The sequence below is a fragment of the Pseudomonas sp. EL_65y_Pfl2_R96 genome (assembly GCF_963970905.1).
Classification (GTDB): domain Bacteria; phylum Pseudomonadota; class Gammaproteobacteria; order Pseudomonadales; family Pseudomonadaceae; genus Aquipseudomonas.
The window spans coordinates 1-57,671 of the sequence record NZ_CAXAQH010000033.1 but is presented as its reverse complement, the minus strand read 5'-3'; the positions used below and the strand labels follow the sequence as shown (position 1 = coordinate 57,671).

Below are 57,671 nucleotides of genomic sequence, written 5' to 3'. Positions count from 1 at the left end.
CTGATATTGCGCATCGGTGAACGGTAGATCATCCGTGCCTTCAAGCTCGACGCCCACGGAAAAATCGTTACAGGTGTCCCGTCCTTCAAAACACGAGACGCCAGCGTGCCAGGCGCGCTCAAGACAAGAGACAAACTGAGTGACAGCACCGTCACGCTCAATCAGAAAGTGCGCAGACACCCGCAGGTCAGCGATCCCCGCAAAGTAGGGATGTTCCGTGACATCCAGACGATTCTGGAAAAATTCCTGCACCTTGCCGGTCAGAAACTGCGCTGGCGGCAGACTGATGTTGTGGATCACCAACAGGGAAATTTCGCCCTCGGGGCGCGCATTGAAGTTGGGCGAGGGGCATATGCGCACACCCTGACACCAACCGCTCGCGGGGTCCAACTGCATACAGGTTCCTTCAACGACGACTGTGTTGGCGCCCAGTATGCCGCGATAGACCCTCGGCGCGCGATCACTTGCCGCGATTGAGACGCCGCAGGTTGCCCAGCACCGACTCCAGCGCCCGATCGAACAGCAAGGTGTCGTCCAGCGTTCGCACCGCGCCACGCCGGAACTCCAGGGCCAGACCGGTACGGCTGTGCTCCAGCACTTTCATCCCGGTACGGTTGACGAAGATGTATTTGTCGGTGGCTTCAATGATCGCCGCCAGCTTGCAGCGCAGGGTGTTTTCCTCGTCTTCCTGAAACTCGACCCAGCAGCCCAGGTGCAGCTGATCGACCTGAAGCAGAGCAACATCGTCCTCCGGCAAACGCATCGATGCCGTTTCGACCGGGCCTTCGTCAGCGGTGCGAAGCACGATTTCCTGCTGCACTTCGACCATCATCGGTGCGTCAACAGCCGTGCTTTTCTGGCCCGGGCGTTCGAACAACTGAAGGTGCAAAACTTCCAGCTCGCTGAAAAACTCACCGGTGGCGAACGGGTCGAATGCCGAGCTGTTCAAGCCATCGCGCAACGACTTGAGCAACCCCGGCACCAGTGCCAACAGGCGCAGGCTCGCATCGGGTTCGTCATGGCGTTGCACGCTCCAGATCAATTGCGCCATGGCCTGCACATCGGCATGCCATTCGGTGGACTGATCAGAGTGCTTGAGGCAGGTCAGCAACAGCACTTTGCTCCAGGCCTCCTGGACAAACGCCACCACGCTGTGCGGGAGCACCTTGCCCAGCAACGCCTGGTTCAGTGCCTGCTCGACGCGCTGACGCGCCAGTTCGGTCCTGGCGCGGCCTTCTTCGGCATCGCGGGTGCGCTGCTCCAGTAATTCGCTGCGACGGCGCTCGTCACTGGTGAAGGCGAGAAAATCCGCCAGCAATTCGGAAAAGATCGCCGGGTCATCGACAAAGTCGTTCAGCAAACGCTGCACCACTTGCTCGATGCGCAGATACAGGCTGTCGCGCTCATAGTCATCGCACTCGCCCCAGCCCATGGCCGCAGCGGCGATTTCGTTGAGTAAGCGCCGGGCGGGATGGCTGCTGCGGCTGAAAAAACTCTTGTCGAGCACCGCGACTTTCAGCATCGGGATCTGCAAACGGCCGATCAGCGCCTTGAGGGAGTCCGGCAGGTTGCGGTCATCGAGGATGCATTCGAAGAGCATGGCGATCAGGTTGATCACGTCTTCGTCGGCCACCCCCACCACGCGCGACTTGCCGCTTTTGACGCTGACGCGGGTCAGCAGTAGTTCGAGCTGGTTACGCAGATCGAAGTCGTCCTGAGCCGCCAGCGCCGGCACGTACTGCTGCAAGTGCGAGAGCAGGCGCAACAGATCGCGGGTGGAAATGGGCTGGGTCTGGGCACTGACTTCCAGGGTCGGCGCAACGCTGCCGCGCACATGGAACAGCAACTCCTGCAGGGCGGCGAAGACTTCCTGCACCCCATCGTCAACCTGAGGATTACCGGAGCGCCCCCCAGCCTCAGCGGGGTCGGCGTGAACACTGGCCGCCGCCCGATCGGTGGCACGCCGCGCCGGGGCGGGCTTGAGGTCCGGCAGCACGCCGGTGGCGATCAGCAGTTGATTGGCTTCGGCGTAGAGCTGATCGGCATTGCTGAGCACATAGCGCTCGAACAGCTTGAGAATGATCAGCTTGACCTTGATCTCCATCCCCAGATTGCGCCCGGCCTGCAAGAAATACTCACAGAGCAGCGTCGGCCCCAAGGGGTTGTGCTGTTCGACCAGCGTCTTGCCCAGCAGCGTGCTGAGACGGGCCGTGAGTTGGTCGAGGGCGAAACCGTCGCGGTTCAGCACTTTGCCGACCATGACCTCCACCGCCACATTACGCTCCATGTCGTCACGGGATAGCGGCACCGAGGTATCGAAAGCCAAGGCCTGAGGCAAGGCAGCCTGAGCGATGTCGTGCTGCGTGAGGCTGACGAAAGCCTCGAAAAATTGCTCGAGAAAACCGCGTTCGATGCTTTTGCGTTTGAGGCGCAAATCGCGCATGGCTTCGAAGAAGATGTTTTGCTCGACGTCGTTTTGGGCGCGATCGGCCATTTCGAACAGGGTGTCGTCGGCGTTATCGAACAGCTCCTGCAAGCCCCGCTTGAGCTGTTGGGCTGCCTTGTCGCGCACCTGAAGCAGAATCACGGGCAGGCGGGCGAGCGGCGAGTGAGTCGCCTGGTCGGTAGTCGCCTTGTGCAAAGGCACTACATTCCCGTCGTTGTGCATCCAAGCCTCCTGAAACGGTGATTCTTCGGTTCGGTTCGGTAAGAAAGATCGAGTTCACAGACCACACAGCCGGCGCTCAGCGTGGAACAACACTCACCCGCTACCATTCAATAATCGGGAACCCAAAGCCACGTCAAAGCTATGACGTCAAACGAAAGGCGGATTATCGACAAAAGACCTTCCTTGTGCCAGCAGACTCTGCGCCCCCAAAAAAATAGACACTTATGAAAGACCCTTGCTCAGGATTGCTCGCGCGAATCGACCAAATACAGGTTTACGAACGACGGGATGGCCGCTGATGCCTTGGGTTGCCTTGCGCCATGGCCCTATAATCGGGCCACTTTGTTTGTGGAGCCCGTTATGCCGAATCTACGTCTCGCCGATTTGACCGCCGAAATCGAAGCCAACGTGCGCCGTGCGTTGCTCGAGGACATCGGCAGCGGCGACATCACCGCGCAACTGATCCCGGCCGAACGCCTGGCCAAAGCCACCATCATCACCCGCGACGCCGCCGTCATCAGCGGCACCGCGTGGGTCGATGCCGTGTTTCGGCAGCTGGATCCGCGGGTCGCCGTGCACTGGCAGGTGAGCGATGGCGAACGGGTAAAGCCCAATCAGGTGTTGTTCCACCTCGAAGGCCCGGCGCGCTCGCTGCTCACGGGCGAGCGCAGCGCGCTGAACTTCCTGCAACTGCTCTCGGGCGTGGCCACTCGCGCGCAGTACCTGGCGGATTTCGTCGCCCAAACCCAAGTGAAGCTGCTCGATACCCGCAAAACCCTGCCGGGGCTGCGTCTGGCCCAGAAATACGCCGTGACGTGCGGCGGTTGCCATAACCACCGCATCGGCCTGTATGACGCCTTCCTGATCAAGGAAAACCATATCGCCGCCTGCGGTGGCATCCCTGAGGCTATCGCTGCCGCGCACAAGATCGCCCCGGGCAAACCGGTGGAGATCGAAGTGGAGAACCTGGCGGAACTGAAGGAAGCACTGGCGGCGGGTGCCGACATCATCATGCTCGATGAACTGAGCCTGGACGACATGCGCGAAGCCGTGCGCCTGAACGCCGGCAAGGCAAAACTGGAGGCCAGCGGAGGCATCAATGAAAGCACGCTGCTGCCAATCGCCGAAACCGGGGTGGATTATATTTCGATTGGTGCGATGACCAAGGATGTGAAGGCTGTAGACCTGTCGATGCGACTGAGTCTCTGATCACGCCTTTGATATAAAAAATGCCAGCCTGATGAAGGCTGGCATTTTTTTAGACCACCAGATTATTCATCTCGCAGTACTCTTCCCACTCGACGCCCAACACCTCGGCCGCCTCCTTGTGCAGCGCCAGGCGCGCGGCCTCGAACTCTTCGGGGGTTGTGGTGTATTTGAGCGTCAGCTCCCACGGCTGCAAGCCCTGAGCTTCCGCCTCATCCTCGAATGCCCACTGGATCTGGTCTTTCTGATCGTCGGCGGGCAAGTCCTTGATCTCTTCCATCAATTCATGCGCGTCCAGCGCGTACTTCTTGAGGGCTTCTTCGTGTCTGGCTTCTTGGGTCAATTCTTTAACGGTCATGGCGTTCTCGCTGATCTGGGGAATGGAAGATGGATCTGGATCATCAAGGATCTCTCTGACGCAAAGAAACCGTTTGAAGCCCGGTTTGTCTGGCCTTCAGAACCATTCGGGATCATCTGAAAACTGCTGGGCGATGCTCATGCAGGCAACGAATATAGGACGTTTTGCCGATGATTTACACGGGTCTTTACATCTATCCCACAAAAAGCTGCGTGCAAGAGGATCTGAAGACCTCGGGAACATAAATCCAAATCCCAAGTCATAGCGATGTGCCATGCCGGCACTTCACAAGGACCCCAGTGATGCGCAGTTTTTCGAAGCTTTCGTCTACCCGGCTTGCCACCGCTACCCTGCTGCTCGGCAGCCTGACATTGGCCAGCGCCGCTCAAGCGGCTGTCGAAGTCACCTCTGACCCTTCGCTGTACTCCGACAAAATCTCCGCCCTCCACAATTCATTCGGCAAGGACACACTCGTCAGAACCAGCGTCAGTATCGATGATCTGGAAAACCTGCAAAAAACCGTGAAGGCCAATGCCAGCGAACTGGAAAGCCAGAAGCGCACCATCAGCGAGCAGGCCCGTCAGATCGAAGAACTCAAACGCAACAGCGGTTCCAGCTCCAACTCCAGCAGCAAGGAGATTGACGATCTCAAGCGCACGGTCAATGAACAGGAACGCAACCTGAATAGCCTCAGCAAGCAAGTGGAAGAGCTAAAGCGCAACAGCGGTTCCAGCTCAAGCTCGAACAACAGCGAAATTTCCAGCCTCAAGCGGGAGATCAGCGATCAGGATCGCGCGATGGATCAGCTCAAGCGCACCGTCGAGGATCTGAGCAGAAAGGTGAAATAAGCGAGGAAAGTGGTGCCCGAGACAGGAATCGAACCTGCGACCTTCGCGTTACGAGTGCGCTGCTCTACCGGCTGAGCTACACGGGCTGTGGGCTAAACCTAGCACTGGCTTCGGGGGCCGGCAACTTGGCGCACCGCAAAATCTAAAGATCGCAGCCTTCGGCAGCTCCTACATTGGGCTTGTGTAGGAGCTGCCGAAGGCTGCGATCTTTTGATCTTCCTGCACATAAAAAAATGCCCCGCCGTTTTCACGGCGGGGCATTTTTATAACGTTGAAGCGGTCAGGCTAAGGGGATGATTAAACGCCCGAAGCCTTGGCTGCTGCTACGTCTTTGATGGACAGCTTGATACGGCCGCGGTTGTCCACGTCCAGTACCAGAACTTCCACTTCCTGGCCTTCTTTCAGAATGTCGGTCACTTTCTCTACGCGAGCATCGCTCAGCATGGAGATGTGAACCAGACCGTCCTTGCCCGGCAGGATGTTGACGAATGCGCCGAAGTCGACGATGCGCTCAACCTTACCGACATAGATCTTGCCGATTTCAGCTTCAGCGGTGATGCCCAGAACGCGCTGACGTGCCGCTTCAGCCGCTTCCTTGGTTTCGCCGAAGATCTTGATCGAGCCGTCGTCTTCGATGTCGATCGAAGCCTTGGTCTCTTCACAGATCGCACGAATGGTCGCGCCGCCTTTACCGATGACATCACGGATTTTGTCGGTGTCGATTTTCATCGCGATCATGGTCGGAGCGTTTTCCGACAGCTCGGTACGCGACTGGCCAATGATCTGGTTCATCTGACCGAGGATGTTCAGGCGCGCTTCCAGGGCTTGGCCCAGAGCGATTTCCATGATTTCTTCGGTGATGCCCTTGATCTTGATGTCCATCTGCAGCGCGGTAACACCTTTGGCGGTACCGGCTACTTTGAAGTCCATGTCGCCGAGGTGGTCTTCGTCGCCCAGGATGTCGGTCAGAACAGCGAATTTCTCGCCTTCTTTAACCAGACCCATGGCGATACCGGCAACCGGTGCCTTCATCGGCACACCGGCGTCCATCAGAGCCAGCGAAGCGCCGCAGACCGAAGCCATGGAGCTCGAACCGTTGGACTCGGTGATTTCCGACACTACACGGATGGTGTACGGGAACACGTCGGCAGCAGGCAGCATGGCCTGAACCGAACGACGGGCCAGACGGCCGTGACCGATTTCACGACGACCAGCGCCACCCATGCGACCACACTCGCCCACCGAGAACGGAGGGAAGTTGTAGTGCAGCATGAACGGGTCTTTTTTCTCGCCTTCCAGGGTGTCCAGCAGTTGTGCGTCACGGGCGGTGCCCAGCGTCGCGACGACCAGAGCCTGGGTTTCGCCACGGGTGAACAGCGCCGAACCGTGGGTCTTCGGCAGAACACCGACTTCGATGTTCAGTGGACGTACGGTGCGGGTGTCGCGACCGTCGATACGTGGCTTGCCGTTAACGATGTTTTCGCGAACGGTGCGGTATTCGATTTCACCGAACGCCGCTTTGACTTCGCTGGAAGAAGGCTGACCTTCTTCACCGGACAGCTTGGCAACCACCTGGTCTTTCAGCTCGCCCAGACGTGCGTAACGGTCGGCCTTGACGGTGATGGTGTAAGCCTGGGAGATCGCCTCGCCGAACTCGGCGCGGATAGCGCCCAGCAGTTCGGTAGCTTCAGCCTGAGGAGCCCAGGTCCAGGTTGGCTTGGCAGCTTCGGCGGCCAGTTCTTTAACGGCGTTGATCACCACCTGGAACTCGTCGTGAGCAAACAGTACCGCGCCCAGCATCTGGTCTTCGGTCAGCTCTTTAGCTTCCGATTCAACCATCAATACCGCTTCCGAAGTACCGGCAACGACCATGTCCAGGCTCGATGCTTTCAGTTGTTCGTAAGTCGGGTTCAGCAGGTAGCCGGTGCTTTCGTGGAACGCAACGCGGGCAGCGCCGATCGGGCCATCGAAAGGAATGCCGGAGATGGCCAGGGCAGCCGAAGTACCGATCATCGCAGCGATGTCCGGATCGGTCTTCTTGCTGGTGGAAACGACGGTGCAGACAACCTGCACTTCGTTCATGAAACCTTCTGGGAACAGCGGACGGATCGGACGGTCGATCAGTCGGGAAGTCAGGGTTTCTTTCTCGGAAGGACGGCCTTCGCGCTTGAAGAAACCGCCAGGGATCTTACCGGCAGCGTAAGTCTTTTCCTGGTAGTGAACGGACAGAGGGAAGAAGCCCTTGCCTGGATCGGCTTGCTTGGCACCGACGACGGTCACCAATACGCTGACGTCGTCGTCAACGGTGACCAATACTGCGCCGGAGGCTTGACGGGCGATACGGCCAGTCTCGAGGGTAACGGTCGACTGACCGAACTGGAATTTTTTGATTACCGGGTTCACGGTGTCCTACCTTCTTTGTGGCTCTTGGGGAACTTGTCTTCTTGCGAAATTCTTGGGCAATGCCGGGAATCGGCCCGACTTTCATTGTCCAGGTAAAGCAGGTATCCAGATAAAACTTGAGGCTGGGAGCCTGTCATGCGCCAGCGGAAACCCGCTGACGCACGACAGACAACCAACCTCTAGCGCAATCGCTTATTAGCGACGCAGACCCAGGCGAGCGATCAGAGCGCTGTAACGGCTCACGTCCTTGCCTTTCAGGTAGTCCAGCAGCTTACGACGCTGGTTTACCATGCGGATCAGACCACGACGGGAGTGGTGATCTTTACCGTTGGCCTTGAAGTGACCTTGCAGTTTGTTGATGTTGGCGGTCAGCAGTGCAACTTGCACTTCTGGCGAACCAGTGTCACCAACAGCTTGCTGGTAGTCAGCTACGATTTGAGCTTTTTCTTGAACGTCGAGAGCCATGAGGCAATCCTTTTATCAGGAAACCATCCAAGGGACGGTTTCAACAGGCCAGGGACAAATCCCTGTATCTAAAAATGAGTAGTGACCGTGCCTGTTAACAGCCACCCTCGTCCGGTCATTCTGACCGAATCAGTCGACGCGGCGCGATGCGCCCGTCTTCGCTCACTTCACCGATACCGATGAAGCGACCATTGTGATCCTGTACCCGTACCATGCCGAACTTCGGTGCATCCGGGGCGCGTACCGGTTGGCCGTTGAGCCAGTAGAACGCGCTGTGTTCCGAGAACTGCAACAGCGGCCAATCCAGCAGGCCGCTGTCCGATGGCATCAGGAAACGGTCGACCGCTTCGTTACCGCCTTCGGCATGTACCGCTTCCAGCTCTTCCAGAGTGACGGTCTGTGCAAGCGTGAAAGGCCCGGCCTGGGTACGTCGCAATTCAGCCACGTAAGCACCACAACCGAGTTGCTCACCGATATCCTCCACCAGGGTGCGGATATAGGTGCCTTTGCTGCAATCTACCGCAAGCCGCGCAGTATCACCCTCAAAGGCCAGTAATTCCAAGCGCGCAATAGTAACAGAACGCGGTTCGCGCTCCACTACCTCACCTGCACGAGCCAGCTTGTACAGCGGCTGACCGTCGCGCTTGAGCGCCGAGTACATCGGCGGTATCTGACTGATTTGCCCACGAAATTTCGGCAGCACAGCTTCCATGTCGGCGCGACCAACGGTCACCGGGCGCTCCAGCAAAACTTCACCTTCGGCATCCGCCGTGGTGGTGGTCTTGCCCAGTTGCGCCAGGGTTTCATAACCCTTGTCGGAATCGAGCAGGTATTGCGAGAACTTGGTGGCCTCGCCGAAGCACAACGGCAGCACGCCGGTGGCCAGCGGATCGAGACTGCCGGTGTGCCCGGCCTTCTCGGCATTGAGCAACCAGCGGACCTTCTGCAACGCCGCGTTGGAGGTGAACCCCAGCGGCTTGTCGAGCAGGATGATGCCGCTGACGTTACGACGGATACGTTTGACCTGAGCCACCGATTACTCCTTGGCGTCTTCGGGTTCAGCCGTTACCGGGTGCTGATTGTCTTCAGCCACCGCGCGTTCGATCAGGGCCGACAGGTGCGCGCCACGCACGACGCTTTCGTCGTAGTGGAAGTGCAACTGTGGAACGCTGCGCAACTTCATTTCGCGGGCCAACTGCATGCGCAGGAAACCAGCGGCGGAGTTGAGCACTTTAATGCTTTGCGCGATGTCTTCAGCGTTGTCCTGCCCCATCACAGTGATGAAAATCTTGGCGTGACCGACGTCACGGCTGACTTCAACAGCGGTAATGGTGACCAGACCGACGCGCGGGTCTTTGACTTCACGACGGATCAGCTGTGCCAGCTCACGCTGCATCTGATCGCCGATACGTTGGGTACGGCTATATTCTTTTGCCATGTCTTGTTACCTGTTACTGCCCCACGGTGAAACCCGTGTGGTCTGAAAGCGGCAAACGCCCGGCCTGACAGAAGCCAGACCGGGCGTTGCGTTTAGAGTCCGACTGATGCGCCGCGCAGTTGCATGCGGCTGGCCATCACGGCTCTTGAAGTGCGCGAGTTAGAGGCTGCGAGCAACCTGAACCTTCTCGAAGACTTCGATCTTGTCACCGACCTTAACGTCGTTGTAGCTCTTCACGCCGATACCGCATTCCATGCCGGCACGTACTTCGGAAGCGTCATCCTTGAAGCGGCGCAGGGATTCCAGCTCGCCTTCGAAGATAACGATGTCTTCACGCAGTACACGGATTGGACGGTTACGGTGAACAACACCTTCGATAACCATGCAACCGGCGATCGCGCCAAACTTCGGCGAACGGAACACGTCACGCACTTCAGCGGTACCCAGGATGTTCTCGCGAACATCGCTGCCCAGCATACCGGTGAGGGCTTTCTTGACGTCTTCGATGATGTCGTAGATCACGTTGTAGTAACGCATATCCAGACCTTCCTGCTCGACGATCTTGCGAGCGCCGGCATCGGCACGCACGTTGAAGCCAAACAGTACAGCATTGGAGGCCAGTGCCAGGTTGGCGTCGGACTCGGTGATACCACCAACACCGCCACCGACCACACGCACTTGCACTTCGTCGTTACCCAGGCCGTTCAAGGCACCGTTCAACGCTTCCAGCGAACCACGGACGTCGGATTTGAGGACGATGTTGAGCGTCTTCTTCTCTTCCTGACCCATGTTCTCGAAGATGTTTTCAAGCTTGCCAGCGTGAGCACGGGCCAGTTTGACTTCGCGGAACTTGCCTTGACGGAACAGAGCCACTTCACGGGCTTTCTTCTCGTCGGCAACCACGCTCATCTCGTCGCCAGCGTCCGGGGTACCGTCCAGGCCGAGGATCTCGACAGGGATGGAAGGACCGGCTTCCTTGATTGGCTTGCCGTTCTCGTCGAGCATGGCGCGAACGCGGCCATAGTTCGAACCGACCAGCACCATGTCGCCTTGGCGCAGAGTACCGTCCTGAACCAGAACGGTTGCAACCGGACCACGACCTTTGTCGAGACGGGATTCAACCACAACGCCACGGCCAGGAGCCGAAGGGGTCGCTTTCAGTTCGAGAACTTCAGCTTGCAGCAGAACAGCTTCGAGCAACTCGTCCACACCAGTACCGACTTTCGCCGAAACCGATACGAACGGGGTGTCGCCGCCCCACTCTTCCGAGGTCACGCCGTGAACCGACAATTCGCTACGGATGCGATCGAGATCGGCGCCCGGCTTGTCGATTTTGTTCACTGCAACAACCAGCGGAACACCGGCAGCCTTGGCGTGCTGAACGGCTTCAACGGTCTGCGGCATGACGCCGTCGTCCGCTGCAACCACCAGGATCACGATGTCGGTCGCCTTGGCACCACGGGCACGCATGGCGGTAAACGCGGCGTGACCAGGGGTGTCGAGGAAGGTGACCATGCCGCGTTCGGTTTCAACGTGGTACGCACCGATGTGCTGGGTGATACCGCCGGCTTCGCCAGCCGCTACCTTGGCACGACGGATGTAGTCGAGCAGCGAGGTCTTACCGTGGTCAACGTGGCCCATTACGGTCACAACCGGTGCACGGGAGAACGCTTCACCTTCAAATTTCAGGGACTCGGCCAGGGAATCTTCCAGGGCGGTGTCGCTGACCAGGGTCACTTTGTGGCCCAGCTCTTCGGCAACCAGTTGAGCAGTTTCCTGATCCAGTACCTGGTTGATGGTCGCTGGGGTACCCAGTTTGAACATGAACTTGATGATTTCAGCAGCCTTGACCGACATCTGCTGGGCGAGATCGCCAACAGTGATGGTCTCGCCGATCTTCACTTCGCGCACAACAGGGCCGGTTGGGCTCTGGAAACCGTGGGCGTTGCGTTTCTTCAGCTTGGCCTTGCCGCGACCACCACGACGGAAGCCATCGCTTTCTTCGTCGGTAGTACGTGGCGCAACACGTGGAGCAGGCGCTTTTTCCTTGACCGAAGCACGATGAGGAGCGTTTTTGCGCTCGCCATCGCCACTGCCACGACGATTGTTATCGTCGGCACGTGGTTTGTCCGGACGACGCTGTTCGTCGCGTTTGCGAGTGTCGGCTGCAGGTGCAGCGGCCACGACCGGCGCGCTTTCACGCACGGGGTCGGCAACCGCAACAGGCGCTGCGACAGCTTCGGTAGTCGCGGTTTGCGCAGCAGCAGGCTGGCGACGCGCTTCTTCTTCGGCGCGACGCTTGGCTTCTTCTTCAGCCTTCTGACGTGCAGCATTTTCTACTGCGCGACGTTCTTCCAGTTCGCGTTTGCGCTCGGCTTCGATTTCTTCCGGGCTGCGCTGTACGAAAACTTTCTTTTTACGGACTTCAACGCTGATGCTTTTGCTGCCAGCAACACGCAGGGTGCTAGTGGTTTTACGCTGCAGCGTGATCTTGCGTGGTTCTTCCACTTTCGCCTTGTGGCTGCTTTTCAAGTGAGTCAGCAAAGATTGCTTCTCACTGTCAGTCACATGTTCTTCGGCGGCGGTGTGCGGCAGACCTGCCTCACGCATCTGCTGCAACAGGCGCTCTACCGGTGTTTTGACCTCATCGGCCAGTTGTTTCACCGTGACTTGCGTCATGCACTTCTCTCCTCAGGCCGCGCCTAATTACTCGAACCAGTGGGCTCGGGCGGCCATGATCAACTTGCCGGCACGATCATCGTCAATGCCGTCGATGTCGAGCAGGTCGTCAATAGACTGCTCGGCCAGGTCTTCGCGGGTAATTACGCCGCGCACCGCCAGTTCCATCGCCAAATCCTTGTCCATGCCCTCAAGCGAGAGCAGGTCTTCGGCCGGATGGGCGTCTGCCAGCTTTTCCTCAGTAGCGATGGCTTTGGTCAACAAACGATCCTTGGCGCGAGCGCGAAGCTCGTTGACGGTTTCTTCGTCAAAGCCGTCGATGTTGAGCATTTCTTCCAACGGTACGTAGGCAATCTCTTCCAGGCTGGTGAAGCCTTCATCTACCAGCACCTGCGCCAGGTCTTCGTCGACTTCCAGCTCGTCGATGAAGTTGCGCAGGATGTCGCCGGTTTCTGCTTGCTGCTTAGCCTGGATGTCCGATTCGGTCATCACGTTCAGGGTCCAGCCAGTCAACTGGCTGGCCAGACGCACGTTCTGACCACCGCGACCGATGGCCTGAGCCAGATTGTCTGCGCCAACGGCGATGTCCATTGCATGGGCATCTTCGTCAACGATAATTGCCGCCACTTCAGCCGGCGACATTGCATTGATCACGAACTGAGCCGGGTTATCGTCCCACAGGACGATGTCCACACGCTCACCACCCAACTCGCCGGACACTGCCTGGACGCGCGAACCGCGCATACCGATGCAAGCGCCTTGCGGGTCGATGCGTTTGTCCTTGGAGCGGACCGCAATCTTGGCGCGCGAACCCGGGTCACGGGATGCAGCCATTACTTCGATCAGGCCTTCAGCGATTTCCGGCACTTCGATTCGGAACAACTCGATCAGCATTTCCGGCGCGGTACGCGACAGGATCAGCTGCGGGCCGCGGTTCTCGGTGCGGATTTCCTTGAGCAGCGCACGCAGACGCACGCCAACCCGGAAGGTTTCACGGGAGATGATGTCTTCACGGGCCAGCAACGCTTCAGCGTTGTTGCCCAGGTCGACGATCACGTTGTCGCGGGTAACTTTCTTCACGGTGCCGGAGATGATTTCCCCCAAGCGCTCGCGATAGGCGTCAACAACTTGAGCACGCTCGGCTTCGCGAACTTTCTGCACAATGACTTGCTTGGCAGTCTGTGCAGCAATGCGGCCGAACTCGATGGACTCGATCTTTTCTTCGACAACGTCACCGACCTTGGCGCCGGGATGCGTTTCTGCAACCTTGCTCGGCCAGGTTTCAATAGCCGGATCGTCCAGATCGGCTTCTTCGACGACCGTCCAGCGACGGAATGTCTCATAAGCACCGGTGTGGCGATTGATTTCCACACGCAGATCGACTTCGTCCTCGAAACGCTTTTTGGTAGCAGTGGCCAGAGCCAGCTCCAGCGCTTCAAAAATTACGTTTGCCGGTACGCCCTTTTCATTGGATACCGACTCAACAACCAGCAGTACTTCTTTGCTCATCGTACGCCTCGCCTTTCGCAAGCCATTGGATCCGCGGGATCCGCGTCTCAGTCAAAACTGGGAATAATGTTGGCCTTGTCGATCATATCGATCGGCAACAGGAACTCATGGTCTTCAACCTGCACCACGACGTCCTGCTCTTCTACACCGCGCAGAAGGCCCTGAAAGTTGCGCCGGCCTTCAAAAGGCGAGCGCAGCTTGATCTTCACTTGTTCACCGGCAAATTTTGCAAACTGCTCAAGAGTGAACAGTGGGCGTTCCATGCCAGGCGAGGAAACTTCAAGGGTGTATTCAACGGCGATAGGATCTTCAACATCCAGCACACCGCTGATCTGGCGACTGACGATGGCACAATCGTCCACCAGTACGCCGCCTTCTTTATCGATATAAACGCGCAACATTGAGTGGCGACCTTGAGCCGAAAACTCAATACCCCAGCATTCATAGCCTAGGGCCACGACCACCGGGGCCAGCAAGGCCTGCAACTCTTCTAGCTTGCTCGACACCTGAACCCCCTCGTGCATGTATGTGCATGCTGTGCAAAATAAAAAAATGGGCGAAACGCCCATCCTTGAAAACGCCGTCGAACAGCGGCGTTGAAAGTGTCCAGCTAACAAAAAGCCCCTGAAAAGGGGCTCCTTAAACTGGTTGCGGGGGCCGGATTTGAACCGACGACCTTCGGGTTATGAGCCCGACGAGCTACCAGACTGCTCCACCCCGCGACAAAGCTGGGGCGGAAGTATACGACCGATCCCTGACAGGGTCAATGTAACCTTCCACCTACAAGAAAGCCCGCAACAGCGGGCTCTCTTGATAATTGGTACCGAGAAGGGGACTCGAACCCCTACACCCTATGGGCACAACCACCTCAAGGTTGCGTGTCTACCAATTCCACCACCTCGGCAATACTACGTTTGAAACTCTTCTTACTTCTGCTCTTGAGCTGGAGGCACGTCAGTCGCTGGAGTAGCCGACTTTTGCTCTTGAAGCACCGGGACATCATCAGAAGCCGGTTGTTGCTTAGGAACTTCCAACACTGCTGGATTTGGCAAACCTACTTGAGTCAGCTGATGAGCCTTCTCTTTAGCAAAGTAACCTAACCCCAAGCTGGTTATGAAGAAACCGGCGGCAAGTATAGCAGTAAACTTACTAAGAAAGGTAGAGGAACCTTGGCTTCCGAACACAGTATTTGAAGCACCTGCTCCGAAAGATGCGCCAGCGTCCGCACCCTTACCCTGCTGCAGCAATACCAGAGCAACTACGCCCAATGCACCCAGCAGATGAAAAACGACTACGACTGTTTCCAGCATTTTTTCAGTTTCCCGCGGCGCGACAAATCGCACCGAACTCATCTGCATTCAGGGAAGCTCCACCAATGAGCCCCCCATCGATATCCGGCATGCCGAACAGTTCGACCGCATTGGCCGCCTTCACGCTGCCGCCGTATAGAAGCCGCACACCTTGTGCGACTTCAGAATTCTCTGCCGCCAACTGCGCGCGAATGGCTGCGTGCACATCCTGCGCTTGTTGCGGCGAAGCAGTCAGCCCGGTACCAATAGCCCAGACCGGCTCGTAAGCGATTACTGCCTTTGCAAAAGCACCGACACCCAGCTCCTCGATGATGCTACCCAGCTGACGCCCGACAACCTCAAGAGTTTTCCCGGCTTCGCGCTGCTCGAGGGTTTCCCCTACACACAACACCGGAATCAAGCCACATGCCTGCGCTGCCGCGAACTTGCGATTCAGCGTTCCGTCAAGCTCGCCCATTATCTGGCGGCGCTCGGAGTGCCCGACAAGCACCAGGGAACAACCTGCATCCACTAACTGACTCGGCGAAATCTCACCCGTCAACGCACCCTGCCCGGATTCAATCGCTGAGTTCTGCGCGCCGACCGAGATCGACTTACCTTGCAAGCCATCAATCACTTGACTGACATACAAGCTAGGCGGGAACACCGCGACATCAACACCGCTCGGCAAGGCCAGATGACGAAGGCCGTTGATCAGCTCAGCGACGCTGGCGCGGGTACCGTGCATCTTCCAGTTACCAGCTACCATAGGGCGACGCATGCTGTACCTCGTCGGTCAAAGTGGGCGCAGATGTTACCCAACACAATCATGGCTGGCAAGCCGAAATCAGGCAGAAACTTCAGTTACCAGTTTTGCCAGCTCTTCGGCGTAACCGCGAACCTGAATTTCGTCCTCACCTTCGACCATCACGCGCACCAGCGGCTCTGTCCCGGACTTGCGCAACAGCACGCGCCCACGACCCGCCATCGCTTGAGTGACACGATCACTGGCCTCCTTGACTGTCGGATGTTCGAGCGGGCTCGCACCGCCGCCAAACCGCACATTGATCAGCACCTGAGGGCACTTGCGCAGCGCCTGGCGGGACTGAGCCAGGCCTTCTACGCGCCTCTTCAACGCCATCAGCACCTGCAACGCGGCAATGATCGCATCACCGGTGGTGGTATGACTGAAGCAGACAATATGCCCCGAGTTTTCCCCACCCACCTGCCAATCGCGCTCCAGCAACTCGGAAATGACGTAACGGTCGCCAACGTTGGCGCGCACAAAAGGAATCGCCAGATCCGCCAGGGCCAACTCCAACCCCAGATTACTCATCAGCGTACCGACCACACCGCCTTGCAACTTGCCGCGCTCATGCAGATCGCGAGCAATGATGAACAGCAACTCGTCGCCGTCGACGACAGCACCAGTGTGATCAACCATCTGGACCCGGTCACCGTCACCGTCAAAGGCGATACCCAAATCGGCGTGCTCGGCCAATACGGCAGCTTGCAACGGCTCCATATGGGTTGAACCGCAATTTTCATTGATGTTCAGGCCATTAGGATTAGCAGAAAGCACAACAACGTCGGCCCCCAGCTCACGGAACACACTAGGCGCCACCTTATAGGTCGCGCCGTGAGCACAATCGAGCACGATCTTCAGGCCGGCAAAACTGGTGCCGGTCGGGACGCTGCTCTTGCAGAATTCGATATAACGGCCCGAAGCATCGTTGATTCGCGACACCTTGCCGATCTTGCTCGACTCAACCACAGTCATCGGGGTGTCGAGCAGCTCTTCGATCATCAGTTCGACTTCATCCGGGAGCTTGGTACCCTTTCCAGAGAAAAACTTGATGCCGTTGTCGTCATGAGGGTTGTGCGAAGCGCTGATCACGATGCCAGCTTCGGCATGAAAGGTTCGCGTCAGATAGGCGATAGCTGGCGTCGGCATCGGCCCCAACAGCATTACATCAGCACCTGCCGAGGTCAGCCCGGCCTCAAGTGCCGACTCGAACATGTAACCGGATATCCGGGTGTCCTTGCCCACGAGCACCTTGCAGGCACCCATGCTGCGAAATGCCATGCCTGCAGCCCAGCCAAGCTTGAGCATGAAATCAGGAGTAATCGGGTATTCACCGACCCGACCACGAATGCCGTCGGTGCCAAAATATTTCTTACTCATAAGTACTCCATCATTCTTATTCGGCTGATTCTACGGCAGCGATCATCCGCACCACATCGACTGTTTCGGCCACATCATGGACGCGCAATATACGCGCGCCCTTGACCAAAGCTAGCGCCGCGAGCGCCAGGCCGCCATGCAGGCGCTCTCCCACCGGCCGATTCAAGGCCTGCCCGATCATGCTCTTTCGTGAAACCCCGACCAACAGGGGCCGCCCCAAGGCATGCAGGGCCTCCATATGCTTAAACAAGCTCAGGTTGTGCTGCAAAGTTTTCGCAAAGCCGAAGCCCGGATCGAGGATGATCCGCTCAGGGGGAATACCCACCGATGCACACTGGACCATGCGTTCAGCGAGAAACTCACCGACCTCTTTCGTAACATCCCGGTACTGCGGATTGTCCTGCATGTCGCCCGGCTCGCCGAGCATATGCATCAGGCACACCGGTAAGCCGGTTGCTGCTGCTGCATCCAGGGCACCGTCTCGACGCAACGAGCGCACGTCATTGATCAATCCCGCCCCCAGCCTTGCGGTTTCACGCATGACCGCCGGCGTGGAGGTATCGACCGAAATAATCACATCGAGTTCACGATGAATACGCTCGACGATGGGCGCTACGCGCTCCAGCTCTTCAAGTGGTGAAACCGTCCTGGCACCGGGCCTGGTCGATTCGCCACCGACGTCGATCAGCGTCGCGCCAGCCACAACCATCGCTTCGGCGTGGCGCAAGGCCGCATCCAGCTGACTGTATCGGCCGCCATCGGAAAAGGAATCGGGGGTGACATTGAGAATACCCATGACATGCGTCTGGGCTAAATCAAGAACCCGGCTGCCGCAAGGCAACCGGGTCGAGGACTGAACAGAAGTCATTTCAAACCTTATACGTCAGCAGCCGGGCCACCGATTGGTGTTTCCGGACGCCCATCCTGCACCGCCGGAGGCGTGCCGGAAGCATCGTTACCGCCAGACCAGTCGCGAGGTTCGCGCGGTGTACGACCTGCCATGATGTCATCGATCTGATCGGCATCGATCGTCTCGTACTTCATCAAGGCATCCGCCATGGCGTCAAGCTTGTCACGGTTATCCGTAAGGATCTGCTTTGCCGTGCCATAGCACTGATCAATGATGCTGCGCACTTCGGAGTCGATCAGCTTGGCCGTCTCGCCGGAGAAACTGGCATGCTGACCACCGCCGCCGCGACCGAGGAACACTTCGCCCTCTTCTTCGGCATACATCAACGGACCGAGTTTTTCCGACAAGCCCCACTTGGTCACCATGTTCCGTGCAATCTGGCTGGCACGCATGATGTCGTTGGACGCGCCGGTGGTGACGCCATCGAAGCCCAAGGTCATCTCTTCAGCGATACGACCGCCGTACAGCGAGCAGATCTGGCTGATCAGCGCACGCTTGGACAGGCTGTAGCGATCTTCTTCCGGCAGGAACATGGTCACGCCGAGCGCGCGACCGCGCGGGATGATCGACACCTTGTAGACCGGGTCATGCTCAGGCACGACGCGGCCGACGATAGCGTGGCCTGCTTCGTGATAAGCAGTGTTCTGCTTCTCTTTCTCGGACATGACCATGGATTTGCGCTCGGCGCCCATCATGATCTTGTCTTTGGCCAGTTCGAACTCTTTCATCTCGACGATGCGCTTGCCGGCACGGGCAGCGAACAACGAAGCTTCGTTTACCAGGTTAGCCAAGTCAGCACCGGAGAAACCAGGAGTACCACGAGCGATTACAGCCGGAGCGACGTCGTCACCCATCGGCACTTTGCGCATGTGGACTTTGAGAATCTGCTCGCGACCACGGATGTCCGGCAGACCAACCACGACCTGACGGTCGAAGCGGCCCGGACGCAGCAAAGCAGGGTCCAGTACGTCCGGACGGTTGGTCGCGGCGATGACGATGATGCCGTCATTCATTTCGAAGCCGTCCATCTCTACCAGCAACTGGTTGAGAGTCTGCTCGCGCTCATCGTGACCGCCGCCCATGCCGGCGCCACGGTGGCGACCAACGGCGTCGATTTCATCGATGAAGATGATGCATGGCGCGTGCTTCTTCGCCTGCTCGAACATGTCACGAACACGGCTGGCACCGACACCGACGAACATTTCGACGAAGTCGGAACCGGAAATAGTAAAGAACGGTACTTTGGCTTCGCCGGCAATCGCCTTGGCCAGCAAGGTTTTACCGGTACCCGGAGGCCCCACCATCAGCACACCGCGAGGAATGCGACCGCCCAAGCGCTGGAACTTGCCTGGATCACGCAGGAATTCGACCAGTTCGCCGACTTCTTCCTTGGCTTCGTCACAACCTGCAACGTCAGCCAGGGTGGTTTTCACCTGATCTTCGGAGAGCAGGCGCGCCTTGCTCTTGCCGAAGCTCATCGGCCCACCCTTGCCACCGGCACCGCCCTGCATCTGCCGCATGAAGAACATGAAGACGGCGATGATCACCAGGATCGGGAAGCTTGCGACCAGGAGTTGAGTCCAGATGCTTTGCTGCTCAGGCTGTTTGCCTTCGACCACAACGTGGTTATCCACGAGGTCGCCGATCAGACCGTTATCCTGGATCGCAGGACGAATGGTCTTGAAGCTGTCGCCATCGTTGCGCTTGCCGGTAATCACGTAGCCATCAACCGCTACGCGCTCGACCTTGCCATCCTTGACCTGCTGGATGAAGTCGGAATAGTTGAGGGTCTGCGGCTCGTTAGGGCTGGAGAAGTTGTTCATCACCGTCACCAGGACAGCCGCGATGATCAACCACAGGATCAGATTCTTTGCCATATCGTTCAATTAACTACCCTCTGAAGCAAGCTCCGCTAATGGCGCGCGCTTCGCATGATATTCACCGGCCTAACTTACTACATTACCTACGGCTCTGGCAGGCGCCGTCTGTAACCCTTTGTGAAACACTTTCTACACAATATTCGCTAATGCTCACGGGGCGAAATACGAAAATCCTATCGACCCGCAAAAAAACCTCGATTTACTCACTACGGCCGCGGTAGCCCCAAGCCAGCATGTATTGCTCGCGGGAACTGCCACGGGAAGAGTCCGGCTTGATCATCTGGACCTTGTCGAATTTCTGACGAGCGTCCTTCACGTAAGCATCAAACCCTTCGCCCTGAAACACCTTGATCACGAAATTACCACCCGGCTTGAGTATCCGAGCCGCCAGATCAAGAGCCAGCTCACATAGAAACATGGCTTTTGGCATGTCCACCTCAGGCGTACCACTCATATTGGGGGCCATATCGGAAATCACAAGGTCCACCTGCGAATTACCCACGGCTTCAAGGATCTGAGCGAGCACTTCGTCCTGGGTGAAGTCACCCTGGATGAAAGTCACGTCCGGAATGCTGTCCATTTCCAGGATGTCCGAGGCGATCAGACGCCCCTGACCACCGATCAGCCGACTAGTGACCTGCGACCAGCCGCCGGGCGCTGCACCCAGGTCGACAACGCTCATGCCCGGACGGATCAGCTTGTATTTCTCCTGGACCTCCAGAAGCTTGTAACTCGCACGCGAGCGGTAACCATCCTTCTGCGCCTGCTTCACATATGGATCATTGACATGTCTTTTCAGCCAACCAAGGCTTGTCTTGGAACGCGCCATTGGGCACCTCGATGATAAGGGTCGTGATTAATTGGGCGGATCCACGAACCCTCGGGTAAAATGGCCGCCATTTTACAGAATCCAGACTAAAGGGTCAGATTATGCCGCTCACTCAAGAGCAGAAGAAACAGTACAAATCCATTGGCCACCATCTGAAACCAGTTTTGATTGTGGCTGACAACGGCTTGACTGAAGGTGTGTTAGCCGAACTTGAACGCGCTCTGGCGGATCACGAGCTGATCAAAATCAAGCTCAACATCCTCGATCGCGAATCGCGCCTGGCGGCCATTGCAGAACTCTGCAAGGCCGGCAAAGCGGATCTGGTTCAGGTCATCGGCAAGATGGCACTGATTTACCGCAAGAACTTCAGCGTCAACAAGCAGCTGTCGAACGTCCATCGCTTCAAGTGATGGCAAGGGTCAAGGGTGTGCTTCGCGCACCCTGACACTCCACCCAGGCACCGGCTGCATCACCAGCACCAGCCCGGAAAAGCCCAGGACAAGATAGCTGAACAACTGCCAATGCAGCGCCTGAGGCCAACCGAAGCGCACTGCGAAATACATCGCGCACCCATACAGCGCCATCAGCAGCAGTTGCCCGCGAATATCCCGCCATAGACTGGCAAGGCCCTCGGCCTGTACCAGCACCAAAGCCTGAAAAATCACACTCGCCGTGGCGAATCCCACCATCAGCGTATTCAGCGCGCCTGCAATTTCGTCGATCAGCAGCGGCGCCAGGCCGATTTGCCCCAGCACCGGCAGCAGACCGATGTGCAACAACCACACGCCGCCAACCCACAACATTTGGGCTAGCTGCCAAAGCATGGCGCCCGCACGTAGCGGGCGCCTTCTTTCAGATGTGGCGAACTTCGACAATCTCATACTCGATAACGCCACCCGGCGTTTTCACGGCGACCACGTCACCCTCTTCCTTGGCAATCAAGGCGCGGGCCAGTGGCGAACCCACCGAAATCTTGCCGAGTTTGAAGTCAGCCTCATCCTCACCCACGATGTGGTAAGTGACGCTTTCATCAGTCTCGACGTTGGCGATTTCAACGGTGGTGCCGAAAATCACTTTGCCGGTATGAGGAATAGTCGTGACATCGATGATCACCGCGTTCTGCATGCGGCCTTCGATGTCGCGGATCCGCGCCTCGACCATACCCTGCTGCTCGCGAGCAGCGTGGTATTCGGCGTTTTCTTTCAAGTCACCCAACTCGCGGGCCGTACCGATGTCCTGGCTGAGCTTCGGACGGACGACTTTGGTCAGGTGAGCGTGCTCTTCTTCCAGGGCTTTCGCGCCCTGAACGGTCATTGGGTACTTGGTTATGCTCATGCCTTCAATCCTGCGTGTAGATCCTGCAAGCGGCGCACGGTCTTCTCAGGACCGAACTTCAGCGCTTCACAGATAGCTTCGCCAGCAGCAATGGTAGTGGTGCAGTAGATCTTGTGCTGCAAGGCATTACGACGAATGGAGTAGGAATCGGCGATCGACTGGCGACCTTCGGTGGTGTTGATGATCAGGGTGACTTCGTCATTCTTGATCATGTCGACCACGTGCGGACGACCCTCGGTCACCTTGTTCACACGACGCACTTTCAGGCCTGCGGCTTCGATCAGCTTGGCAGTACCGGCAGTGGCGACCACTTCGAAGCCCAAGTTGATCAGATCACGGGCCACGCCTGCAACCAGTGGCTTGTCATCGTCACGCACGCTGATGAACGCGGTGCCGCCGGTCGGCAGCACTTCACTGGCGCCCATCTGGGCTTTGGCAAAGGCTTCGCCGAAGGTATCGCCCACACCCATCACTTCACCGGTGGACTTCATTTCCGGGCCCAGGATCGGGTCCACACCAGGGAATTTGGCGAACGGGAACACCGCCTCTTTCACGCTGTAGAAGTTCGGAATGATTTCCTTGGTGAAGCCGATTTCCTTCAGGGTTTTACCGGCCATGACGCGTGCCGCGATCATCGCCAGGGAAACACCGATGCACTTGGAGACGAACGGCACAGTACGGGAAGCGCGCGGGTTGACTTCGATGACGTAGATGTCTTCGCCTTGCAGCGCCAACTGAACGTTCATCAGGCCGACCACACCCAGTTCCAGGGCCATTTTCTTGACCTGTTCGCGCATCTCGTCCTGGATATGTGCAGGCAGTGAGTACGGCGGCAGGGAGCATGCGGAGTCACCGGAGTGAACGCCGGCCTGCTCGATGTGCTGCATGATCGCGCCGATCACCACGTCAGTGCCGTCGCAGACCGCATCCACGTCCATTTCGATGGCGCAGTTGAGGAAGTGGTCCAGCAGCACCGGGCTGTCATTGGATACTTGAACCGCTTCACGCAGGTAGCGCTTGAGTTCTTCTTCTTCGTAAACGATTTCCATCGCACGGCCGCCCAGTACGTAGGACGGACGAACCACCAGCGGGTAACCGATCTTGGCCGCGGCACGAATCGCTTCGTCTTCGCTGCGCACGGTGGCGTTTGGCGGCTGACGCAGGTTCAGACGCTCAACCATCTGCTGGAAGCGCTCACGGTCTTCGGCACGGTCGATGGCATCAGGACTGGTGCCGATGATCGGCACGCCGGCCTCTTCCAGGGCACGCGCCAGTTTCAGCGGAGTCTGGCCGCCGTACTGGACGATCACGCCTTTAGGCTTCTCGACACGGACGATTTCCAGTACGTCTTCCAGGGTCACTGGCTCGAAGTACAGGCGGTCGGAAGTGTCGTAGTCGGTGGAAACGGTTTCCGGGTTGCAGTTGACCATGATGGTCTCGTAACCGTCATCGCGCAGGGCCAGTGCCGCGTGTACGCAGCAGTAGTCGAACTCGATACCCTGGCCGATACGGTTAGGACCGCCGCCGAGGATCATGATCTTGTCGCGGCCCGACGGCGCGGCTTCGCACTCTTCCTCGTATGTCGAGTAGAGGTAGGCGGTGTCGGTGGCGAACTCGGCCGCGCAGGTATCAACGCGCTTGTAGACCGGGAACACTTCGAGCTTGTGACGATGACGACGCAGGCTCTTCTCGGTCACGCCCAGCAACTTGGCCAGACGCATGTCGGAGAAGCCCTTGCGCTTGAGACGGAACATCGTGTCGCGGTCGATGCTGGCCAGACCCAGGGTCTTGACCTTCTCTTCGTCCTTGATCAGATCTTCGATCTGTACCAGGAACCACGGGTCGATCATGTTCATGCCGAAGATGTCTTCGACCGACAGGCCGGCGCGGAAGGCGTCAGCCACGTACCAGATACGCTCGGCACCCGGCACGGTCAGTTCGCGCTTGAGGATACTCATGCTTTCCGGGTTGCTCAGGTCGAGCTTCTCGTCCAGGCCGCAAACGCCTACTTCCAGACCGCGCAGGGCTTTCTGCAGGGATTCCTGGAAGGTCCGGCCGATGGCCATGACTTCACCGACCGACTTCATTTGAGTGGTCAGGCGTGCATCGGCTTTCGGGAACTTCTCGAAGGCGAAGCGTGGCAGCTTGGTGACGACGTAATCGATGGACGGTTCGAAGGACGCCGGGGTCTTGCCGCCGGTGATGTCGTTCGACAACTCGTCGAGGGTGTAACCGACGGCCAGTTTTGCCGCGACCTTGGCGATCGGAAAACCGGTGGCTTTCGACGCCAGGGCCGAGGAACGGGATACCCGCGGGTTCATCTCGATGACCACCATGCGACCAGTGTTCGGGCAGATGCCGAACTGGACGTTGGAGCCGCCGGTTTCCACGCCGATCTCACGCAGCACTGCCAGGGAGGCATTACGCAGGATCTGGTATTCCTTGTCGGTCAGGGTCTGTGCTGGGGCAACAGTGATCGAGTCACCGGTGTGCACGCCCATCGGGTCGAAGTTTTCAATGGAGCAGACGATGATGCAGTTGTCCTTCTTATCGCGGACAACCTCCATCTCATATTCTTTCCAGCCGATCAGCGATTCGTCGATCAACAACTCTTTGGTCGGCGACAGGTCCAGACCGCGAGCGCAGATTTCTTCGAACTCTTCACGGTTGTAAGCGATACCGCCACCGGTGCCGCCCATGGTGAAGGACGGACGGATGATGCACGGGAAACCCAGACGATCGAGAACCGCGTTGGCCTCTTCCATGCTGTGGGCAATACCCGAACGCGGGCAGTCCAGACCGATGGATTTCATTGCCTTGTCGAAGCGCGAACGGTCTTCGGCCTTGTCGATGGTGTCAGCGTTGGCGCCAATCATCTCTACGCCGAACTTCTCCAGAACGCCTTCGCGCTCCAGGTCCAGGGCGCAGTTCAGAGCAGTCTGGCCACCCATGGTCGGCAGCAGCGCGTCCGGACGCTCTTTCTCGATGATCTTGGCAACGGTCTGCCACTTGATCGGCTCGATGTAGGTGGCGTCGGCCATGGCCGGGTCGGTCATGATGGTCGCCGGGTTGGAGTTCACCAGGATGACGCGGTAACCCTCCTCGCGCAGGGCTTTACAGGCCTGGGCGCCGGAGTAGTCGAATTCGCAGGCCTGGCCGATCACGATCGGGCCAGCGCCGAGAATCAGGATGCTTTTAATGTCTGTACGTTTTGGCATGGGTTGTCACTCAAATCCGCAGGTCAGTCGGCAAGCCGTCTTGTTCAATCTCTGAAGCCTTGAGGGGGCCGCCGGTTTCGGGACCGCCCTCAGGCTTCGCTACATCAGGGCGAGCGATTAGCGTCGCTTGGCCATTTCGTTGATGAAGCGATCAAACAGTGGCGCTACGTCGTTCGGGCCAGGGCTGGCTTCAGGGTGACCCTGGAAGCTGAAGGCGCTCTTGTCGGTACGCTCGATGCCTTGCAGGGTGCCGTCGAACAGCGATTTGTGGGTCGCCCGGACGTTGGCTGGCAAGGTCGCTTCGTCTACCGCAAAACCGTGGTTCTGGCTGGTGATCATTACCACACCGGTATCCAGATCCTGGACCGGGTGGTTGGCACCGTGGTGGCCATGACCCATTTTCAGGGTCTTGGCGCCGGAAGCCAAAGCCAGCAGCTGGTGGCCGAGGCAGATACCGAATACCGGAATCTCGGTTTCCAGCACGTCTTTGATTGCCTGGATCGCGTAGTCGCATGGCTCCGGATCACCAGGGCCGTTGGACAGGAACACGCCGTCCGGCTTCAGTGCCAGCGCTTCGGCGGCCGGAGTCTGTGCAGGCACCACGGTCACGCGGCAACCGCGCTCGACCAGCATGCGCAGGATGTTCAGCTTGACGCCGTAGTCGTAGGCCACCACGTGGTACGGCAACTCGGAGGCTTCGATGGTTGCGTGGCTGTCGGTTTTCAGATCCCAGACAGTCGAGCGCCATTCGTACTTCTCTTTGGTGCTGACGACTTTTGCCAGGTCCATGCCTTTGAGGCCAGGGAAGCCCTGAGCGGCGGCGATGGCGGCTTCTTCGGAGATGTTGTCACCAGCCATGATGCAGCCGTTTTGTGCGCCTTTCTCACGCAGGATGCGTGTCAGGCGGCGAGTGTCGATACCGGCGATTGCCACCACATTGTTGGCTTTCAGGTAATCGGACAGTGACATCGTGTTGCGCCAGTTGCTCGCAACCAGTGGCAGGTCACGGATGACCAGGCCAGCGGACCAGACGCGATCGGACTCGGCGTCTTCCGGCGTGGTGCCGGTGTTGCCGATGTGCGGGTAAGTCAGGGTAACGATCTGTTGGGCGTAGGAAGGATCGGTAAGGATTTCCTGATAGCCGGTCATTGCGGTGTTGAACACCACCTCACCAACGGTTTGACCGTCGGCTCCAATGGCTTCGCCGCGAAAAATGCTGCCATCAGCAAGGGCGAGTATGGCTGGCTTAGTCAAGAAGACCTCCCGTAAATAAAGCCTGAAAGGGCGATCGCAGGTTGTAAAAAAGCGGAGTGACGTATGGACACGTCACCCCGCTTCTTCACTGAATTATTCTGCGCGCTTTTAGTGGACACACTAAAGCTGTAGCTTACAGAAAAAGGCATTTTTGGTCTACCGCCAATGAGCCTTAAAGACCGAGGAATGCGACAGGACGTCGCTTGGCGGTTTAAAACCGGGCTTCAAAGCTATGTTTGAACCCGGTTTCGGCTGCATCTTAACGCAGATCGAGCACATCTTGCATGTCGTAGAGGCCTGGCTCGCGACCGTCCAGCCACAAAGCTGCACGTACCGCGCCCTTGGCGAAGGTCATGCGACTGGATGCCTTGTGCGTGATTTCCAGTCGTTCGCCTTCACAGGCGAACAGCACCGTATGATCACCGACCACATCACCACCGCGAACAGTGGCGAAGCCGATCGTTTCTCGCTCGCGCGCACCGGTGTGCCCCTCACGACCATAGACCGCGACCTTCTGCAGATCACGATCCAGCGCACTGGCGATCACTTCACCCATGCGCAGGGCCGTACCTGAAGGCGCATCGATCTTGTGCCGATGGTGAGCTTCGATGATTTCGATATCAGCATCATCACCCAGCACACGAGCCGCCATATCGAGCAGCTTCAGCGACAGGTTTACACCGACACTGAAATTGGCCGCGAACACAATCGCAATGTCTTTGCTCGCCTCGACCAGCAACTGCTTCTGCGCGGCGTCCAATCCCGTGGTGCCGATCACCATGGCCTTGCCCGCCTCGCGACAGAATGCCAGGTTTTTCAGCATGACTTCAGGAAGCGTGAAGTCGATCAACACATCGAACTCATCAGCCACCGCATCCAGCTTACCGGACAGCGGCACACCGATTCGCCCCAGCGATGCCAGCTCACCGGCATCCACGCCAATCAACGTGCTGCCAGGACGCACAATGGCTGCCGTCAACCCCGTCAGCGGCGCGCGTTGCTGCACCGCCTCGACCAGAATCTTGCCCATGCGGCCGGCGGCCCCCATCACAGCAATACGTCGCATGCCCGTCTCCTTACAAATCGCCGAAGAAGCGCTTCACGCCTTCGAACCAACCAGTGGTTTTCGGAGAATGGCTGTTGTCGTCCGCCAGCGAGCCGCGGAACTCTTCCAGCAATTCGCGCTGACGACGACCCAGGTTGACCGGGGTTTCGACCGCCACGCGGCACATCAGGTCGCCAGCACCACCGCCGCGAACCGGCGCAACGCCTTTGCCGCGAACACGGAACTGCTTGCCGGTCTGAGTTCCCTCAGGGATTTTCAGTTTGACCCGACCATCAAGGGTCGGAATTTCCAGCTCGCCACCCAGCGCTGCGTCGACAAAGCTGATCGGCACCTCGCAGAACAGGTGCTTGCCGTCACGCTGGAAGATCGCGTGCTCGCGCACATTGATCACTACATACAGGTCACCGGTCGGACCACCCTGCGCACCCGCCTCGCCTTCACCAGACAGACGAATACGGTCACCGGTATCGACACCGGCCGGCACTTTCACCGACAGAGTCTTGTACTCTTCGACACGGCCTTCGCCGCGGCAGGAATCGCATGGGTCGGAGATGATCTTGCCCTGGCCATGGCAGCGCGGGCAGGTTTGCTGCACCGAGAAGAAGCCCTGCTGCATGCGCACCTGACCGATACCGCCACAGGTCGGACAAGTGATCGGCGAAGAGCCTTTCTTGGCACCCGAGCCGTCGCACGGCTTGCAGTTGACCAGCGTCGGAACGCGGATATTGACGGTCGTGCCGCGCACCGCCTCTTCCAGGTTCAGCTCCAGGGTGTAACGCAGATCGCTGCCGCGCTGGGCACCACCACGGGCACCGCCGCGACCACCACCGAAGAAGTCGCTGAAGACATCGCCAAAGATGTCGGAGAAGTTCTGACCGCCAAATCCGGCACCGCCGCCACCCATGCTCGGGTCGACACCTGCATGACCGTATTGGTCATAGGCTGCGCGCTTGCTGGAATCGGACAGCACTTCATAGGCCTCGTTGGCCTCTTTGAACATATCTTCCGACGCTTTGTCATCGGGATTACGGTCCGGGTGGTGCTTCATCGCCAGGCGACGGTAGGCCTTTTTCAGGTCCGATTCGCTTGAACCACGCTCAACACCCAATACTTCGTAATAGTCACGCTTTGCCATAAGTCTTTGCACTCTTAAGGACGTCCGGCAAACCTCTCCTGAGCCTCGCCAAACTCGTTGAGCCCCAATACAGGCCCGGACCCAACTCACGTCAATTCAACGATCCTGGTCTTTGATTCGATGCGGTACCTGTGGGCCGAAAAGCAGGAGCATTCCCGACCGTACCGCCAGCATCCGAGCGTTGTCGCATGCTGTAAAAATTCGCTTACTCCAGACACGCCAACGCGGGAGCAAGCTCCCGCGCGGCGACATCCTACCAGTCACCGCCTGAAGGCAGTCAACCGGGCGACCAACAACTTACTTGTGGTCTTTGACTTCTTCGAACTCGGCATCGACGACGTCGTCAGCTTTTTCAGCTTTTTCGTCGTGCGGTGCCGCGCCTTCAGCTGGCTGAGCCTGATCGGCGTACATTTTCTGAGCCACTGGCGCGGAGACCTTGGACAGCTCTTCAACCTTGGCTTCGATAGCCGCCTTGTCGTCGCCTTTAACGGCAGCTTCCAGGGCAACCACTGCAGCTTCGATTGCAGTCTTCTCTTCAGCGCTTACTTTATCGCCAGCATCGGCGACCATTTTGCGCGTCGAGTGAACCAAGGCATCGCCCTGATTACGGGCGCTGGCCAGCTCTTCGAACTTGCGGTCTTCTTCAGCGTTCACTTCAGCATCGCGAACCATCTGCTGAATTTCTTCCTCGGACAGACCGGAGTTGGCCTTGATCACGATCGACTGAGTCTTGCCGGTAGCCTTGTCTTTCGCGCCGACGTGCAGGATGCCGTTGGCGTCGATGTCAAAGGTCACTTCGATTTGTGGCACGCCACGTGGTGCTGGTGGAATCTCGGCCAGGTCGAACTTGCCCAGGGACTTGTTCTGTGCGGCTTGCTTGCGCTCACCTTGCAGCACGTGAATGGTCACGGCGCCCTGATTGTCGTCGGCAGTCGAGAACACTTGCGATTTCTTGGTAGGAATCGTGGTGTTTTTCTCGATCAGCGCGGTCATCACGCCGCCCATGGTTTCGATACCCAGAGTCAGCGGGCTGACGTCGAGCAGCAGAACGTCTTTTACGTCACCAGCCAATACCGCGCCCTGGATAGCGGCACCCATGGCAACAGCTTCGTCAGGGTTGACGTCTTTACGTGCTTCTTTACCGAAGAAGTCGGTCACCAGTTTCTGAACCAGTGGCATGCGGGTCTGACCGCCGACCAGGATCACGTCGTTGATCGAACCAACGTCGATACCGGCGTCTTTCATGGCGATGCGGCAAGGTTCGATGGTGCGTTGAACCAGGTCTTCAACCAGCGCTTCGAGCTTGGCGCGGGAAATTTTCACGTTCAAGTGCTTAGGACCGGTAGCGTCTGCAGTGATGTACGGCAGGTTCACGTCGGTCGACTGGCTCGAGGACAGTTCGATCTTGGCTTTCTCAGCGGCTTCTTTCAGGCGCTGCATGGCCAGCGGGTCACCCTTGAGGTTCATGCCGCTTTCTTTCTTGAATTCGTCGACGAGGTAGTCGATCAGACGAATGTCAAAGTCTTCACCGCCCAGGAAAGTGTCACCGTTAGTGGCCAACACTTCGAACTGGTGCTCGCCATCGACTTCAGCGATCTCGATCACGGAAACGTCGAAAGTACCGCCGCCCAAGTCGTAAACGATCACGGTGTGATCGCCCTTGGCCTTGTCCATACCGTAAGCCAGAGCAGCTGCGGTTGGTTCGTTGATGATACGTTTTACGTCCAGGCCCGCGATGCGGCCGGCGTCTTTGGTGGCTTGGCGCTGGCTGTCGTTGAAGTAGGCCGGAACGGTGATCACCGCTTCGGTCACTGGCTCGCCGAGGTAGTCTTCGGCGGTCTTCTTCATTTTCTTCAGAATTTCGGCCGAGATTTGTGGCGGTGCCATTTTCTGGCCGTTCACTTCAACCCAGGCGTCGCTGTTGTCAGCCTTGACGATCTTGTAAGGGACCATCTGGATGTCTTTCTGTACGACTTCTTCGTCGAAACGACGACCGATCAGACGCTTCACCGCGTACAGGGTGTTATGCGGATTGGTCACTGCCTGACGCTTGGCCGACTGGCCAACCAGGATTTCACCGTCGTTGGCATAAGCGATGATCGACGGCGTGGTACGCGCGCCTTCAGCGTTTTCAATAACTTTGGCCTTGCCGTTTTCCAGCACGGAGACGCAGGAGTTGGTAGTCCCCAGGTCGATACCGATAATTTTGCCCATGTTCACTCTCCCGAAACTTTGGATTTGGATGCCGCAGCAGTGGTGGCTGACTGCGGTAGCACTTAAACGCTTGACTTCTAAATGGGGGCCTTGCGGCTAATTTCAAGCCTGCTCGTCAATCGAAGGCGAAACCGGTGCAGGCGCCTTGCTGACCACAACCATGGCCGGGCGCAGCAGGCGACCGTGGAGCTGGTAACCCTTCTGGAACACCTTGAGTACGCTGTTTGGCTCGACGTCGGCGCTTTCCTGCATGGCCATTGCCTGATGATGCGAAGCATTGAAGGGTTCGCCTTCAGGATCGATCGCTTCCAGGTGATAGCGTTTCAGGGTGTCCTGAAACATTTTCAGGGTCAGCTCGATCCCTTCGCGCATCGGACGAATGTTTTCGTCTTCAGGGTTGGACAGCTCCAGGCCACGTTCCAGGCTGTCAATGATCGGCAGCAGGTCGCCAGCGAACTTCTCCAGCGCGAATTTGTGGGCCTTCTCAACGTCCTGCTCGGCACGACGGCGGACGTTCTGCAGATCGGCGGCTACACGCAAAGCCTGATCCTGCGCACCAGCCAATTGCTCTTCGAGCACTTGTACACGAGCCGCCAGGTCTTCACCCGAAGCCTCGGGGCCCTGGTTGGCGTCTAGATTTTGCGTATCCACTGTCTGTTCGTCAGCCATAGATTTCTCCTTCCAATATCGTCCGCGAGCTCAACTCGCGCTTCTGCCCCGGTATATGGGGCCGTAAAATTCAGCTTCAAGGGCTGTTTGATGATTGACCCTACAAAAAACAGCTGCATTGTCATTCCCAGGCGAACTAAGTATTTCTTTCAATCAAGCAAATCGACCTAAGAGAGGGCATTGTCAGCCAGAAACAAAACACTGTATAAATAACCAGACCTAAAGCCTGGGAGCGGCCTTTATGCTGGTGCACCTGTCCGTACACAACTACGCCATCGTTGAACATCTCGATCTCGAACTCGATCGCGGGATGAGCGTGATCACAGGGGAAACCGGCGCCGGCAAGTCGATCATGCTCGACGCACTCGGCCTGACCCTGGGCGATCGCGCCGACAGCGGCGTGGTCCGCCCGGGCGCCGACAAGGCCGATATCCTCGCCACCTTCGACCTGATCGACATCCCGGAGGCCAGCGCCTGGCTGGCCGAGCGCGACCTCGAGAACGACGGCCCGTGCATCCTGCGCCGAGTGATCACCGCCGAAGGGCGATCGCGCGGCTATATCAATGGCACCCCCTGCCCCCTCGGTGACCTGAAGGCCCTGGGCGAGCTGTTGATCGATATCCACAGCCAGCACGAACACCAATCCCTGCTCAAAACCGATACCCACCGCCGCCTGCTCGACGAGTACGCCGGTGCCACGGACCTGGCCCGCCAAGTACAGCTGGCCGCCCAACGCTGGCGCCAGACCCGCCAGGAACTGGAACGCCTCTCCAATTCCGGTGACGAGCAACGCGCGCGTCATCAGTTGCTCAGTTATCAACTCGAAGAGCTGGAAAACCTCGGCCTCGGCGAAAGCGAGCTGGAGCAGTTGGAACAGGAACACAAGAACCTGACCAACGCCGAAACCCTGCTGGGCATTTGCCGGCAAGTGGTCGAACAATGCAGCGAAAGCGATTCTGGCAATGTATTGAACGCACTCACCGCCAGCCTCAACCGCTTGTCGAGCGTAAACAATTCGATCGGCGCCCTGGGCGAAGCCAGCAGCCTGCTGACCAGCGCGCAGATTCAGGTTGAAGAAGCCGTGGGCGAGCTGAACCGTTTTCTCGACAATTTCGACGCTGACCCAGCCCGCCTTCAATACCTGGAAGAGCGCCTCGATGCCATCTACACCCTGGCGCGCAAACACCGCATCCAGCCGACCGAAGTCGCCGAGATGCAGCAGAAGCTACTCGATGAAATCGAAACCCTGAATGCCAACGATGAATCCATCGAACGACTGAGCGATGAGCTGGCCTCCTACGCCCGTCATTATCAGGAGAAAGCTCGGGCACTGAGCGACCTGCGTCATCAAGCCTCGAGCAGCCTGGCCAGTGCCGTGGAACAGGAAATCCAGCGCCTGGGCATGCCCGGTGGCCGCTTCACCATCGAACTGCGCCCCAACAGCAGCGATGAACTGCTGCCCAACGGGCTCGAACAGGTAGAACTATTGGTGAGCGCCAACCCGGGGCAACCCTTGAAAGCCCTGGCAAAAGTAGCATCGGGTGGCGAGCTGTCGCGTATCAGCCTGGCCATTCAGGTGATCACTGCACAGACCTCGCGCGTACCGACGCTGGTGTTCGACGAAGTGGACGTGGGCATTGGCGGCCCGACCGCCGAGATTGTCGGCCAGTTGCTGCGACGCCTCGGGGAGCGCGGACAAGTGCTGACCGTGACTCACTTGCCGCAAGTGGCAGCGCAAGGGCATCAACATCTATTTGTGCACAAGGTCCGCGGTGAAGAGGCCACGCATACGGCCGTCTCCAAGCTGAGCAAGAATGATCGCGTGGAAGAAGTGGCGCGGATGCTGGGCGGCATCGACCTCACCAAAGAGTCCCTGGCACACGCGAAGAAAATGGTCGTTACCGCAAAAATCTAAGAACGGTAGAAAGCACGAAGGCGACCCTGGGGTCGCCTTCGCTCGTTTCGCGAACCTGAAGTTCGCGCGACATGCTTACTTTTTCTTGCGCACGTACAGTACAAGATTGTGATCAACCATCTCGAAGCCATACTTGTCGACGATGGCTTTCTGCAGCCGCTCGATTTCTTCGTCGAAGAATTCGATCACTTCGCTGGTTTCGACGTTGACCATATGGTCGTGATGCTTGCCATCGTCCAGCTCGAAGACCGCATGGCCTCCGTCGAAGTTGTGCCGCACCACAAGACCAGCTGCCTCGAACTGGGTCAGAACACGGTAAACCGTGGCCAGACCGACGTCCTCACCAGCCTCCATCAGCGCCTTGTAGACGTCCTCGGCACTCATGTGGCGTTGCTCGGCGGAATCGAGCATTTGCAGAATTTTGACCCGTGGAAGGGTCACTTTGAGGCCGGCTTTGCGTAGTTCGCTATTTTCAACCATGGTCAGCTTTCTCGCGATGCTGCTTCGCAGCTTCTCTTAATGCGGGTATGATCGGCGTTTACGTTGTCCCAGCCAAGATAGTGGAAGTCGCCCACCGATGCAAAACACCAAGCTCTTGCTAACCAGTTTCACCTTTGTGGGACTGCTCGCACTCGCCGGTTGTTCATTCCCCGGGGTTTACAAAATCGACATCCAGCAGGGCAATGTCGTCACGCAGGACATGATAGACCAGTTACGCCCGGGAATGACCCGCCGGCAAGTACGGTTTATCATGGGCAACCCTCTGCTGACCGACACGTTCCATGCCGATCGCTGGGATTATCTGTATAGCCTGCAACCGGGTGGCGGTGAACGCCAACAGGAACGCATTAGCGTTATCTTCAACCCAAATGACCAACTTGTCAGCCTCTCTGGCGACTTCATGCCAGGCGTGAGCCGCGACGAGGCCATTCTCGGCAAGGACAGCGGCACTACCGTGAGCGCGCCTGCAGAAAACGCCGAAAAGCCGAAGCCAGAAAAACCGGTCAAGCCAGGTTCGTTGCTGGACCAGATCCAGAAGGACGTGGACAACGTAGAAACCGTTCCAGTCCCGACACCAGAACCGCTGGAAACCTCGCCGCAATAATTTGCGACGCATAAAAAACCCGGCATGTCCGGGTTTTTTATCGCCTGGCATTTAGCCGAATCAATGATTCCGGGCTTTTGCCTCGGCCGCTTTGGCGGCACGCAACCGGCGCACTTCTTTCGGATCGGCGAGTAGCGGCCGATAAATCTCGATGCGGTCCCCTGCCTGAACCGCTCGAATGGCCGGCTCAGCGATCACTTTGCCAAAGATCCCAACCGGACAACTGGCCAGATCCACCTCAGGGAATTCGCTGTTGAGGCCGGATTTGAGCAACGCACCCCGTACCGTTGCGCCCACTGGCACCGTTACGGTCAGCAGCACCTGACGGTCAACGGCGGCATATACCACTTCGACCTTGATCACGGCCTCAACCATGCATCTGCTTCGCACGTTGGCAAAACGCGTCCATCAGCGTATTCGCCGCCTGATTAAACAGAGGCCCCAACGTCGCTCGCACCAGCGGCCCCGAGTAGTCGAACGACAAATCCAGACTGATCTTGCAGGCTTTCTCGCCCAACGGCTTGAACACCCAGACGCCGTGCAACTGGCTGAACGGACCTTCCTCGAGCTTCATCTCGATCGAACGCCCGGGCACCAGGGTGTTGCGCGTCACGAAATGCTGACTGAGACCACCCTTGGCCACGCCGACGCTGGCGCGCATGAACTCAGGAGAGCTTTCCAGAACTTCGGCCGACGAGCACCACGGCAGGAATTCCGGATAGCGAGCCACGTCATTGACCAAGTCATAAAGCGCTTGTGCCGGATACGGCAGCAGGGCCGAACGTTGAATGTGTGTCGTCATGTCAGCGTTACTTCCACAACTGGGCGGCAAACACTACAAGAATGCCGATGGGCGCCACATAGCGCATCAAGAACAGGGACAGGGCGAACAATACCGGACTGCGGATCGACAACTCGTCGCGCACTGCTTCACGCCCCATCACCCAACCCGCAAACACCACGAAACACAAACCACCGAGTGGCAGCATGATCCGCGAGGTGAAGAAGTCGATCACACCAAAGAAGTCGAGACCACCGGCGACTCCCCATTGGTAGAGATGGAACATCCCGCCTTCGTTCACGAAAAACTTGGCTTCCTTCCAGATATTGAAGGAAAACACAGTACCCAGACCGACGAACCAGCAGATGAATGCCAGCCAGAAGGTGACCCAGGCGCGGCTGATCTTCGTGCGTTCAACCAGGTAAGCCACCATCGGCTCGAGCAGGGAAATCGCCGAACTCCAGGCCGCAATCGCTACCAGCACGAAGAACACTACGCCCATCAACTGGCCGAACGCTACGTTACCAAAGGCAAATGGCAGGCTGACGAACATCAGGCCTGGGCCTTCACTCGGGTTCAGGCCAGCAGCGAACACAATCGGAAACAATGCCAGGCCGGCCAACAACGAAACGAAGGTGTCGAGCAGCGCCACACCGACGATGGTTCCGGAAATAGACGAATGCTTCGGCATGTAGGCGCCGTAGATCATGATCGAGCCGACGCCCACGCTCAGGGAGAAGAACGCGTGCCCCATGGCCGGCAGCAAGCCATCAAGCACCTTGTCCGGGTGGAAGTCGAACATGAAATGCACGCCCTCCATGAAGTGACCCGTGGTCATGCTGTAACCCAGCAGGACAATCACCATCACAAACAGCAGCGGCATCATGATCCGCAGGCTGCGCTCCAGCCCTGCGACCACGCCTTTGGCAATCACCACCGCGGAGAGGAGCATGAAAATCGTGTGCCAAAGTGTCAGACGCCATGGGTCGGCGATCACATTGCCGAAATACGCGCCGACCTCGCCTGCCGTCACACCCTGGAAATCGCCACGCCCCATATCAATGATGTAATCCAGCGACCAACCGCCGACCACACTATAGAAAGACAGGATCAGCAACGCCGTGATCATCCCGGCAAATGCGCCCCAGGACCACTTCGCCGAATGCCCCGCTTCCAGCGCCAGAACCTTCAAGGCATTGGCCGGGCTCTGCCGTGCGCGGCGGCCGATCAGGGTTTCGGCCAGCATCACGGGCATACCGATCAGCGCGATACAGGCCAGGAACATCAGCACGAAGGCTCCGCCACCGTAGACGCCGACCATGTAAGGGAATTTCCAGATACTACCCAACCCCACGGCCGAACCGGTCGCGGCGAGTATGAAGACCCAGCGGCTAGCCCAACTGCCGTGGACAGAAACCTTGTCTGTCGACATCGTTATCACGCCCAAGCGTTCAAAAAAGAGGCCGCATTGTCCGGGATTCAATCAACCTGCTCAAGCACGTAGCGATACCGTAGCCGACTCGCGTGCAACTCCCTATAATGCCGCCCCTATGGCTAAACAGAAGAAACACCCAACAGGGACCATCGCGCAAAACAAAAAGGCGCGACACGATTACTTCATCGAACATCGGTTCGAGGCTGGTCTGGTCCTGGCCGGCTGGGAAGTAAAAAGTCTGCGGGCAAGCAAGCTACAACTGGTTGACAGTTACGTACTGCTCAAGGATGGCGAAGCCTGGCTGCTCGGTAGCCACATCACGCCCCTGATGACCGCCAGCACGCACGTCATTGCCGATCCGGTTCGCACCCGAAAGTTGCTGCTGAACCGGCGCGAGCTGGAGAAGCTGGCCGCTGCCGTGCAGCAAAAAGGCTACGCCTGCGTGTGCCTGTCCTGGTACTGGAGCAAGCACATGGTCAAGTGCGAGATCGCTCTGGGCAAGGGCAAGAAGGAATACGACAAGCGTGATACCGAACGCGAGCGCGACGCCGGTCGTGAATTGCAGCGTGCGGTGCGGAACAAGGGCAAGGAAGATTAATCTTTCGGCCTGATCGCGGCTTTTGTGGCGAGGGAGCTTGCTCCCGCTCGGCTGCGAAGCAGTCGTAAACGATCTGCTTAACGGTGTGCTGGCCCGGGGGCCGCTTCGCGCCCCAGCGGGAGCAAGCTCCCTCGCCACAATAAACTGACTACATCCCCTTGCGCCGCTCGGCCCGAGCCATTCGCTGCACTTCCTGACGCACCTCTTCCAGCACTTCCTGCACATACAGAATGTGCCGACTGGAAACTTCCCGCGCCTGCTCTGCCCTGCCTTCGATAATCGCCAGGTACAACTCCCGATGCTGTGCGATCAGCATGTCGCGGGTTTCAGAACGTTGCTTGTACATGCCGCCAATGTTGGTCACCACGTTGCGCTTGAGCAGATCGAACAGCCCGCGGATGGTGTGCAGCAACACTGCGTTATGACTGGCCTCGGCGATCGCCAAGTGAAAATTTGCATCCGCTGTGCCCTCTTCCGCCCGGCTCACTTCATCGTGACGTGAATAGCAGTCCTGCAATTCATCGAACGCCGCCGTCAGCCGTTCGCGATCGACGTCGGTGGCGCGCAATGCCGCGTAATAAGCACAGGACGCTTCCAGGGTATGGCGAAACTCCAGCAAATCGCGCTGGGCCTCGGGGTTGCTTTCCAGCAGATGCAGCAGTGGATCGCTGAACGTCGAGCCTAGGGATTCCACCACATAATTGCCGCCGCCCTGACGACTGACCAGCAGCCCTTTGGCCACCAGTTTCTGGATCGCCTCACGCAACGAAGGACGTGACACGCCGAACTGCTCGGCCAACGCACGCTCCGCCGGCAGGCGTTCGCCAGCCTTCAAGGTGCCCTCGAGAATCATCCCCTCGAGTTGCTCGACAATATCGTCAGACAAACGGCGCTGCCGAATCTGATCAAACCCCATTACTCAATTCTCCACGATCCCGGCGGCTCGCCGGGCTCTCTATTCTGGCCTATCGGCGCTGCGCCAGCACCTACCAGACGACGCTTGATCGAACAGATCAGATGCTCTCTGCACCGCTCATTCGACAAAAGTTTCAGGGCGGCAAATTGACACACCGCCTCCAAGGCTTTTACCCTAGCCAACAGCGATTGTAAATTGGTATTACCAATTATCCAAGAACGCTGACCAGTGCCTGACCAACAACAATTAGGGGCCACCCCATATGCAAACCTGGCAACAGCTCTACAGCCCGCTCGGCAGTCTCGGCGTGTCCGCACTCGCGGCCGTCATTCCCATCGTATTTTTCTTTCTGGCTTTGGCCGTGTTCCGGCTCAAAGGCCACGTGGCCGGCAGCATCACCCTGGCCTTGGCCATTGCAGTAGCGATATTCGCCTTCCAGATGCCGGTCGATATGGCTTTCGCCGCCGCCGGATATGGCTTCGCCTACGGCCTGTGGCCGATTGCGTGGATCATCGTGGCTGCGGTGTTCCTCTACAAACTGACGGTCAAAAGTGGCCAGTTCGAAGTGATCCGCAGCTCGGTGCTGTCGATCACCGACGACCAACGCCTGCAGGTGCTGCTGATCGGCTTCTGCTTCGGCGCGTTTCTGGAAGGTGCCGCCGGTTTCGGCGCACCGGTAGCGATTACCGCCGCGCTGCTGGTTGGCCTGGGCTTCAACCCGCTGTACGCCGCAGGCCTGTGTTTGATCGCCAACACCGCGCCGGTGGCCTTTGGCGCATTGGGGATTCCGATCATCGTCGCCGGGCAAGTCACCGGTATCGACGCGTTCAAGATTGGCGCCATGGCCGGTCGGCAACTGCCATTGCTGTCGGTGTTCGTGCCGTTCTGGCTGGTGTTCATGATGGATGGCCTGCGTGGCGTTCGGGAAACCTGGCCTGCCGCACTGGTGGCCGGTTTGAGCTTTGCCGTCACCCAATACTTCACTTCAAACTTCATTGGCCCGGAGCTGCCGGACATCACCTCGGCGCTGGTCAGCCTGATTTCTCTGACCCTGTTCCTGAAAGTCTGGCAGCCAAAACGCGCCGCAGGCGCACACATCGTCGGCGCCGTCTCGGCTTCCGTGGTGTCCAGCGCCGGTGGTTTCGGCCAACCGCGCACCACCGTGGCTTCGCCTTACAACCTGGGGGAAATTTTCAAAGCCTGGTCGCCGTTCCTGATCCTCACCGTACTGGTCACAATCTGGACGCTGAAACCGTTCAAGGCCATGTTCGCCGCAGGTGGCTCGATGTATGGCTGGGTGTTCAACTTCGCGATCCCGCACCTGGATCAAATGGTGATCAAGATCGCACCGATCGTGACCGCCCCGACGGCGATGCCGGCGGTGTTCAAACTTGATCCGGTTTCCGCGACCGGCACGGCCATTTTCTTCTCCGCGCTGATCTCGATGCTGGTGCTGAAGATCAATTTCAAAACTGGTCTTACCACTTTAAAAGAGACGTTCTACGAACTGCGCTGGCCGATTTTGTCCATCGGCATGGTGCTGGCGTTCGCCTTCGTCACCAACTACTCGGGCATGTCGTCGACCATGGCTCTGGTATTGGCAGGCACCGGCGCGGCGTTCCCGTTCTTCTCGCCATTCCTCGGCTGGCTCGGTGTGTTCCTGACCGGCTCCGATACCTCATCCAACGCGCTGTTCAGTTCGCTGCAAGCGACCACCGCGCACCAGATCGGCGTCAACGACACCTTGCTGGTGGCGGCGAACACCAGCGGCGGGGTGACCGGCAAGATGATCTCGCCGCAATCGATCGCCGTGGCTTGCGCCGCGACCGGGCTGGTGGGCAAGGAATCGGATCTGTTCCGCTTCACCCTCAAGCACAGCCTATTCTTTGCAACGATCGTCGGCCTGATCACCTTGGCCCAGGCTTACTGGTTCACCGGCATGCTGGTGCACTAAGCACTACACACGACATGGAAAAAACCGATGCCGGATTACGCCCCCGGCGTCAGCTATTCACAACCGGGTCTGCAAGGCTGCTGAAAGCTTCCCTCTCTATATTCAGCAGCCTCAGCGGACGGATAACCGGGACCACCCGGAGACACACCTGATGAGCGAGCTTTTTTACAACGCCGTGCCGAACGCGACCCGCGTCGCCCCGCCACTGCCCGAACCTCGGCAATACCCCAGCGAAAAACCGTCACGGGTGTACCTGTTCGGAACCTGCGTGTTGGATCTGTTCTACCCCGAAGCCGGGATGGACGCGATCCACCTGCTGGAACGCGAGGGCATTCGTGTCGAATACCCGCAAGGGCAGAGCTGCTGCGGGCAACCGGCCTACACCTCGGGTTACACCGAACAGGCCCGGACCGTGGCGCGCTCGCAACTGGCATTGTTTGCCGGGGATTATCCGGTGGTGGTGCCGTCGGGTTCTTGCGCGGGCATGTTGCGCGAACACTATGCCGACTTGTTCAAGGACGAGCCGCAAACGCTGAAACAGGTTCAGGCCCTGGCCGCCCGGACGTACGAGCTGGCCGAGTTTCTGCTGTTTGTTTGCAAGGTGCAGCTCAAGGACAGCGGCGAACCGGTGAAAGTGGCGTTGCACACGTCGTGCTCGGCACGCCGTGAAATGAACACCCACCTGCATGGCCGTGAGTTGTTGGCGCAGCTGAGCAATGTGGAGCGAGTCGACCACAGCCACGAAAGTGAATGCTGTGGCTTTGGTGGGACTTTCAGCGTCCGTATGCCAGATATTTCCGGCGCGATGGTGGCTGACAAGACCCGTGCGTTGAAGGAATCCGGTGCGCACAAGGTACTCAGTGCCGATTGCGGTTGCCTGATGAACATCAACGGCTCGCTGGAGAAACAGCAGGAAGCGTTGCGCGGTCAGCATCTGGCCAGCTTCCTTTGGCAGCGAACCGGAGGTGCCCGATGAGCAGCTCCACGATTATTCCTACGGTCGCCGTAGAAGAAGATTTCCGCAGCCGGGCTCACAAGGCTTTGGCTGACACGCAATTGCGAAACAACTTTCGCACGGCGATGGACTCACTGATGAGCAAACGGGCAGCGTCTTTCAGCGATGCCCATGAAAGAGAACATTTGCGAGCGCTGGGCAACGCGGTCCGCGCCCGTGCGTTATCCAAGTTGCCCGACCTGCTCGAGCAGCTTGAACAGAACCTGACCCGCAACGGTGTGACAGTGCACTGGGCGGAAACGGTGGACGAAGCCAATGGCATCGTCTTATCGATCATCCGCGCTCACGAGGGGCGGCAAGTGATCAAGGGCAAATCGATGGTCAGCGAAGAGATGGAGATGAACCATGTCCTCGAAGCTCAAGGCATTGAATGCCTGGAGTCGGACATGGGCGAATACATCGTCCAGCTCGACCACGAGAAGCCTTCACACATCATTATGCCGGCGATCCACAAGAATGCCGGTCAGGTCGCGTCCTTGTTCCACGACAAACTTGGCGTGGAGTATACCAAGGACGTTGACCAACTCATTCAGATCGGTCGCAAAGTCTTGCGGCAGAAATTCTTCGAAGCGGACATCGGCGTCTCCGGCGTCAACTTCGCCGTGGCCGAAACCGGCACCCTGCTGCTGGTGGAAAACGAAGGCAACGGGCGCATGACCACCACGGTACCGCCGGTGCACATCGCCGTCACCGGTATCGAAAAAGTCGTGGAAAACCTGCGCGACGTGGTGCCGCTCTTGTCGCTACTGACCCGCTCGGCCCTGGGCATCCCGATCACCACCTACGTCAACATGATCTCCGGCCCGCGCAAGGAACATGAGCTCGACGGCCCTCAGGAAGTGCACCTGGTATTGCTCGACAATGGTCGCAGCCAGGCGTTTGCCGACAGCGAATTGCGCCAGACCCTGAACTGCATCCGCTGCGGCGCCTGTATGAATCATTGCCCGGTCTACACCCGAATCGGCGGCCATGCCTACGGCGAGGTTTACCCTGGGCCTATCGGAAAAATCATCACCCCGCACATGGTGGGCCTGGCGAAAGTCCCCGACCACCCGAGTGCGTCTTCGCTGTGCGGCGCCTGCGGCGAAGTCTGCCCGGTAAAAATTCCGATCCCCGCATTGCTGCGTCGCCTACGGGAAGAAAACGTCAAAGCCCCGGACAGCCCGCATCAAGTGATGCGCGGTCAGGGCAGCAAGTATTCGCGCAAAGAACGGTTTATCTGGAACGCCTGGGCGAAGCTCAACAGTTCGCCAACGCTTTATTGCCTGTTCGGTTTCTTCGCCACCCGCCTGCGAGCGATGACGCCGAGCAATGTCGGCCCGTGGACCCAAAACCACAGCGCACCGAAACCCGCGGCCCGCTCACTGCATGACATGGCCCGCGAGCATCTGGCCAAACAGGGAGACCGTTGATGAACGCCAAGCAAAACATCCTCGCCAAGTTGCGCAACAGTCTGACGGGCACCACGCCGGTGGCTGACAACTTCGATGTCGAACTGGTGACTGAGCCCTACACCTACACGCCAGAGCAACGCATCCCGCAACTGCGCAAACTGATGGAAGCGGTGCACACCGAAATTCATCTGGCCTCCAAAGATGGCTGGCCCGAATTGCTGGCGCAACTGCTGCAGGATCGCCAGTTGCCGAGCCTGTTGATTGCGCCGACGACACCCCACGGTCAACGTGTCACTCAGCATTGGGCGAAAAATCCTGCTCTGCCGACACTCAAAGCCTACGACCGTCCGGTCGAGGAATGGAAAGCCGAGTTGTTCAACGACACACCGGCCAGCCTCACCACCACCCTCGGCGCGATCGCCGCAACCGGTAGCCTGATTCTCTGGCCGACGCGGGAAGAACCGCGTCTGATGAGCCTGGTGCCGCCGGTGCATTTCGCCCTGCTCAAGGCCAGTGAAATCCGCGACAACTTCTATCAGGTGCAGCAGGAATTCGAATGGGCCCAAGGCATGCCGACCAACGCCTTGCTGGTGTCCGGCCCGTCGAAGACCGCCGACATCGAGCAAGTGCTGGCTTACGGCGCCCACGGCCCGAAAGACCTGGTGGTTCTGATTCTGGAGGACCAATGAGTCTACCGGCGGCTTTCCTGCGAGATGCACAGCAACTGATTCCTCAAACGCGACGTTTCGACGACCCGCTGTCGACCCTGGCCTTCGGCACCGACGCCAGTTTCTACCGGCTGATTCCGAAACTGGTGATTCGCGTCGAATCCGAAGATGAAGTGGTGGCGCTGCTCAAACTGGCGCAACGGGATAAAGTCCCGGTGACCTTCCGCGCCGCCGGCACCAGCCTGTCTGGCCAGGCCATCAGTGATTCGGTGCTGATCGTGTTGGGGGATAACTGGAACGGTCGCGAGATCCGTGGCCAGGGCACGCAAATACGTCTGCAACCGGGCGTGATCGGCGCCCAGGCCAACGCCTGGCTGGCACCGTTCGGACGCAAGATCGGTCCGGATCCTGCGTCGATCAACGCCTGCAAAATCGGCGGCATCGTCGCCAACAATGCCAGCGGCATGTGCTGCGGCACGGCGCAGAACACCTATCACACCCTGGCCGGGATTCGTCTGGTACTGGCCGATGGCAGCCGTCTCGATACCGAAGACGCCACCAGCGTGGCGGCGTTCCGTGAGAGCCACGCCGAGCTGCTGGAGCGTCTGGCGACATTGGGCCGCGAGACCCGCGCCAATGCCGAATTGGCTGCGAAAATTCGCCACAAATACCGTCTGAAAAATACCACTGGCCTGTCACTCAATGCGCTGGTGGATTTCGACGAGCCTGTGGATATCTTGAGCCACTTGCTGGTGGGCTCCGAAGGCACCCTCGGGTTCATCAGTGCGGTGACCTACGACACAGTGATCGACCACCCGAACAAGGCGTCGGCGCTGATCGTGTTCCCGGATGTAGAAACCTGCTGCAACGCAGTCACTGTGCTGAAAAGCCAACCCGTATCGGCGGTGGAATTGCTGGACCGGCGCAGCCTGCGCTCAGTGCAGGACAAGCCCGGCATGCCGGCTTTCGTACAACAACTGTCGACCAATGCCTGCGCCCTGCTGATCGAATCCCGCGCCGCCTCTTCCACTTTGCTGCAGGAACAACTGACGCAAATCATGGCGTCACTGACGAGTTTCCCGGTGGAGAAGCAAGTCGACTTCACCGAAGACCCGGTGGAAAACGCCCGGCTCTGGGCGATCCGCAAGGACACCTTCCCTGCCGTCGGCGCGGTGCGCAAAACCGGCACCACGGTGATCATCGAAGACGTGACCTTCCCGGTCGAACAACTGGCCAGCGGCGTCAACCGCTTGATTGAGCTGTTCGACAAACATCACTACGACGAAGCAATCCTTTTCGGACACGCCCTGGAAGGCAATCTGCACTTCGTCTTCACCCAAGGCTTCAACAGCGCGGAAGAAGTCGCACGCTACCAGGCGTTCATGGACGACGTGGCGCAGTTGGTGGCCGTTGAATTCGGCGGCTCGCTGAAGGCCGAACACGGCACCGGTCGTAACATGGCGCCCTTTGTCGAACTGGAATGGGGCCGCGACGCCTACCAGTTGATGTGGCAGCTCAAACGCCTGCTCGACCCCAACGGCATTCTCAACCCGGACGTGGTGCTCAGCGACGATCCGCAGATCCACCTCAAACACCTGAAACCGCTGCCCGCCGCCGATGAGATTGTGGATAAGTGCATTGAGTGTGGCTTTTGCGAACCGGTGTGCCCGTCCAAAGGCCTGACCTTGAGCCCACGCCAGCGCATCGTGATCTGGCGCGACATCCAGGCGAAGCAACGCGCCGGCATAGACACCGCCGAACTGGAACAGGCCTACGAATATCAGGGCATCGATACCTGCGCCGCCACAGGCCTGTGTGCACAACGCTGCCCTGTAGGCATCAACACCGGCGAGCTGGTGAAAAAGCTCCGTGGCCGTAAGGCAACCCATACGAAAACTGCCAACTGGATTGAAGGCAATTTCGCCACTGCGTTGCAAGGCGCGCGGTTCACCCTGCACGTGGCCAACGGTGCGCGGATGCTGTTGGGGGCGCCACGTTTGGCAAAGCTGTCGGCAACATTGACGCGCTTATCCAAAGGCCAGGTCCCGCAATGGACCAACGCCATGCCACAGCCGGAAAGGGCCATTCGCTTCAGCCCCAGCGTGTCGGACGAACGCCCTCGGGTGGTGTATCTCGCGGCTTGCGTGTCGCGGGTCATGGGCCCGGCGGCGGGTGATAAAGAGCAAATGTCGCTGTACGACAAAACCTGTGGCCTGCTGGAAAAGGCCGGTTACCAGGTCGTCTTTCCAGACAATCAGGACAACCTCTGCTGCGGTCAGCCATTCGCCTCCAAAGGCTACGCCGAACAGGCCGAACACAAACGCCAGGAACTGATCGGCGCGCTACTGCACGCCAGCCGCGGCGGGCTCGACCCGATCTATTGCGATACCAGCCCCTGTACCTTGCGGCTGGTTCAAGACCTGGGCGATGTTCGACTGGACCTGTACGACCCGGTGCGGTTCATCCGTACTCACTTGATGGATCGTCTCGATTTCACACCCCAGGAAGCGCCGATCGCGGTGCATGTCACCTGCAGCACTCAACATCTTGGCGAGAGCCAGGCGTTGATCGATCTTGCGCGCAAGTGCAGTAACAACGTGGTCATTCCGGAAGGCATTCACTGTTGCGGATTTGCCGGCGACAAGGGCTTTACCACGCCGGAATTGAACGCCCATTCGTTACGCACACTGAAAGACGCGGTACAGCAATGCAGCGAAGGGATTTCCACCAGCCGCACCTGTGAGATTGGTCTGACGCAACACGGTGGGATCGACTACCACGGGCTGGTCTACCTCGTGGACCGGGTCACCCAGGCCAGAGCGGTCTGACACCGAGGCACCAAAAGAAGCGCGTTTTGGCTAATGCCAGTCAGAAAGGGCACCGCAGTCCCTGTGGGAGCGAGCCTGCTCGCGATAGCGGCGGGTCAGGCAACATAGATGCTGAATGTACCGCCGTCATCGCGAGCAGGCTCGCTCCCACAAGTTGCGCGTCTTAACTGACTGGCACCAGTCATTTTTGCCTCTTTTTCGCATCCACCTCCCGGAAAAATCTTTCACTCCGTCGCAAGCGAAAATAGAACCCTTGCACGCCGTCACAGTCCATTTGTTAAGCCCCAATCAGCGTGGCCCAATCCCACCCCCGTTCCAGGAGATACCCATGAAGCGTTCCGCCCTGGCTGGACTGCTCATCGCTGCAACAATGCTGGCCTCCTCCGCATACGCATCAAACGACAGCGACCAATGCGTAATGAAGCTCCAGGAGGTCAATAGCAAACTGTCCAGCGCCACCACGCTGGACGCCGCCACCAAAGGTGTCGTCATCACCAAAGCCGAACAAGCCAAGGCCGCCCACGCCTCCAACAACGACAGAGAGTGTGTTTCCCTGACGCAGCAAGCGCTTCAGGACATTCAAAGCCACATGAATAGCCATTAGGGCCGGGCCAGAGCCAATCCGGCGTCGGCCCTGACGTTCAGGTAAGGACAGAAGGTCGACTCGCCGCGCGCATTGGCGTACACTGCGCTTACCTGCTGGTTACACACAGCAGGTTCGGGGCCGTTTAGGATTCGACGCCGGTTGCGAAACTTTAGGTGCATGCCGAGTTGGTAACAGAACTCGTAAATCCACTGTTGCAACTACTTATAGTTGCCAATGACGAAACCTACGGCCAGGAATTCTCTCTCGCTGCGTAAGCAGCCTTAGATCCTGAGCTTCTGGTACCTTCGGGTCCAGCAATCACCAGGGGATGTCTGTAAACCCAAAGTGATTGTCATATAGAACAGAATCGCCGTGCAGTACGTTGTGGACGAAGCGGCTAAAACTTACACAACTCGCCCAAAGCACCCTGCCCGTCGGGTCGCTGAGGGTTAACTTAATAGACACGGCTACGCATGTAGTACCGACAGCGGAGTACTGGCGGACGGGGGTTCAAATCCCCCCGGCTCCACCACTTCATCATCTAAAGACGTCCACGGACGTCTTTTTTTGTGCCTGGAATCCAGTAAATACGGGGGTTTCAGGGCTACTGGGGGCTTTGCAGGGTTTCTGAGTTCCAGGCGCTTTGGTATCCCAGGTGGTATCCCGGACTACCAAATGCTATTTTCAGGATACCAAAACGGTGCTGGAGGTAGCCCCCATGCCTACTAACGCAACCCGCCTCTCCGATCGCCAGCTCAAGGCGATCAAGGCAACTGGTAAAGACTTCGTCCTCAGCGACGGCGATGGCTTGCAGCTTCGAGTACGCGCCAGCGGCTCGATGATGTGGAATTTCAATTACCGCGAGCCGTTGACCAGAAGCCGTATCAACATGGCGCTTGGTCCATACTCTGACCTCTCGCTAGCCAACGCCCGAAAGAAAGCCGCAGAGGCGCGTGAGTTGCTCGCTTTGGGCACACTGCCGCGTTGCAGTTGCCATATAGCAGTTTGATTGCACCAACAGCTAGTCTGTATTAGCGTGGCCGTCTGACAAGGAGCGTCACGGCCGATGGCCGTCGCTCAAGATTTACTTTTGAGAGGCTGCCATGACCGACCAGATTGCTTTTGAAGTTAACGACTTCGCTTCCAACCCTGAACCACGGGTTCCGTGCTTACTTTTGCTGGACGTTTCCATGTCCATGCGTGGTCGTCCCCTGGACGAACTCAATGCTGGTCTAGCTCAATTTAAAGACGAGCTGGCCGCCGACTCGTTGGCCATGCAACGTGTCGAAGTGGGCATCGTCACATTCGGGCCTGCTCGCATCGAAACCCCGTTTACTGCTGCGGGCGCGTTCTATGCACCCCATCTCGAGGCACAGGCAGATACGCCGATGGGCGAGGCCATCCGCATGGGTCTAGACATGATCGAAATGCGCAAGGGTGACTACAAGGCTAACGGGATTGCCTACTACCGCCCCTGGGTGTTCTTGATCACAGACGGAGGCCCAACGGATGAGTGGAAGAGCGCCGCAGCAGCGGTGAAGGAAGGTGAGGCGGCGAAGAAGTTTGCTTTCTTTGCCGTCGGCGTCGAAGGAGCCAACATGGATACCTTATCTCAGATCAGCGTCCGCGAGCCCTTGAAGCTACAGGGGCTGCGCTTTCGTGAGTTATTCCAGTGGCTCTCCGCTTCCATGAAGAGCGTTTCGCAGTCGACCCCCGGCACCGAAGTGAAGCTCGAGGCTCCGTCTGGATGGGCAAACGTTTGAATTGGGAGTGCGTAAGCGCAGCGGTCATTGGTACCTCTCACGTCGAGCGCGGCGGAGTATGCCAAGACCGCGCCTCAGCGCGTCTGTACCAACAAGGCGCGCGACCATGGCTGGCGCTGTTTGTTGCTGACGGTGCAGGCAGTGCTAGCCATGGCGAATATGGTGCGCAGATGGCTATCGAAGTGGCCACCGCGTGCGTCGAGCGGATGATGAATCTGCCAGAAGTAAGTCTGGGCGACCAGCTGGCGGTTGAAACAATTACTGCTATCCGAGCGGAGATTTACGCCACCGCCGAGCAAGCGGGATGTACCGCTCGGGACTACGCCTGCACCTTCATCGCCCTGCTGTCTTCGGATCTGGGCACGCTGGTCTTTCAGATTGGAGATGGGGGCGTGGTCCTTGATGTCGGCGAAGGACTGGAGCTCGCAATTCAACCGATGAACGGCGAGTACGCCAACATGACCCACTTCGTCACCGATGAGGACGCACTCGATCACTTGGAGAGCCGGTCTTACGGGGGGATCGTGCTGCGGGCAGCAGCTTTCTCTGATGGAGTTCAACGCCTGGCGATCGACATGGCCACAGGTACGCCGCACCCTCCTTTTTTTGCCCCATTCTTCACCGTGCTCGGTACTGTCACGCCAGGCAAGCGCGACCAATTGCCTCGTGCGCTTGAAGCGTTCCTAGCCAGCGAAAAAGTTAACGAGCGCACCGACGACGACAAGTCGATGGCGTTAGCCCTGCTCAGAGGCTGAGATGTCGAGAACGATGTTCAACGGAGCTGGACAGGCGATCGTCCTGGGCAAGAAACTCGGCACCGGCGGTGAAGGTTCTGTTTATGAAATGGTCGGTGTCAATCACTTGGTAGCGAAGGTCTACCACGAAGCGCCGGACCAACAGAAGCAGGCCAAGCTTCGGCTCATGTCGCGCAGCCGCAGCGAGCAGCTGCTCAAGTATACAGCCTGGCCGCAAGACACTCTCCACTCGACGAAGATGGGGTCGGTGACGGGGTTCGTAATGGCGAAAGTCGAAGGCATGACCCCCGTCCAGACGCTGTACAGCCCTGCCCATCGCAAAAGCGAGTACCCCGACCGCGCATGGGACTTCCTGTTATTCGCTGCACGTAACACCGCCTCCGCGTTCACGGCGCTTCACGAGCATGGCCACGTACTGGGGGACGTGAACCATGGCAATGCGTACGTCGGATCAAAGGCAACCATCGTGTTGATTGACACCGATTCGTACCAGATACACGACGGCAATCGCCTGCATCTGTGTGAGGTGGGTGTCTCACACTACACCCCACCAGAACTACAAGGTATATCGTTCAAGGGTGTCACACGTACCGCGAACCACGATAACTTTGGCCTAGCCCTGCTGATCTTTCACCTGTTGTTTGGCGGGCGGCATCCCTTCGCGGGTGTCCCCCAACGCGATGGGATCGGCGAGTCACTTGAAGACAATATCAAGCAACTGCGTTTCGCCTACTCGCGTAGCGCATCCCAGCGGCTGCTGACGTCCCCTCCTAATTCGCTTCCACTGTCTCTAGTGCCTCCACGTCTAGAAAACATGTTCGAGGCCGCTTTCACTGAGGAAGGGCGTGCTGGTCGCCGACCGACTGCGAAGCAGTGGCTTGATGAGCTGGACGAGATGCGCAAAGCCATGAGGGTCTGTGGCAAAACCAAGATGCATGTCTTTTCGAATCACCTTCGAGATTGCCCTTGGTGCGCGCTCGAAAATAAAGGCGTTGTCTATTTTATTAACGCGACCGTTTACGCGACCGGCCCCACAGGCACGCCGGTCAACATCGGTCAGGTTTGGGCTGCAATCTGTAACGTGGAAGCACCGGTCGAGCTGCCCCTTCCCCAGATCAGTCAGATCAAAGTTACCGCAACCCCTCCGCCGACGGGCTTCGTACCTGATAGCGCTCGGTGGGTAATGTCCATCGGACTGATTGCGGCTGTAATTTTTGCCATGAACGCAATACCAGCCATTACGCTCTGGCTGATGGTCGCAGGAGCCGGAGGTTTAGTTGGGATCTGGAACATTGGCAGCGCTGCCAAGCGAATGGAGCTTTCCCGTCGTTCCTCGGCTAGGCAAACGGCTCAGCAACATTACAAACATGCCGTCGAGGCGCTTAACCGGGAAGCCGGGGTAAAAGCATTCAGTGATAAGCATGATGAGTTGGGACGGCTTAAGAGCGAGTTCGACCAGCTTCCTGCGTCCGAGCAGAGGGAGCTAGCTTCGCTGCAAGGCAATGCAGAAAAGCGGCAAAAGCAAAAACATCTGGATAAGTATTTCATTGATAAGGCGAACCTGCCCGGAATCGGACCGGCGAAGCGCGCAGCGCTTCAGAGCTTCGGGATAGAGACTGCTGGGGACGTCGAATGGAATAGGGTCCGTCGCATTAAAGGCTTCGGTGACGTACTCACAAGGACTTTGGTGGACTGGCGAAAGAGTCACGAGCGCAACTTCCGTTTCAACCCTAGCCAGGCTGTCACTCCTGCGGATATCAATGCAGTTAAACAGGCAATACAGGCGAGAAAGCAGCAGATCGACCAACAGATGCGCGCTGGACTTCAGGAGCTTCGACAGTTCGCTACCAAGCAGCAGCAAGCAATTCACCGTCATCAACCCACAATCCAAGCGGCAGCGAAGAGACTCGCTCAAGCAGAAGCTGACTGCGCAGCTCTATGACGCTTCAATGATGGACGGCCTTCTACCGTGCCCGATGTGGCACCGTCGCCAAGAAACAATAAATAGGTTGTTAAGGTCCGTCGGTGCTGTTGATTAAATATAGCGATCACATACGCAGAAGATTTTCGACAAAAGACCCAGATTTACTGGGCTAGAGGGCTTAGCCGTGTGCGCCTGGGTTGTTAAGGTTGGTTAAGGATGCCTCCCTGTTTGAGGGAGGTCATTTACCGACGTTAGCCCTGAGACTCAAGTATCGAAACACTGCATCGCGAAGCGCAATACCGCCCCCCGACCAATGAGAAATGAAATGTTCGACATCACATCTGATGACATCAATCAGCTCGACGATACAGATCTAAGGGAGTTGGTCGGGCGGCTATGCGAAGCCGAACTGGTGAGCCGCGGCTTGTCAGCGGCGGCTGTGACATGGGGAGGCAATCAAACGGCACCAGATGGGGGTCTTGACGTACGCGTGGCCCTGCCGAAAGGCACTTCTATCGACGGCTTTGTCCCACGCTTCTCAACCGGGTTCCAAGTCAAGAAACCAGACATGCCCAAAGCCGCCATCCTAGTCGAGATGCGGCCCGCGGGCGTGATACGCCCTGTTATACAAGAACTTGCAGATGAGTCGGGAGCTTACGTTATTGTCAGCTCCACAGGATCAACAGCCGACGGCGCTCTCCGCAATCGCCAAAATGCGTTGCGTGAGGCATTGGACGGCGTAGACGACGCAGGTCAACTCCACACCGATTTCTACGACCGTACTCGCTTGGCGACGTGGGTTCGACAACACCCTGGGCTTATAACTTGGGTCAAGGAGAAGGTTGGTAGGGCACTATTGGGTTGGCGTCCTTATGGGCCTTGGAGCGGCGCGACTGAAGGCATAGATGCCGAGTACCTGATGGATGACAAGCTGCGTTTGCACCTAGATAAACACAGCGATGCTCCCACTCAGCCGATCGCCGACTCCATCGATGAGCTTCGCGACATGCTAGCTCACCCTGGTAAAATGGTGCGCTTAGTCGGTCTTTCAGGCGTTGGGAAGACTCGTCTTGTCCAAGTCCTATTCGATTCTCGGATCGGCTCGCGCCCACTGTCACCGTCCCTTGCCGTTTACACCAACTTATCTGACAACCCAACCCCACAACCAACCGGACTGGCTTCTGACCTAATCGCGAACCGCACGCGAGCGATCCTTATTGTGGACAACTGCCCTCCAGATCTGCACCGTAGGCTCTCAGATCTATGTAGCGGACATGACAGTACCGTTAGCGTCATCACGGTAGAGTACGATGTACGCGACGATCAGCCCGAGGGAACTCAAGTTGTCACTCTTGAAACGTCTTCGCCGGAGTTAATCGAGAAGCTGCTCCAACGCCGCTACCCATACCTGTCTCAAGTGAACGCGCGTACCGTTGCCGAGGCATCGGGCGGCAACGCCCGAATTGCGATCGCACTAGCCGAGACGGTTGAGCGATCAGACTCGATCGCTGGCCTTTCGAACGACGAGCTCTTCCAGCGGTTGTTTCGGCAACGACAAGACCCAAATGATGCACTGCTCCTTGCCGCCCAAGCTTGCTCGCTTGTTTACTCCTTTCAAGGCGAAGCACTTGTCGGAGAAGAAGCTGAAATCCCACGGCTAGCCTCGCTTGCAGGGCAAGCTCCGCTGGAGACCTACCGTCATGTAAACGAACTGCTCCGGCGGGACCTCGTACAGCAGCGCAGTACTTGGCGGGCGGTGCTCCCGCACGCCATCGCGAACCGGCTCGCTGCTCGTGCGCTTGAGGATTTGCCCTATGACCTCATTAATCAGCATCTGATCGAGGGCGGAACCGAGCGTCTTGCAAGATCCTTCTCGCGACGATTGTCGTTCCTACACGACCACCCCAAAGCCCTTGCCATAGTAAAGAGATGGCTCGATCCTGACGGCCTCCTAGGCGACGTCACAGCTTTGAGCGACCTCGGGAAAGAGATGTTCGAAAACGTCGCTCCCGTGCTACCGGAGAAGGCACTAGCAACTCTAGAAAGAGTCGACAATTGCCAACCTGACATCGCGATTGCGACATGGCAGCGACACCTTTCTCTACTGCGCTCTCTCGCTTACGACCCCGTCCTCTTTGAACGGAGTACCAAACTGCTCGCTCGAGCTGCAATGCAGAGCGAAGATCAGCAGGAAACCAAGGAGGCATCTGACACCCTCACCTCTCTTTTCACGATCTACCTTTCCGGAACGCACGCAACAATCGAGCAACGCCTTAGCGTAGTAGAGAAGCTTCTCAAATCTGGTGAAGCCAAAGCACTGGAGTTAGGTTTGGCTGCTCTAGATAAAGTGCTGGAGGTGGATAATTTTAGCTCGAGTTACCAATTCGAGTTTGGCGCCCGATCACGGGACTACGGGTACCGGCCGCAAAGAGAAGTCGACATCATGAGCTGGTATGCGGCAGCCCTTAGTCTAATAGAACGCTTGTTCCTCTCTGAGGAAAACCTCAAGCCCGAGCTACGTGATTTGCTGGCGCGTAACTTTCGTGGTCTCTGCGGTTTGGCGCCATTACAGGATGACGTCGAGCGTCTATTCCGTATTTTTTCCAGTGAACGATTTTGGCGCGCCGGTTGGTCAGCCTGTCGGGAGATAATTCAATTTGATAAGGATTGGCTGACACCTGAGGCATCATTACGCCTATCGGCACTCGAGGCAGATTTGAGACCGTCCGGCATTTCGGATCAGGTGCGAGCAGTGGTGCTAGGTAAAAGTTATGACAGCTTTGAGTTAGAAGAGATTGATGTAAATAGTGGATTATCACGTGCATCTGAACGCCTAGACGTGAGCGCTCTTCAGCTCGGTGCAGCGGTAGCAATTGATGACAGCGTGTTCACAGAGCTACTGCCTGACCTCCTCCGCGGCGGAAACAGGACTTGGACATTTGGGCGTGGGCTTGCCGGTGCGTCACCGGATCTACGTGCTACTTGGGAAAGGCTTGTTGAAGGACTTCAGAAAACTGATCTAGAGCACCGTGACATTCAGTTACTCAAGGGCTTTTTAGCCGAAGTTTGGGAGCATGATAGAAACCTTGCACAGCAACTTCTCGACTCGGCGCTTGATCAGCCCGTCTTGATAACGTTCCTACCGGAATTGCACTCCGCCGTGATACTAGATGCGCGCGGGGTTGAACGGCTGAAACGAGCGCTAAATGAGAGGCTAGTACCGGTCTGGATGTACCAACATTTAACGCTGTCGCGAATTGACATTCATATGGCAAGCGGTGTGATCAAGGATCTGCTCTGCCTCATAGCAAACCAACCCGACGGCTTCAACGTGGCCTTGGAGCTTCTGTTCAGGCTTCTCCATTCGGATAGTTCTGCACAGCAGAAGCACGTACCGGAGCTCCTCGAGGTTGGTCAAGAGCTCCTCCAGGGCATAAAATTCCGGAAGGGTAACGCACGCGACGACTTCTACTTGGCAGACCTTGTAAGATTCTGCCTTAAGGGCCCTGAAGGCAGGCTAATTGCGGGGGAGGTTGCATTGAGGCTGAAAAAGGCCATTGCGGCCCGTGACGTCTATGCATTCGACAACGATGATTTGCTCAAAGCTTTACTTGAACTTCAGCCGGTAGCCGTCCTAGATGCACTACTCACAGGTGATGAAAAGGACCTGCGGGCTGGAGTGTCCGTGTTCAAATACACCGGCCGCAATCGGGCCAACCCAGTTGATTCAATCTCGTGCGAATTACTAATCTCTTGGTGTGAAGGAGATCGCGATAGCCGTTACCCACGTGCTGCCGCGATCATTACGTTCGCACGTCGCCCCAAAGCGAATGATCCACTTATCTGGTCTGAGCAAGCAAAGACTCTTATCGCCGGCGCGCCGGCCCCAGAAAGTGTAATAGCCGTGTTTATCGAACGGTTCCGACCGAACCCTTGGAGCGGCTCGCTAGCGGCGCTGATTGAGGCTAACGCTCGATTGCTGGACAGTCTTGAGACGGATGCTCTGCCCGAACTCAAACTTTTCGTGACCGAAGCCAAGGCCAAATTGGCGCAAGACATCGCGCTGGCGCGTAAGTGGGAGACTGAGCAAGACCGAGCACAGGACGAGCGATTCGAATAGTGCGGGGCAGTCACGGAAACGCAAAACATTCAGTCAGATTTTTGCCGGCCTCACGGTCGACCTGTGAGTCTCAAGCTCCTAGCACTGGTTGCGTAGCCATTGCTTGAAATATACGGTACGTTCCAAGGTAAGCGTACGGGCAAACCGTCTTGCACGACTAAGCCGGACGCCACCTATGCGGCAGCAGCGCTGCAATCTCACTTGCCCGCTGCGTAGGCAGGCGCGTCAGCACATCCTTCAGGTAGGCATACGGATCGTGCCCATTGTTCCGGGCCGACTGGATCAAACTCATGATCGCAGCGGCGCGTTTGCCGCTGCGTAGCGACCCAGCAAGTCGAGTCAGCCGAAGGGAATTTCACCCCTCGGCTGCTCACAGAACCGTACGTGACAGTCTCCCGTCATACGGCTCTTGATCACACATTCGATGCACGTAGTAAATACCAATGCGCGAACAGCTCCGGATTCTCTCTTCGAACAAGGCTCAGTCGATGCTCCGCTTGACGTATAGAGATTCGGTACTTGCTCTTCATCCATTTGAGCAGGCGCGATTGCAATGCGCTCCACAATCGATAGCTGAAGTTTCTGTACCAGAATTTACCGTAGTATTCGATCCATCCTCGAATCACAGCGTTGTACCTGCGAGAAAAATCCCTCAGGTCATCCGTCGTGGATCGATGGATGCGCCAGTGTTTGATCGTGTCTACCATCCTGCGCATCGCCTTCATCGACGCTCCCGGCATGCACTTACGAAAGAGTTCGCCCTTGGAGTTCCTCAGGGTTCGCACCTTGAAGTCATAGCCGAGAAAGGTGAAGCTCGTCGCGACGTTGTGCCGCTCAAAGGTGTCGATGTAGACAGTCTTCGACTTTTCTTCGTTGATGGTCAGGCCTACTTCACTCATCCGTCGTGTCAGACTCTCCCTGATTCGAACAGCCTCGCTCATCCTTGTGCAGTGAATAACAATATCGTCGGCATACCGTTCAAACGGCACGCCGCGATGCGTCCTGTCCATCCAACGATCAAAGGCGTAATGCAGGAATAAATTGGCTAACAAGGGCGAGATCACACCCCCTTGAGGTGTTCCTCGTCCCCGTTCCTGAAGCAACCCCGTCTCACTCTGCATCGGCGCTTGCAGCCAGCGTCGGCAGTACAAGATCACCCATTTCGGCATCTGGTGATGTTCCAGAGCCTTGATGATCAGGTCATGCCCAACGTGGTCGAAGAACGCGCTGATGTCCACTTCCAGTACCCAGTTCTTACGACGGCACCGAATGGAACATTGACGCAAAGCATCGTGGGCCGATCTTCCGGGCCTGTACCCATACGAGTCAGGATGGAAAATCGGATCGATCACAGCCTCCACATATCTTTTCACTGCGCCTTGGGCTACCCGGTCAGAGACCGTAGGAATGCCAAGGATGCGCTCCTTGCCGTTGTCTTTTGGAATGCGCTTTTCCCGTACAGGTGGCGGGAAATACGACCCTGAACACAACCGGTTCCAGATGCGGTAGAGGTTATGATCGCGTTGCCGATCAAAGTCCGTGAGCGTCTGACCATCACAGCCAGGCGCGCCACGATTGCGGCGTACATCCTGATACGCCATCCACACCAGCGATTTCGGTATTTCGAATGCTTTTCGCTGCACTAAAACGTCATCCTCGTTTGAGTTGTGTCCCGCACAACGAAAGTGATCCCCACCCCTTCGCTCCAGCCCCATTACAGGTCTTTCATCACTACTACGGGTGAGTCCGTCCCTATCCCCACGGTACGTGCCGAGGATAGGTTCTCACGTTCCCCAAAATGGCCTGGCTCAGGTTCTTGCTGCCTTAACAACGGGTGCCGTGCAGTCGGTAGACAGGTGTCCTCTGCACTTCTCGGGGCCCGGCTATACAAACCCGTTTTGACACCAGTGGAGATTTCGTCGCTTCATCAGTCAGTTCACTTGCGTTCAACTACCTGGGCCTTACGTGACAGTAGTTTCTCTGCCTTTTCCCGAATCGCTCACCACCAACATGCTGAACATGTTCGCAGCATCGGGTCGTTTGATCAGTGCGCCTGTACGCCCTGACCGGAGGGCCTACCTCCATCCACCTTGGAACATGGAGTGTCATGCCGCCGTTTTCATCTCGTCGTCATGACGACTCCTTCGTGACACACACAGCCAGTTCTTTCTTCCGATCACGAAGGGCCTGATGGCGCGTTCGGCAGCGTTGTTGTCGATCGGCAAGTAACCTTCCTCGACGTACCGTTCAAGTTTGTTCCAGTTGCTCGCCAGGTAGCTGATGGCTTTGCCCAGGGCGTTTTGAGCGGTGACCTGGGGTTGGGTCTTTTCCATCCAGCTTTTCAACTGAGCCAGCA

Annotated in this window: 46 protein-coding genes, 3 tRNA genes, 1 other RNA gene and 3 pseudogenes (1 of these 53 running past the window's edge); 18 read left to right on the top strand and 35 right to left on the bottom strand. The window is 57.8% G+C overall.

The annotated features are described in order from the left end of the window. Both ampD and AACY49_RS25290 read right to left on the bottom strand, forming a co-directional pair. Positions 1-396, bottom strand: the 5' portion of a protein-coding gene (gene ampD, locus AACY49_RS25295; RefSeq protein ID WP_258697602.1) for a 1,6-anhydro-N-acetylmuramyl-L-alanine amidase AmpD. The gene continues 165 nt to the left of window position 1, outside the view; only the first 396 of its 561 coding nucleotides appear in the window; it begins with the start codon at positions 394-396; its stop codon lies off the left edge, out of view. Positions 397-460: 64 nt separating this feature from the next. Continuing rightward, positions 461-2,668, bottom strand: coding sequence for a DUF1631 domain-containing protein (locus AACY49_RS25290; protein ID WP_339527103.1), 2,208 nt, complete (start codon positions 2,666-2,668; stop codon positions 461-463). A 360-nt stretch (positions 2,669-3,028) separates the two neighbouring features. Between AACY49_RS25290 and nadC the strand changes: the two genes are divergently transcribed. Next, positions 3,029-3,877, top strand: a complete 849-nt coding sequence (gene nadC, locus AACY49_RS25285) for a carboxylating nicotinate-nucleotide diphosphorylase (RefSeq protein WP_339527101.1) — start codon at positions 3,029-3,031, stop codon at positions 3,875-3,877. A 49-nt stretch (positions 3,878-3,926) separates the two neighbouring features. On the opposite strand, the gene AACY49_RS25280 is transcribed toward nadC, so the two are convergent. Then, entirely contained in the window at positions 3,927-4,232 is a 306-nt protein-coding gene (locus AACY49_RS25280; RefSeq protein ID WP_339527099.1) for a DUF6388 family protein, read from the bottom strand. A 302-nt stretch (positions 4,233-4,534) separates the two neighbouring features. On the opposite strand from AACY49_RS25280, the gene AACY49_RS25275 reads away from it, so the two are divergent. Further along, positions 4,535-5,080 (top strand): hypothetical protein, encoded by a 546-nt coding sequence (locus AACY49_RS25275; RefSeq protein ID WP_339527097.1) that lies wholly within the window; start codon positions 4,535-4,537, stop codon positions 5,078-5,080. Between the two features lie 10 nt (positions 5,081-5,090). On the opposite strand, the gene AACY49_RS25270 is transcribed toward AACY49_RS25275, so the two are convergent. The 16 genes from AACY49_RS25270 to rlmE form a co-directional block, all read right to left on the bottom strand. Continuing rightward, a tRNA-Thr gene (locus AACY49_RS25270) sits at positions 5,091-5,166 on the bottom strand. 211 nt (positions 5,167-5,377) lie between these two features. Next, on the bottom strand, positions 5,378-7,483 hold the full coding sequence (gene pnp, locus AACY49_RS25265; RefSeq protein WP_258697606.1) for a polyribonucleotide nucleotidyltransferase: 2,106 nt from the start codon (positions 7,481-7,483) through the stop codon (positions 5,378-5,380). A gap of 195 nt (positions 7,484-7,678) precedes the next feature. Beyond that, entirely contained in the window at positions 7,679-7,948 is a 270-nt protein-coding gene (rpsO, locus tag AACY49_RS25260) for a 30S ribosomal protein S15 (protein ID WP_011332409.1), read from the bottom strand. Between the two features lie 115 nt (positions 7,949-8,063). Further along, on the bottom strand, positions 8,064-8,981 hold the full coding sequence (gene truB / locus AACY49_RS25255) for a tRNA pseudouridine(55) synthase TruB (RefSeq protein ID WP_258697607.1): 918 nt from the start codon (positions 8,979-8,981) through the stop codon (positions 8,064-8,066). A 3-nt stretch (positions 8,982-8,984) separates the two neighbouring features. Next, positions 8,985-9,386, bottom strand: a complete 402-nt coding sequence (rbfA, locus tag AACY49_RS25250; RefSeq protein WP_054050033.1) for a 30S ribosome-binding factor RbfA — start codon at positions 9,384-9,386, stop codon at positions 8,985-8,987. 159 nt (positions 9,387-9,545) lie between these two features. Beyond that, positions 9,546-12,065, bottom strand: a complete 2,520-nt coding sequence (gene infB, locus AACY49_RS25245) for a translation initiation factor IF-2 (protein ID WP_339527092.1) — start codon at positions 12,063-12,065, stop codon at positions 9,546-9,548. A gap of 27 nt (positions 12,066-12,092) precedes the next feature. Further along, a complete protein-coding gene (gene nusA / locus AACY49_RS25240) occupies positions 12,093-13,574 on the bottom strand; it encodes a transcription termination factor NusA (RefSeq protein WP_007900474.1) in 1,482 nt (493 codons plus the stop codon). 47 nt (positions 13,575-13,621) lie between these two features. Beyond that, positions 13,622-14,080, bottom strand: coding sequence for a ribosome maturation factor RimP (rimP, locus tag AACY49_RS25235; protein WP_007993601.1), 459 nt, complete (start codon positions 14,078-14,080; stop codon positions 13,622-13,624). A gap of 139 nt (positions 14,081-14,219) precedes the next feature. Beyond that, positions 14,220-14,296, bottom strand: a tRNA-Met gene (locus tag AACY49_RS25230). A 96-nt stretch (positions 14,297-14,392) separates the two neighbouring features. Beyond that, positions 14,393-14,478: transfer RNA gene (locus tag AACY49_RS25225), tRNA-Leu, on the bottom strand. Positions 14,479-14,500: 22 nt separating this feature from the next. Beyond that, positions 14,501-14,884, bottom strand: a complete 384-nt coding sequence (gene secG, locus AACY49_RS25220; RefSeq protein ID WP_017336473.1) for a preprotein translocase subunit SecG — start codon at positions 14,882-14,884, stop codon at positions 14,501-14,503. Positions 14,885-14,888: 4 nt separating this feature from the next. Continuing rightward, positions 14,889-15,644 (bottom strand): triose-phosphate isomerase, encoded by a 756-nt coding sequence (tpiA, locus tag AACY49_RS25215; protein ID WP_339527090.1) that lies wholly within the window; start codon positions 15,642-15,644, stop codon positions 14,889-14,891. Positions 15,645-15,710: 66 nt separating this feature from the next. Next, positions 15,711-17,048, bottom strand: coding sequence for a phosphoglucosamine mutase (gene glmM / locus AACY49_RS25210; RefSeq protein WP_258697610.1), 1,338 nt, complete (start codon positions 17,046-17,048; stop codon positions 15,711-15,713). Between the two features lie 16 nt (positions 17,049-17,064). Further along, positions 17,065-17,916, bottom strand: a complete 852-nt coding sequence (folP, locus tag AACY49_RS25205; RefSeq protein WP_258697611.1) for a dihydropteroate synthase — start codon at positions 17,914-17,916, stop codon at positions 17,065-17,067. An 8-nt stretch (positions 17,917-17,924) separates the two neighbouring features. Further along, complete coding sequence (gene ftsH / locus AACY49_RS25200) at positions 17,925-19,835, bottom strand: ATP-dependent zinc metalloprotease FtsH (protein ID WP_258697612.1); 1,911 nt, start codon at positions 19,833-19,835, stop codon at positions 17,925-17,927. Between the two features lie 202 nt (positions 19,836-20,037). Beyond that, positions 20,038-20,667, bottom strand: coding sequence for a 23S rRNA (uridine(2552)-2'-O)-methyltransferase RlmE (gene rlmE / locus AACY49_RS25195; protein ID WP_007900501.1), 630 nt, complete (start codon positions 20,665-20,667; stop codon positions 20,038-20,040). Between the two features lie 101 nt (positions 20,668-20,768). Between rlmE and AACY49_RS25190 the strand changes: the two genes are divergently transcribed. Continuing rightward, complete coding sequence (locus tag AACY49_RS25190; RefSeq protein ID WP_007900503.1) at positions 20,769-21,077, top strand: YhbY family RNA-binding protein; 309 nt, start codon at positions 20,769-20,771, stop codon at positions 21,075-21,077. 9 nt (positions 21,078-21,086) lie between these two features. Here AACY49_RS25190 and AACY49_RS25185 read toward each other — a convergent pair whose 3' ends face one another. The 8 genes from AACY49_RS25185 to grpE form a co-directional block, all read right to left on the bottom strand. Beyond that, positions 21,087-21,491 (bottom strand): MFS transporter, encoded by a 405-nt coding sequence (locus AACY49_RS25185; protein WP_339527087.1) that lies wholly within the window; start codon positions 21,489-21,491, stop codon positions 21,087-21,089. A 28-nt stretch (positions 21,492-21,519) separates the two neighbouring features. Further along, positions 21,520-21,996 (bottom strand): transcription elongation factor GreA, encoded by a 477-nt coding sequence (gene greA / locus AACY49_RS25180; RefSeq protein ID WP_033058235.1) that lies wholly within the window; start codon positions 21,994-21,996, stop codon positions 21,520-21,522. Positions 21,997-21,998: 2 nt separating this feature from the next. After that, a complete protein-coding gene (carB, locus tag AACY49_RS25175) occupies positions 21,999-25,220 on the bottom strand; it encodes a carbamoyl-phosphate synthase large subunit (protein WP_258697614.1) in 3,222 nt (1,073 codons plus the stop codon). A 117-nt stretch (positions 25,221-25,337) separates the two neighbouring features. Next, positions 25,338-26,474, bottom strand: a complete 1,137-nt coding sequence (carA, locus tag AACY49_RS25170; protein ID WP_320392275.1) for a glutamine-hydrolyzing carbamoyl-phosphate synthase small subunit — start codon at positions 26,472-26,474, stop codon at positions 25,338-25,340. A gap of 259 nt (positions 26,475-26,733) precedes the next feature. Then, positions 26,734-27,540, bottom strand: a complete 807-nt coding sequence (dapB, locus tag AACY49_RS25165; protein WP_339527084.1) for a 4-hydroxy-tetrahydrodipicolinate reductase — start codon at positions 27,538-27,540, stop codon at positions 26,734-26,736. A gap of 10 nt (positions 27,541-27,550) precedes the next feature. Next, positions 27,551-28,675 carry a molecular chaperone DnaJ gene (gene dnaJ / locus AACY49_RS25160; RefSeq protein ID WP_258697617.1) on the bottom strand — a complete coding sequence of 375 codons (1,125 nt, stop codon included), beginning with the start codon at positions 28,673-28,675 and terminating at the stop codon, positions 27,551-27,553. A gap of 297 nt (positions 28,676-28,972) precedes the next feature. Next, on the bottom strand, positions 28,973-30,889 hold the full coding sequence (dnaK, locus tag AACY49_RS25155) for a molecular chaperone DnaK (protein ID WP_258697618.1): 1,917 nt from the start codon (positions 30,887-30,889) through the stop codon (positions 28,973-28,975). 102 nt (positions 30,890-30,991) lie between these two features. Continuing rightward, positions 30,992-31,558: a nucleotide exchange factor GrpE gene (gene grpE, locus AACY49_RS25150; RefSeq protein ID WP_258697619.1), complete on the bottom strand. Its 567-nt coding sequence runs from the start codon at positions 31,556-31,558 to the stop codon at positions 30,992-30,994. 241 nt (positions 31,559-31,799) lie between these two features. On the opposite strand from grpE, the gene recN reads away from it, so the two are divergent. After that, positions 31,800-33,473 carry a DNA repair protein RecN gene (gene recN, locus AACY49_RS25145; protein ID WP_258697620.1) on the top strand — a complete coding sequence of 558 codons (1,674 nt, stop codon included), beginning with the start codon at positions 31,800-31,802 and terminating at the stop codon, positions 33,471-33,473. A 75-nt stretch (positions 33,474-33,548) separates the two neighbouring features. On the opposite strand, the gene fur is transcribed toward recN, so the two are convergent. Then, positions 33,549-33,953: a ferric iron uptake transcriptional regulator gene (fur, locus tag AACY49_RS25140; RefSeq protein ID WP_003197684.1), complete on the bottom strand. Its 405-nt coding sequence runs from the start codon at positions 33,951-33,953 to the stop codon at positions 33,549-33,551. A 97-nt stretch (positions 33,954-34,050) separates the two neighbouring features. On the opposite strand from fur, the gene AACY49_RS25135 reads away from it, so the two are divergent. Beyond that, complete coding sequence (locus tag AACY49_RS25135; RefSeq protein ID WP_320392279.1) at positions 34,051-34,578, top strand: outer membrane protein assembly factor BamE; 528 nt, start codon at positions 34,051-34,053, stop codon at positions 34,576-34,578. A gap of 60 nt (positions 34,579-34,638) precedes the next feature. Here AACY49_RS25135 and AACY49_RS25130 read toward each other — a convergent pair whose 3' ends face one another. Genes AACY49_RS25130 through AACY49_RS25120 form a run of 3 tightly spaced genes read right to left on the bottom strand, consistent with a single transcriptional unit; the run spans position 34,639 to position 36,791 of the window. After that, the gene (locus tag AACY49_RS25130) at positions 34,639-34,953 is read right to left on the bottom strand and encodes an RnfH family protein (RefSeq protein ID WP_339527080.1); all 315 of its coding nucleotides are present in this window, start codon (positions 34,951-34,953) and stop codon (positions 34,639-34,641) included. Beyond that, the gene (locus AACY49_RS25125) at positions 34,946-35,380 is read right to left on the bottom strand and encodes a type II toxin-antitoxin system RatA family toxin (RefSeq protein ID WP_339527078.1); all 435 of its coding nucleotides are present in this window, start codon (positions 35,378-35,380) and stop codon (positions 34,946-34,948) included. Before AACY49_RS25125 ends, AACY49_RS25130 begins: the two co-directional genes overlap by 8 nt. Before the next feature lie 7 nt (positions 35,381-35,387). Beyond that, positions 35,388-36,791, bottom strand: a complete 1,404-nt coding sequence (locus AACY49_RS25120; protein WP_258697624.1) for a sodium-dependent transporter — start codon at positions 36,789-36,791, stop codon at positions 35,388-35,390. A gap of 118 nt (positions 36,792-36,909) precedes the next feature. Between AACY49_RS25120 and smpB the strand changes: the two genes are divergently transcribed. After that, entirely contained in the window at positions 36,910-37,392 is a 483-nt protein-coding gene (gene smpB, locus AACY49_RS25115; protein WP_095169483.1) for an SsrA-binding protein SmpB, read from the top strand. Positions 37,393-37,540: 148 nt separating this feature from the next. Here smpB and AACY49_RS25110 read toward each other — a convergent pair whose 3' ends face one another. Continuing rightward, positions 37,541-38,308, bottom strand: coding sequence for a GntR family transcriptional regulator (locus tag AACY49_RS25110; protein WP_258697625.1), 768 nt, complete (start codon positions 38,306-38,308; stop codon positions 37,541-37,543). Between the two features lie 262 nt (positions 38,309-38,570). Here AACY49_RS25110 and AACY49_RS25105 point away from each other — a divergent pair, with 262 nt between their 5' ends. The 12 genes and pseudogenes from AACY49_RS25105 (at position 38,571) to AACY49_RS25050 (ending at position 55,315) form a co-directional block, all read left to right on the top strand. Beyond that, a complete protein-coding gene (locus AACY49_RS25105; RefSeq protein WP_339527075.1) occupies positions 38,571-40,262 on the top strand; it encodes a lactate permease LctP family transporter in 1,692 nt (563 codons plus the stop codon). A gap of 151 nt (positions 40,263-40,413) precedes the next feature. After that, complete coding sequence (locus tag AACY49_RS25100; protein WP_339527073.1) at positions 40,414-41,238, top strand: (Fe-S)-binding protein; 825 nt, start codon at positions 40,414-40,416, stop codon at positions 41,236-41,238. Beyond that, positions 41,235-42,689: a LutB/LldF family L-lactate oxidation iron-sulfur protein gene (locus tag AACY49_RS25095; protein ID WP_339527071.1), complete on the top strand. Its 1,455-nt coding sequence runs from the start codon at positions 41,235-41,237 to the stop codon at positions 42,687-42,689. Before AACY49_RS25100 ends, AACY49_RS25095 begins: the two co-directional genes overlap by 4 nt. Continuing rightward, the gene (locus AACY49_RS25090) at positions 42,689-43,360 is read left to right on the top strand and encodes a LutC/YkgG family protein (RefSeq protein ID WP_339527069.1); all 672 of its coding nucleotides are present in this window, start codon (positions 42,689-42,691) and stop codon (positions 43,358-43,360) included. Before AACY49_RS25095 ends, AACY49_RS25090 begins: the two co-directional genes overlap by 1 nt. Continuing rightward, positions 43,357-46,167: an FAD-binding and (Fe-S)-binding domain-containing protein gene (locus AACY49_RS25085; RefSeq protein ID WP_339527067.1), complete on the top strand. Its 2,811-nt coding sequence runs from the start codon at positions 43,357-43,359 to the stop codon at positions 46,165-46,167. Before AACY49_RS25090 ends, AACY49_RS25085 begins: the two co-directional genes overlap by 4 nt. Before the next feature lie 328 nt (positions 46,168-46,495). Next, positions 46,496-46,771 (top strand): hypothetical protein, encoded by a 276-nt coding sequence (locus AACY49_RS25080; RefSeq protein WP_258697630.1) that lies wholly within the window; start codon positions 46,496-46,498, stop codon positions 46,769-46,771. Between the two features lie 116 nt (positions 46,772-46,887). After that, positions 46,888-47,285, top strand: a transfer-messenger RNA (tmRNA) gene (gene ssrA, locus AACY49_RS25075). A 186-nt stretch (positions 47,286-47,471) separates the two neighbouring features. Further along, positions 47,472-47,738, top strand: a pseudogene (locus AACY49_RS25070) (Arm DNA-binding domain-containing protein); the annotation flags it as partial. Positions 47,739-47,856: 118 nt separating this feature from the next. Next, a complete protein-coding gene (locus AACY49_RS25065; protein WP_339527065.1) occupies positions 47,857-48,516 on the top strand; it encodes a vWA domain-containing protein in 660 nt (219 codons plus the stop codon). Beyond that, positions 48,501-49,271 carry a PP2C family serine/threonine-protein phosphatase gene (locus AACY49_RS25060; protein ID WP_339527063.1) on the top strand — a complete coding sequence of 257 codons (771 nt, stop codon included), beginning with the start codon at positions 48,501-48,503 and terminating at the stop codon, positions 49,269-49,271. The genes AACY49_RS25065 and AACY49_RS25060 overlap by 16 nt, the downstream gene beginning before the upstream one ends. Positions 49,272-49,284: 13 nt before the next feature. After that, positions 49,285-51,213: a helix-hairpin-helix domain-containing protein gene (locus tag AACY49_RS25055; RefSeq protein WP_339527061.1), complete on the top strand. Its 1,929-nt coding sequence runs from the start codon at positions 49,285-49,287 to the stop codon at positions 51,211-51,213. A gap of 307 nt (positions 51,214-51,520) precedes the next feature. Next, positions 51,521-55,315: a hypothetical protein gene (locus tag AACY49_RS25050; RefSeq protein WP_339527059.1), complete on the top strand. Its 3,795-nt coding sequence runs from the start codon at positions 51,521-51,523 to the stop codon at positions 55,313-55,315. 157 nt (positions 55,316-55,472) lie between these two features. Here the strand turns inward: AACY49_RS25050 and AACY49_RS25045 are convergent. From AACY49_RS25045 to AACY49_RS25035, 3 genes and pseudogenes are all read right to left on the bottom strand, one after another. Beyond that, positions 55,473-55,646, bottom strand: a pseudogene (locus AACY49_RS25045) (transposase domain-containing protein); the annotation flags it as partial. Between the two features lie 82 nt (positions 55,647-55,728). Next, the gene (gene ltrA, locus AACY49_RS25040; protein ID WP_339527057.1) at positions 55,729-56,958 is read right to left on the bottom strand and encodes a group II intron reverse transcriptase/maturase; all 1,230 of its coding nucleotides are present in this window, start codon (positions 56,956-56,958) and stop codon (positions 55,729-55,731) included. Positions 56,959-57,471: 513 nt separating this feature from the next. After that, positions 57,472-57,671: pseudogene (locus AACY49_RS25035) on the bottom strand (IS66 family transposase); the annotation flags it as partial.

Bases quoted from the DNA above. Each gene is read 5' to 3' on its own strand.
- AACY49_RS25095 (WP_339527071.1), top strand. From the start codon at position 41,235: ATGAGCAGCTCCACGATTATTCCTACGGTCGCCGTAGAAGAAGATTTC.
- AACY49_RS25125 (WP_339527078.1), bottom strand. From the start codon at position 35,380: ATGACGACACACATTCAACGTTCGGCCCTGCTGCCGTATCCGGCACAA.
- AACY49_RS25280 (WP_339527099.1), bottom strand. From the start codon at position 4,232: ATGACCGTTAAAGAATTGACCCAAGAAGCCAGACACGAAGAAGCCCTC.
- folP (WP_258697611.1), bottom strand. From the start codon at position 17,916: ATGACTTCTGTTCAGTCCTCGACCCGGTTGCCTTGCGGCAGCCGGGTT.
- AACY49_RS25120 (WP_258697624.1), bottom strand. From the start codon at position 36,791: ATGTCGACAGACAAGGTTTCTGTCCACGGCAGTTGGGCTAGCCGCTGG.
- AACY49_RS25085 (WP_339527067.1), top strand. From the start codon at position 43,357: ATGAGTCTACCGGCGGCTTTCCTGCGAGATGCACAGCAACTGATTCCT.
- recN (WP_258697620.1), top strand. From the start codon at position 31,800: ATGCTGGTGCACCTGTCCGTACACAACTACGCCATCGTTGAACATCTC.
- AACY49_RS25080 (WP_258697630.1), top strand. From the start codon at position 46,496: ATGAAGCGTTCCGCCCTGGCTGGACTGCTCATCGCTGCAACAATGCTG.
- rbfA (WP_054050033.1), bottom strand. From the start codon at position 9,386: ATGGCAAAAGAATATAGCCGTACCCAACGTATCGGCGATCAGATGCAG.
- AACY49_RS25050 (WP_339527059.1), top strand. From the start codon at position 51,521: ATGTTCGACATCACATCTGATGACATCAATCAGCTCGACGATACAGAT.
- nadC (WP_339527101.1), top strand. From the start codon at position 3,029: ATGCCGAATCTACGTCTCGCCGATTTGACCGCCGAAATCGAAGCCAAC.
- AACY49_RS25275 (WP_339527097.1), top strand. From the start codon at position 4,535: ATGCGCAGTTTTTCGAAGCTTTCGTCTACCCGGCTTGCCACCGCTACC.
- AACY49_RS25065 (WP_339527065.1), top strand. From the start codon at position 47,857: ATGACCGACCAGATTGCTTTTGAAGTTAACGACTTCGCTTCCAACCCT.
- dnaJ (WP_258697617.1), bottom strand. From the start codon at position 28,675: ATGGCAAAGCGTGACTATTACGAAGTATTGGGTGTTGAGCGTGGTTCA.
- AACY49_RS25060 (WP_339527063.1), top strand. From the start codon at position 48,501: ATGGGCAAACGTTTGAATTGGGAGTGCGTAAGCGCAGCGGTCATTGGT.
- AACY49_RS25105 (WP_339527075.1), top strand. From the start codon at position 38,571: ATGCAAACCTGGCAACAGCTCTACAGCCCGCTCGGCAGTCTCGGCGTG.
- dapB (WP_339527084.1), bottom strand. From the start codon at position 27,540: ATGCGACGTATTGCTGTGATGGGGGCCGCCGGCCGCATGGGCAAGATT.
- grpE (WP_258697619.1), bottom strand. From the start codon at position 31,558: ATGGCTGACGAACAGACAGTGGATACGCAAAATCTAGACGCCAACCAG.
- AACY49_RS25090 (WP_339527069.1), top strand. From the start codon at position 42,689: ATGAACGCCAAGCAAAACATCCTCGCCAAGTTGCGCAACAGTCTGACG.
- fur (WP_003197684.1), bottom strand. From the start codon at position 33,953: ATGGTTGAAAATAGCGAACTACGCAAAGCCGGCCTCAAAGTGACCCTT.
- carB (WP_258697614.1), bottom strand. From the start codon at position 25,220: ATGCCAAAACGTACAGACATTAAAAGCATCCTGATTCTCGGCGCTGGC.
- rpsO (WP_011332409.1), bottom strand. From the start codon at position 7,948: ATGGCTCTCGACGTTCAAGAAAAAGCTCAAATCGTAGCTGACTACCAG.
- AACY49_RS25190 (WP_007900503.1), top strand. From the start codon at position 20,769: ATGCCGCTCACTCAAGAGCAGAAGAAACAGTACAAATCCATTGGCCAC.
- rlmE (WP_007900501.1), bottom strand. From the start codon at position 20,667: ATGGCGCGTTCCAAGACAAGCCTTGGTTGGCTGAAAAGACATGTCAAT.
- nusA (WP_007900474.1), bottom strand. From the start codon at position 13,574: ATGAGCAAAGAAGTACTGCTGGTTGTTGAGTCGGTATCCAATGAAAAG.
- ftsH (WP_258697612.1), bottom strand. From the start codon at position 19,835: ATGGCAAAGAATCTGATCCTGTGGTTGATCATCGCGGCTGTCCTGGTG.
- dnaK (WP_258697618.1), bottom strand. From the start codon at position 30,889: ATGGGCAAAATTATCGGTATCGACCTGGGGACTACCAACTCCTGCGTC.
- infB (WP_339527092.1), bottom strand. From the start codon at position 12,065: ATGACGCAAGTCACGGTGAAACAACTGGCCGATGAGGTCAAAACACCG.
- AACY49_RS25100 (WP_339527073.1), top strand. From the start codon at position 40,414: ATGAGCGAGCTTTTTTACAACGCCGTGCCGAACGCGACCCGCGTCGCC.
- secG (WP_017336473.1), bottom strand. From the start codon at position 14,884: ATGCTGGAAACAGTCGTAGTCGTTTTTCATCTGCTGGGTGCATTGGGC.
- AACY49_RS25135 (WP_320392279.1), top strand. From the start codon at position 34,051: ATGCAAAACACCAAGCTCTTGCTAACCAGTTTCACCTTTGTGGGACTG.
- smpB (WP_095169483.1), top strand. From the start codon at position 36,910: ATGGCTAAACAGAAGAAACACCCAACAGGGACCATCGCGCAAAACAAA.
- AACY49_RS25185 (WP_339527087.1), bottom strand. From the start codon at position 21,491: ATGCTTTGGCAGCTAGCCCAAATGTTGTGGGTTGGCGGCGTGTGGTTG.
- AACY49_RS25290 (WP_339527103.1), bottom strand. From the start codon at position 2,668: ATGCACAACGACGGGAATGTAGTGCCTTTGCACAAGGCGACTACCGAC.
- AACY49_RS25055 (WP_339527061.1), top strand. From the start codon at position 49,285: ATGTTCAACGGAGCTGGACAGGCGATCGTCCTGGGCAAGAAACTCGGC.
- glmM (WP_258697610.1), bottom strand. From the start codon at position 17,048: ATGAGTAAGAAATATTTTGGCACCGACGGCATTCGTGGTCGGGTCGGT.
- AACY49_RS25130 (WP_339527080.1), bottom strand. From the start codon at position 34,953: ATGGTTGAGGCCGTGATCAAGGTCGAAGTGGTATATGCCGCCGTTGAC.
- AACY49_RS25110 (WP_258697625.1), bottom strand. From the start codon at position 38,308: ATGGGGTTTGATCAGATTCGGCAGCGCCGTTTGTCTGACGATATTGTC.
- tpiA (WP_339527090.1), bottom strand. From the start codon at position 15,644: ATGCGTCGCCCTATGGTAGCTGGTAACTGGAAGATGCACGGTACCCGC.